52 protein-coding genes (1 of these 52 running past the window's edge) are annotated in these 56,585 nt (G+C 72.4%); 26 read left to right on the plus strand and 26 right to left on the minus strand.

What is annotated here, in order from left to right; translation table 11 throughout:
- Both DMB66_RS35365 and DMB66_RS35370 read right to left on the minus strand, forming a co-directional pair.
- Positions 1-1,071: DUF3866 family protein (locus tag DMB66_RS35365; protein WP_125808480.1), on the minus strand; the 1,071-nt coding region annotated here is incomplete at its 3' end.
- Positions 1,072-1,081: 10 nt separating this feature from the next.
- On the minus strand, positions 1,082-1,999 hold the full coding sequence (locus DMB66_RS35370) for a cation diffusion facilitator family transporter (RefSeq protein WP_233625078.1): 918 nt from the start codon (positions 1,997-1,999) through the stop codon (positions 1,082-1,084).
- Between the two features lie 205 nt (positions 2,000-2,204).
- Between DMB66_RS35370 and DMB66_RS35375 the strand changes: the two genes are divergently transcribed.
- The 8 genes from DMB66_RS35375 to DMB66_RS35410 all read left to right on the plus strand — a co-directional run bounded on the left by DMB66_RS35375 (position 2,205) and on the right by DMB66_RS35410 (position 7,781).
- Positions 2,205-3,200 (plus strand): YafY family protein, encoded by a 996-nt coding sequence (locus tag DMB66_RS35375; protein WP_125808482.1) that lies wholly within the window; start codon positions 2,205-2,207, stop codon positions 3,198-3,200.
- Positions 3,197-4,183 (plus strand): YafY family protein, encoded by a 987-nt coding sequence (locus DMB66_RS35380; protein ID WP_125808483.1) that lies wholly within the window; start codon positions 3,197-3,199, stop codon positions 4,181-4,183. The genes DMB66_RS35375 and DMB66_RS35380 overlap by 4 nt, the downstream gene beginning before the upstream one ends.
- Before the next feature lie 10 nt (positions 4,184-4,193).
- Positions 4,194-4,472 carry a hypothetical protein gene (locus tag DMB66_RS35385; protein ID WP_125808484.1) on the plus strand — a complete coding sequence of 93 codons (279 nt, stop codon included), beginning with the start codon at positions 4,194-4,196 and terminating at the stop codon, positions 4,470-4,472.
- A 157-nt stretch (positions 4,473-4,629) separates the two neighbouring features.
- Positions 4,630-4,968, plus strand: a complete 339-nt coding sequence (gene tatA / locus DMB66_RS35390; protein ID WP_125808485.1) for a Sec-independent protein translocase subunit TatA — start codon at positions 4,630-4,632, stop codon at positions 4,966-4,968.
- Positions 4,969-4,974: 6 nt separating this feature from the next.
- Complete coding sequence (gene tatC, locus DMB66_RS35395) at positions 4,975-5,937, plus strand: twin-arginine translocase subunit TatC (protein WP_125808486.1); 963 nt, start codon at positions 4,975-4,977, stop codon at positions 5,935-5,937.
- A gap of 24 nt (positions 5,938-5,961) precedes the next feature.
- Positions 5,962-6,861, plus strand: coding sequence for a diacylglycerol kinase family protein (locus DMB66_RS35400; protein WP_125808487.1), 900 nt, complete (start codon positions 5,962-5,964; stop codon positions 6,859-6,861).
- Between the two features lie 68 nt (positions 6,862-6,929).
- Complete coding sequence (locus DMB66_RS35405) at positions 6,930-7,127, plus strand: hypothetical protein (protein ID WP_125808488.1); 198 nt, start codon at positions 6,930-6,932, stop codon at positions 7,125-7,127.
- 270 nt (positions 7,128-7,397) lie between these two features.
- On the plus strand, positions 7,398-7,781 hold the full coding sequence (locus DMB66_RS35410) for a hypothetical protein (protein ID WP_125808489.1): 384 nt from the start codon (positions 7,398-7,400) through the stop codon (positions 7,779-7,781).
- A 238-nt stretch (positions 7,782-8,019) separates the two neighbouring features.
- On the opposite strand, the gene DMB66_RS35415 is transcribed toward DMB66_RS35410, so the two are convergent.
- On the minus strand, positions 8,020-8,766 hold the full coding sequence (locus DMB66_RS35415; RefSeq protein WP_125808587.1) for an HAD family hydrolase: 747 nt from the start codon (positions 8,764-8,766) through the stop codon (positions 8,020-8,022).
- Between the two features lie 86 nt (positions 8,767-8,852).
- On the opposite strand from DMB66_RS35415, the gene DMB66_RS35420 reads away from it, so the two are divergent.
- Entirely contained in the window at positions 8,853-11,651 is a 2,799-nt protein-coding gene (locus DMB66_RS35420; RefSeq protein WP_125808490.1) for an RNA helicase, read from the plus strand.
- 263 nt (positions 11,652-11,914) lie between these two features.
- Positions 11,915-13,861 carry an alpha amylase C-terminal domain-containing protein gene (locus DMB66_RS35425; protein WP_125808491.1) on the plus strand — a complete coding sequence of 649 codons (1,947 nt, stop codon included), beginning with the start codon at positions 11,915-11,917 and terminating at the stop codon, positions 13,859-13,861.
- Between the two features lie 87 nt (positions 13,862-13,948).
- Here DMB66_RS35425 and DMB66_RS35430 read toward each other — a convergent pair whose 3' ends face one another.
- Together DMB66_RS35430 and DMB66_RS35435 are read right to left on the minus strand one after the other, a co-directional pair.
- On the minus strand, positions 13,949-15,280 hold the full coding sequence (locus DMB66_RS35430) for a polysaccharide lyase family 1 protein (protein ID WP_125808492.1): 1,332 nt from the start codon (positions 15,278-15,280) through the stop codon (positions 13,949-13,951).
- A gap of 340 nt (positions 15,281-15,620) precedes the next feature.
- Entirely contained in the window at positions 15,621-16,001 is a 381-nt protein-coding gene (locus DMB66_RS35435) for a VOC family protein (RefSeq protein ID WP_125808493.1), read from the minus strand.
- 44 nt (positions 16,002-16,045) lie between these two features.
- Between DMB66_RS35435 and DMB66_RS35440 the strand changes: the two genes are divergently transcribed.
- Complete coding sequence (locus DMB66_RS35440) at positions 16,046-16,828, plus strand: inositol monophosphatase (protein ID WP_125808494.1); 783 nt, start codon at positions 16,046-16,048, stop codon at positions 16,826-16,828.
- 301 nt (positions 16,829-17,129) lie between these two features.
- On the opposite strand, the gene DMB66_RS61590 is transcribed toward DMB66_RS35440, so the two are convergent.
- From DMB66_RS61590 to DMB66_RS35485, 9 genes are all read right to left on the minus strand, one after another.
- Positions 17,130-17,582 carry a DUF1707 domain-containing protein gene (locus DMB66_RS61590; RefSeq protein WP_158647479.1) on the minus strand — a complete coding sequence of 151 codons (453 nt, stop codon included), beginning with the start codon at positions 17,580-17,582 and terminating at the stop codon, positions 17,130-17,132.
- Positions 17,583-17,952: 370 nt separating this feature from the next.
- Positions 17,953-18,612, minus strand: a complete 660-nt coding sequence (locus DMB66_RS35450; protein ID WP_125808496.1) for an FHA domain-containing protein — start codon at positions 18,610-18,612, stop codon at positions 17,953-17,955.
- Positions 18,609-19,874: a VWA domain-containing protein gene (locus DMB66_RS35455; RefSeq protein WP_125808497.1), complete on the minus strand. Its 1,266-nt coding sequence runs from the start codon at positions 19,872-19,874 to the stop codon at positions 18,609-18,611. The genes DMB66_RS35450 and DMB66_RS35455 overlap by 4 nt, the downstream gene beginning before the upstream one ends.
- Before the next feature lie 10 nt (positions 19,875-19,884).
- Complete coding sequence (locus tag DMB66_RS35460; protein ID WP_125808498.1) at positions 19,885-20,850, minus strand: PP2C family serine/threonine-protein phosphatase; 966 nt, start codon at positions 20,848-20,850, stop codon at positions 19,885-19,887.
- A 274-nt stretch (positions 20,851-21,124) separates the two neighbouring features.
- Positions 21,125-23,374 carry a serine/threonine-protein kinase gene (locus DMB66_RS35465; protein ID WP_233625064.1) on the minus strand — a complete coding sequence of 750 codons (2,250 nt, stop codon included), beginning with the start codon at positions 23,372-23,374 and terminating at the stop codon, positions 21,125-21,127.
- Positions 23,371-24,570 (minus strand): hypothetical protein, encoded by a 1,200-nt coding sequence (locus DMB66_RS35470; protein WP_125808499.1) that lies wholly within the window; start codon positions 24,568-24,570, stop codon positions 23,371-23,373. The genes DMB66_RS35465 and DMB66_RS35470 overlap by 4 nt, the downstream gene beginning before the upstream one ends.
- 4 nt (positions 24,571-24,574) lie before the next feature.
- Positions 24,575-25,525 (minus strand): glutamate ABC transporter substrate-binding protein, encoded by a 951-nt coding sequence (locus tag DMB66_RS35475; RefSeq protein ID WP_125808500.1) that lies wholly within the window; start codon positions 25,523-25,525, stop codon positions 24,575-24,577.
- Positions 25,525-26,847 (minus strand): hypothetical protein, encoded by a 1,323-nt coding sequence (locus tag DMB66_RS35480; RefSeq protein WP_233625065.1) that lies wholly within the window; start codon positions 26,845-26,847, stop codon positions 25,525-25,527. The genes DMB66_RS35475 and DMB66_RS35480 overlap by 1 nt, the downstream gene beginning before the upstream one ends.
- A 169-nt stretch (positions 26,848-27,016) precedes the next feature.
- Positions 27,017-28,564 (minus strand): long-chain fatty acid--CoA ligase, encoded by a 1,548-nt coding sequence (locus DMB66_RS35485; RefSeq protein WP_125808501.1) that lies wholly within the window; start codon positions 28,562-28,564, stop codon positions 27,017-27,019.
- Positions 28,565-28,759: 195 nt separating this feature from the next.
- Between DMB66_RS35485 and DMB66_RS35490 the strand changes: the two genes are divergently transcribed.
- Positions 28,760-29,455 carry a hypothetical protein gene (locus tag DMB66_RS35490; protein ID WP_125808502.1) on the plus strand — a complete coding sequence of 232 codons (696 nt, stop codon included), beginning with the start codon at positions 28,760-28,762 and terminating at the stop codon, positions 29,453-29,455.
- 170 nt (positions 29,456-29,625) lie between these two features.
- Here DMB66_RS35490 and DMB66_RS35495 read toward each other — a convergent pair whose 3' ends face one another.
- On the minus strand, positions 29,626-30,390 hold the full coding sequence (locus DMB66_RS35495; protein ID WP_199752812.1) for a methyltransferase domain-containing protein: 765 nt from the start codon (positions 30,388-30,390) through the stop codon (positions 29,626-29,628).
- A gap of 110 nt (positions 30,391-30,500) precedes the next feature.
- Between DMB66_RS35495 and DMB66_RS61595 the strand changes: the two genes are divergently transcribed.
- The 3 genes from DMB66_RS61595 to DMB66_RS35510 all read left to right on the plus strand — a co-directional run bounded on the left by DMB66_RS61595 (position 30,501) and on the right by DMB66_RS35510 (position 32,886).
- Entirely contained in the window at positions 30,501-30,863 is a 363-nt protein-coding gene (locus DMB66_RS61595) for a hypothetical protein (protein WP_158647480.1), read from the plus strand.
- A gap of 679 nt (positions 30,864-31,542) precedes the next feature.
- The gene (locus tag DMB66_RS35505; RefSeq protein ID WP_125808504.1) at positions 31,543-32,013 is read left to right on the plus strand and encodes a hypothetical protein; all 471 of its coding nucleotides are present in this window, start codon (positions 31,543-31,545) and stop codon (positions 32,011-32,013) included.
- Between the two features lie 366 nt (positions 32,014-32,379).
- Positions 32,380-32,886: an SRPBCC family protein gene (locus DMB66_RS35510; RefSeq protein ID WP_233625066.1), complete on the plus strand. Its 507-nt coding sequence runs from the start codon at positions 32,380-32,382 to the stop codon at positions 32,884-32,886.
- Positions 32,887-32,911: 25 nt separating this feature from the next.
- On the opposite strand, the gene DMB66_RS35515 is transcribed toward DMB66_RS35510, so the two are convergent.
- The 4 genes from DMB66_RS35515 to DMB66_RS35530 form a co-directional block, all read right to left on the minus strand.
- Positions 32,912-33,568, minus strand: coding sequence for a hypothetical protein (locus DMB66_RS35515; RefSeq protein ID WP_125808505.1), 657 nt, complete (start codon positions 33,566-33,568; stop codon positions 32,912-32,914).
- Between the two features lie 95 nt (positions 33,569-33,663).
- On the minus strand, positions 33,664-34,422 hold the full coding sequence (locus DMB66_RS35520; RefSeq protein ID WP_125808506.1) for an SDR family NAD(P)-dependent oxidoreductase: 759 nt from the start codon (positions 34,420-34,422) through the stop codon (positions 33,664-33,666).
- 2 nt (positions 34,423-34,424) lie between these two features.
- Entirely contained in the window at positions 34,425-35,387 is a 963-nt protein-coding gene (locus DMB66_RS35525) for an alpha/beta hydrolase (RefSeq protein WP_125808507.1), read from the minus strand.
- Positions 35,388-35,449: 62 nt separating this feature from the next.
- On the minus strand, positions 35,450-35,755 hold the full coding sequence (locus tag DMB66_RS35530; RefSeq protein ID WP_125808508.1) for a putative quinol monooxygenase: 306 nt from the start codon (positions 35,753-35,755) through the stop codon (positions 35,450-35,452).
- A 138-nt stretch (positions 35,756-35,893) separates the two neighbouring features.
- Between DMB66_RS35530 and DMB66_RS35535 the strand changes: the two genes are divergently transcribed.
- A complete protein-coding gene (locus tag DMB66_RS35535) occupies positions 35,894-36,844 on the plus strand; it encodes an AraC family transcriptional regulator (protein ID WP_125808509.1) in 951 nt (316 codons plus the stop codon).
- A gap of 423 nt (positions 36,845-37,267) precedes the next feature.
- On the opposite strand, the gene DMB66_RS35540 is transcribed toward DMB66_RS35535, so the two are convergent.
- Together DMB66_RS35540 and DMB66_RS35545 are read right to left on the minus strand one after the other, a co-directional pair.
- Positions 37,268-39,574 carry an ABC transporter permease gene (locus DMB66_RS35540; RefSeq protein WP_125808510.1) on the minus strand — a complete coding sequence of 769 codons (2,307 nt, stop codon included), beginning with the start codon at positions 39,572-39,574 and terminating at the stop codon, positions 37,268-37,270.
- A complete protein-coding gene (locus tag DMB66_RS35545) occupies positions 39,571-40,320 on the minus strand; it encodes an ABC transporter ATP-binding protein (protein WP_125808511.1) in 750 nt (249 codons plus the stop codon). Before DMB66_RS35545 ends, DMB66_RS35540 begins: the two co-directional genes overlap by 4 nt.
- Positions 40,321-40,431: 111 nt before the next feature.
- Between DMB66_RS35545 and DMB66_RS35550 the strand changes: the two genes are divergently transcribed.
- The 3 genes from DMB66_RS35550 to DMB66_RS35560 all read left to right on the plus strand — a co-directional run bounded on the left by DMB66_RS35550 (position 40,432) and on the right by DMB66_RS35560 (position 43,032).
- Complete coding sequence (locus DMB66_RS35550) at positions 40,432-41,673, plus strand: sensor histidine kinase (protein WP_125808512.1); 1,242 nt, start codon at positions 40,432-40,434, stop codon at positions 41,671-41,673.
- 41 nt (positions 41,674-41,714) lie between these two features.
- The gene (locus DMB66_RS35555; RefSeq protein WP_233625079.1) at positions 41,715-42,302 is read left to right on the plus strand and encodes a response regulator transcription factor; all 588 of its coding nucleotides are present in this window, start codon (positions 41,715-41,717) and stop codon (positions 42,300-42,302) included.
- A gap of 310 nt (positions 42,303-42,612) precedes the next feature.
- Positions 42,613-43,032 carry a hypothetical protein gene (locus DMB66_RS35560; RefSeq protein WP_125808514.1) on the plus strand — a complete coding sequence of 140 codons (420 nt, stop codon included), beginning with the start codon at positions 42,613-42,615 and terminating at the stop codon, positions 43,030-43,032.
- A 75-nt stretch (positions 43,033-43,107) separates the two neighbouring features.
- Here the strand turns inward: DMB66_RS35560 and DMB66_RS35565 are convergent, their stop codons facing one another.
- Both DMB66_RS35565 and DMB66_RS35570 read right to left on the minus strand, forming a co-directional pair.
- Positions 43,108-43,950 carry a DUF1028 domain-containing protein gene (locus tag DMB66_RS35565; protein WP_125808515.1) on the minus strand — a complete coding sequence of 281 codons (843 nt, stop codon included), beginning with the start codon at positions 43,948-43,950 and terminating at the stop codon, positions 43,108-43,110.
- Positions 43,947-44,738, minus strand: a complete 792-nt coding sequence (locus DMB66_RS35570; RefSeq protein ID WP_125808516.1) for a sugar phosphate isomerase/epimerase — start codon at positions 44,736-44,738, stop codon at positions 43,947-43,949. Before DMB66_RS35570 ends, DMB66_RS35565 begins: the two co-directional genes overlap by 4 nt.
- Positions 44,739-44,849: 111 nt before the next feature.
- Here DMB66_RS35570 and DMB66_RS35575 point away from each other — a divergent pair, with 111 nt between their 5' ends.
- Positions 44,850-45,584: an SDR family oxidoreductase gene (locus tag DMB66_RS35575; RefSeq protein WP_125808517.1), complete on the plus strand. Its 735-nt coding sequence runs from the start codon at positions 44,850-44,852 to the stop codon at positions 45,582-45,584.
- Positions 45,585-45,715: 131 nt separating this feature from the next.
- Positions 45,716-47,206, plus strand: a complete 1,491-nt coding sequence (locus DMB66_RS35580; RefSeq protein ID WP_125808518.1) for a M1 family metallopeptidase — start codon at positions 45,716-45,718, stop codon at positions 47,204-47,206.
- Positions 47,207-47,240: 34 nt separating this feature from the next.
- Here DMB66_RS35580 and DMB66_RS35585 read toward each other — a convergent pair whose 3' ends face one another.
- The gene (locus tag DMB66_RS35585) at positions 47,241-48,389 is read right to left on the minus strand and encodes a DUF2786 domain-containing protein (protein WP_233625067.1); all 1,149 of its coding nucleotides are present in this window, start codon (positions 48,387-48,389) and stop codon (positions 47,241-47,243) included.
- 89 nt (positions 48,390-48,478) lie between these two features.
- Between DMB66_RS35585 and DMB66_RS35590 the strand changes: the two genes are divergently transcribed.
- Entirely contained in the window at positions 48,479-49,099 is a 621-nt protein-coding gene (locus DMB66_RS35590) for a LysE family translocator (RefSeq protein WP_125808519.1), read from the plus strand.
- 13 nt (positions 49,100-49,112) lie between these two features.
- Here the strand turns inward: DMB66_RS35590 and DMB66_RS35595 are convergent, their stop codons facing one another.
- Together DMB66_RS35595 and DMB66_RS35600 are read right to left on the minus strand one after the other, a co-directional pair.
- Positions 49,113-49,880 (minus strand): phosphatase PAP2 family protein, encoded by a 768-nt coding sequence (locus tag DMB66_RS35595; protein ID WP_125808520.1) that lies wholly within the window; start codon positions 49,878-49,880, stop codon positions 49,113-49,115.
- A 60-nt stretch (positions 49,881-49,940) separates the two neighbouring features.
- Positions 49,941-52,154, minus strand: coding sequence for an MMPL family transporter (locus DMB66_RS35600; protein ID WP_125808521.1), 2,214 nt, complete (start codon positions 52,152-52,154; stop codon positions 49,941-49,943).
- 212 nt (positions 52,155-52,366) lie between these two features.
- Between DMB66_RS35600 and DMB66_RS35605 the strand changes: the two genes are divergently transcribed.
- The 4 genes from DMB66_RS35605 to DMB66_RS35620 all read left to right on the plus strand — a co-directional run.
- Positions 52,367-53,614, plus strand: a complete 1,248-nt coding sequence (locus DMB66_RS35605; protein ID WP_125808522.1) for a sensor histidine kinase — start codon at positions 52,367-52,369, stop codon at positions 53,612-53,614.
- The gene (locus DMB66_RS35610; protein ID WP_125808523.1) at positions 53,611-54,306 is read left to right on the plus strand and encodes a response regulator transcription factor; all 696 of its coding nucleotides are present in this window, start codon (positions 53,611-53,613) and stop codon (positions 54,304-54,306) included. Before DMB66_RS35605 ends, DMB66_RS35610 begins: the two co-directional genes overlap by 4 nt.
- A 120-nt stretch (positions 54,307-54,426) precedes the next feature.
- The gene (locus DMB66_RS35615) at positions 54,427-55,764 is read left to right on the plus strand and encodes a glycoside hydrolase family 6 protein (RefSeq protein ID WP_125808524.1); all 1,338 of its coding nucleotides are present in this window, start codon (positions 54,427-54,429) and stop codon (positions 55,762-55,764) included.
- Positions 55,765-55,801: 37 nt separating this feature from the next.
- Positions 55,802-56,585, plus strand: partial view of a cellulose-binding domain-containing protein gene (locus DMB66_RS35620; protein WP_125808525.1) — the 5' portion only. It continues 362 nt past the right edge of the window; the window shows 784 of its 1,146 coding nt (coding positions 1-784); its start codon is at positions 55,802-55,804; its stop codon lies off the right edge, out of view.

Consider the following 56,585-nt stretch of genomic DNA (forward strand, 5'->3'; position numbering starts at 1 on the left):
GGTGGCGGCGTGCCGCCCGGCGGCCGCCGCCGCCACGAAATAGGAGTGGTCCTCCGCCAGGCCCCGGCCCATCGTGGACAGCCGGACCGGGCTCGCCTGCAGGGCCGCGTCCAGCCCGTCGGTCGCGACGGTGACCAGGCGGTGCAGGGTCGTCAGCGGCGCCAGCGCCTCGTCCACCTCCCTGGCCAGGCCGGCCGGCAGATCGTCCGGGACCACCAGGTCCGCCGGCACCAGCGCCACCCTGCCGTACGCCGTGAGGCTGTGGTGGGAGACGCCGCGGTGCCGGGCGCGGCCGTCGCCGTCCGAGATGCGCAGGGAGGCCACCGGGGTGCCCCGCAGGGCCACGATCGCGTTGATCGTCTCGCCCAGCGCCACTCCCGAGAAGCCCCACGTCGTGCCCGTGCCCAGGTTGCCCGGGCCCTGCGACACGATCGCCACGTCCGCGCGCAGCACGTGCCGCGCCGCCAGCAGGCCGGTGTGGACCGTGCTCGCCTCCAGATCGCCGCCGAACGCCTGGCCCGTCGTCACCGTGCCGGCCAGGTGGTCCCGCAGGCCGTCCAGCGTGCGGGAGAACCAGGCCGGGAGGGCGCCGCCGTCGGTCATCACGTAGCCGACCCGGGCGTCCGGGCGGTCGGCGTGGATCCCGGCCAGCACCGCCGGCAGGGCCGAGTGCAGGTCCGCCGTCACGACCGGCATTCCTTCCAGGCTGTCCGCCGAAGCCATCACCTCGCGGTGCGGGGACGCCTCCTCGTCGACGCCCAGCAGGATCGCCTGCAGCGGCGTGTAGCGGGCCTTCACCAGGTGGCCGGCGTCGCGGTCGGTGCCGGCCGCCGGCGGGTCCTCCGGCAGCCGGTCGGGGATCGCCACCACCAGCGCGTAGCCGCCGGTGCCGAGGCCCATGACCAGGGCACCCACGTTCAGCAGGACCCGGTCGCCGACCTCGGGCGCGCCGGTCAGGGCCGGGTAGGCCAGGGCCCGCAGCGGGCCGTCGTCCGTCGTCACGTCGAGCTCGACGGCGCCGCGCCACTCGCGTCGTACCGCGGACACCGTTGCTGTTCGCCAGCGCACCATGGCGGCGACCCTATATGTCCACCCCGCCGTCGCGGTGGTCGCGCCCGGCCCGGCCGCGCGTCGGGTCCAGGAACACGTACCGGATGCCGGCGTAGCGGGCCCGCAGCCGGCGCTCGGCCTCGTCGGAGGCCTCCTCGATCTCGGCGCCGCTCACGTCGTCGTCGAAGTCGACCTTCGCCGCGACCAGGATGGCGCCGGGCCCGAGCTGCATGGTCAGCAGCGTCGGCACCGCCGTCACCACCGGGATGCCGGCCAGGTCGTCGGCGATCTGGTCGTGCATGCGGCGCGGCACCGCCCGGCCGACCAGCAGCGACACGTTGGTGCGGGCCAGCACGGTCGCGACCACCAGCAGCAGCAGGCCGATCGCGATCGAGGCCAGGCCGTCCCAGAGCTCGTCGCCGGTCAGCTGGGAGCCCGCGATCCCGGCCGCGGCCAGGATCAGGCCGATCAGCGCCGCCGAGTCCTCGAAGTAGACGGCCTTGACGGTGGTGTCCGAGGTGAGCCGCAGGAACCGCCGCCGCGAGATGTTCCAGCGCCGGGACTCGCCGGTGACCTGGCGCTGCGCCTTGAGCCACGAGATGCCCTCGGCCGCGAACGACACGGCCAGCACGACGTACGACACCAGGAACTGGCCGCTGTGCTCGCCGCTGATGATGGTCGTCACGCCGTGGTAGATCGAGAAGCAGGCGCCGCCCACGAAGGTGAACAGGGCCGCGATGAACGCCCAGACGAAGCTCTCCTTGCCGTACCCGAACGGGTGTTGTTCGTCGGGGTCCTTGCTGCCGCGGCGCAGCGCGACGAAGAGGAACACCTCGGTGACGGTGTCCGCGACCGAGTGCGCGGCCTCGGACAGCATCGCCGCGGAGCCCGACAGCAGGCCCGCGACCAGCTTGGCGGCGGCGATGGCCAGGTTCGCACACCCGGCCACGACGACGGTGCCGACGCTCTCGTTGCCCTCTTCCGGTGGGTCGCCGGCGCCGGCCGGGGGATCATCGTCGGATTCGGTACGGGGGTAGCCGGCAGCGGGCGTCGTCTCGGGCACGCGTGCTTGGTTCCCCTCGCCGGGTGCGAATAACCGCAGCCCGGCTTCCGGCTGCCGCTATCCGGCGTCGATGCTGCTAGCGTTTCCTCTCGTGTCGCGGACCCGCACCGAGCGCCTGGTGAACCTGGTGATCTGCCTGCTGTCCACGCGACGGTTCCTGACCGCCGCGCAGATCGCCGCGACCGTGCCCGGGTATGAGCACGATCCGGAGGACCCCCGCGACCACGAGGCGTTCCAGCGCAAGTTCGAGCGGGACAAGGCCGAGCTGCGTGAGCTGGGCGTCCCGCTGGAGACCGGCCTGGCCAGCGCGTTCGACACCGAGCACGGCTACCGGATCGCCCACCGCGAGTATGCCCTGCCGGACATTCCGCTCGAACCGGACGAGGCGGCCGCCGTCGGGATCGCCGCGCGCCTCTGGCAGCACGCCGGTCTCGCCGCCGCCGCGTCCTCCGGGCTGGCCAAGCTGCGCGCCGCCGGCGTCGAGGTCGACCCGCAGGCCACCCTCGGCATGGAGCCGGTGATGACGGTGGACCCGGCGTTCGGGCCGCTCACCGCCGCCGCCCGGGCCCGCCGGGCGGTCACCTTCTCCTACCGCGTGCCCGAGGTCGACGAGCCCTCCACCCGGCGCCTGCAGCCCTGGGGCGTCGTCTGCTGGCAGGGCCGCTGGTATGTCGTCGGCCACGACCGGGACCGCGGCGCCACCCGCTGCTTCCGGTTGTCGCGCATCGTCGGCGCCGTCCGCGCGGTCGGCTCGGCGGGCGCGTTCAGCCCGCCCGAGAACGTCGACCTGATCAGTCACGTCGCCCGCTGGTCCGGCCCGGTCGAGCGGAACGGGCGGGCCACGGTGTTCGTCCGCCCGGGCCGCGCCGCCGGGCTGCGCCGGCTGGCGGTGGAGACCGTGCCGGGCCCCGAGGGCGACCGCCTGACCATTCCGTATTCCGACGTCGAGTGGCTGGCCTCGCGGCTGGTCGGCTACGGCGCGGAGGTGCGCGCGGACGGGCCGCCGGAGCTGCGCGAGGTCGTCATCCAGCAGCTCAAGGAGGTCGTGGCCCGCCACGAGCGGGTGCTGCCCACGGTGCTGCGATGACGCCGCAGCCCCGTACCCGGGAGAACAAGGCCTCCGCCGACCGCCTGGGCCGGCTGCTCAACCTGGTGCCCTATCTGCTGGCCCGGCCCGGGGTCCTGGTCGCCGAGGCGGCCGCGGTCTTCGGGATCACCGAGCGGCAGCTGCGCGAGGACCTGGAGCTGCTCTGGGTCTGCGGCCTGCCGGGGTACGGCCCGGGCGATCTGATCGACATGGCGCTCGACGGCGACCGGGTGACGATCACCTACGACGCGGGCATCGACCGGCCGCTGCGGCTCAACCCCGACGAGGCCCTCGCCCTGGTCGTGGCGCTGCGGATGCTGGCCGAGACGCCGGGCACCGGGTCGCGGGACGCCGTCGAGCGGGCCCTGGCCAAGATCGAGAACGCGGCCGGCGACGTCGCCGACACCCCGGTCGCGGTGCGGCTGCCCGCGAACGCCGAGCGGGTGGACGCGATCCGCGGCGCCGTCGACCGGCGGCACGCGTTGCGCATCACCTACTACACGCCGGCCCGCGACGAGACCACCGAGCGCGTCGTCGACCCGATGCGGATGCTCATGGTCGGCCCCCGGGCCTACCTGGAGGCGTGGTGCCGCCGCGCCGAGGGCACCCGGTTGTTCCGGGTGGACCGCATCGACGCCTTCACCGAGCTGGACGAGCCCTCCGTGCCGCCCGCCCAGGCGGTGCCGCACGACGTCAGCGACGGGGTCTTCCATCCCTCGGCGAGCCTGCCGCTGGTCACGCTGCGGGTCGGCCGCGGCAGCCGGTGGATCACCGAGTACTACCCGTGCGAAGAGGTGCGGCGCGACGGCGGCGAGTGGATCGTGACCATGCGGGTCACCGATCTGGGCTGGGCGCAGCGGCTGCTGCTCGGTCTCGGCCCGGACGTGACCGTGGTCGGCCCGGTCGAGCTGGTGGACAGGATCCGCGAGCAGGCCGCCACCGCGCTGGACCAGTACGCGGCGTCGCCGCCGGTCACCGCCTAGGCTGTTCGCCATGGTGAAGTGGATCGCGATCGCCGTGGTGGTGCTCGCGCTGATTGTTCTGACGGCGTCCGTCTTCTCGGTGCTCAACCGGCTGAACGGGCTGGAGCGCGCCGCGCGCCGCCTGGAACGGCGCCAGGCCGAGGCGATGAAGCTCCAGCAGCACGCGGTCGTGCTCGAGAAGACCATGGCCGGCCTGCAGCGGCGGGCCGAGGTCATGCAGGGCCAGGTCGCGGTGATCAAGGCGGGACGCGGCGCGTCGGACGGAAAACATTCTTTACAGAAGTCCTGAACGGCGTGGTAGCGTGCGGCGTTCCCGGCTCGTTGTCCGAAAATTCCGCGGCCGGAACCCAATCAAACAGGTCCGGCATGGGCTACGCACAACAACCACACGTACGATGGACCCCGCATCACCCGTCAGGACCTGATCCAACCGACTGGAGTTACCCATGGGCGCCCTCAAGCCGTGGCACATCGCCATCTTCGTCGTCGTCCTCGTGCTGTTGTTCGGTGCGAAACGGCTGCCGGACGCCGCGCGGTCGCTTGGGCGTTCGCTGCGGATCATCAAGGCGGAGACCAAGGGCCTGGTCGACGACAACGACACCAACGTCGCCGAGAAGGCCGAGCCGCAGTATTCGCGCCAGCCGCTCGAGCCCAACGAGATCCACCAGCCGGGCCAGCCGGGCTACCAGCCGCCGAACGGCTACCAGCAGACCAACGGCCAGCAGCCGCAGCAGCCCCCGGCCCAGCCGTGGGTCGACCCGGTGCAGCGCACGAACGACCGCTGATCCGTCGTGGCCCTCTCCCTTCGCCGTCAGGGGCCGACCAAGTTCGAGCAGGCCTCCGACGGCTCAATGACGCTGATGGAGCACGTCCGGGAGTTGCGTAACCGCCTCTTCTGGGCGTCGCTCGGCATCCTGGCCGGCCTGATCGTCGGCTTCATCATCTCGGGATGGGTCTTCGACATCCTGAAGGCGCCGTACTGCTCGCTCGACAGCTCCTGGATCACCAACGCCGAGGGCGAGAAGGTCTGCAACTTCGTCGTCCTCGGCGTCGTCGACCCCCTCATCCTCAAGCTCAAGATCGCGCTCTGGGTCGGCCTGATCCTCGGCGCACCGGTGTGGATGTTCCAGCTCTGGGCGTTCATCGCTCCCGGCCTGCACCGTCACGAGCGCAAGTGGGCCTACGTCTTCGTGGCCATCGCGGCGCCGTTGTTCGTCGGCGGCGCGGTTCTCGCCTTCTTCGTCGTCAAGCACAGCCTGGCCTTCATCCAGGAGGCCGGCATTCTCGGCGTGACGACCCAGCTCGAGGTCGGGTCGTACGTCGGCTTCGTGACGAACATGATTCTGCTGTTCGGCGTGGCCTTCGAGTTCCCGCTGGTCCTGCTGATGCTGAACTTCACCGGTGTGGTCAGCGCGCGCAAGCTGATGGGCTGGTGGCGGATCGTCGTCTTCCTGTCGTTCGGCTTCGCCGCGATCGCGACGCCGGACCCGGGCCCGTTCGGCATGACGCTGTTGGCCCTCTGCATGGTGGTGCTCTATCTGATCGCCGTCGGCGTGGCCGCGATCAACGACAAGCGCAAGGGCCGCGGCAAGGAGATCTACGCCGGGCTCGACGACGACGAGCTCTCGCCGATCGAGGACGACCGGCAGCCGGTCACGGCGGGCAGCCGGACCGAGACGCTCGCCCCGGTCGAGGCCCCGGAGCCCGTGTCGAAACCGTTGCCGCTGGAGAGCCGCTTCGACGACATGACCTGACCGCACAGCCGGTAGCCTCCGGCTGTGACGAGCGACGACATCGCGGTGCTGGCCAACCCCCGGGCGGGGCGCGGCCGGCACCGCGGTCTGCTTCCCGGGGTGCTGGAGCGGCTGGGCGCCTCCGGCCGCACCGTGCGGTTGCTCAGCGCGGACAGCGCCGAGGCGGCCGAGAAGGCCTGCCTGCGCGCCGTCGCCGAGGGCATCGGCGCGCTGGTCGCCGTCGGCGGGGACGGCACCTTGCACCGGGCGGTGCAGGCCGTCGCCGGCACCCGGGTCGGTTTCGGCCTGGTGCCCGCCGGCACCGGCAACGACTTCGCCGCCGGCACCGGGGTGCCCGCCGATCCGCTGACCGCCGCGTCCGCCATCGCCGAGGCGGTCCGCACCGGGCGGTCCACGCCGGTCGACCTGGCCCGGGTCACCACCGCGCGGGGTGACGTGCGCTGGTTCGGCGCGGTGCTGGCCGCCGGCTTCGACGCGGTCGTCAACGAGCGGGCCAACCGGATGCGCTGGCCGCGCGGCCCGCGCCGCTACGACCTCGCCATCGTGCTGGAGATGGCCCGGCTGCGGTCGCGTCGCTACAGCCTCGTGCTGGACGGGGTGGACCACGGTTTCACCGGCGTGCTGGTCGCCGTCGGCAACTGCCGCAGCTACGGCGGCGGCATGCTGATCTGCCCGGACGCCGACCCCACCGACGGCCTGCTCGACGTGGTCGTCGCGGCGTCGCTCGGCCGCGGTGCCCTCGCGCGGCTCAAGCCGCGCCTGCGCCGCGGCACCCACGTGAGCGACCCCCGGGTCACCAGCTACCGCGCCCGCGAGGTGCGGATCGGGGCGCCGGAGATCGTCGCGTACGCCGACGGCGAACGGCTCGCCGCGCTGCCGCTCGTGGTGAGCTGCGAGCCGGGAGCGGTCCGGTTGCTGCGCTGAACTCGGCGTCAGCGCCAGCCCGGGCGGGCCGAACAGAGAGGCGAAGCCACAGATCATCGGGAGGCAGCATGTCGATCGGTTCGCTGAGCTCGAGCACCGTGTCCACCGCGACCCTGGCGTCGGCCGACACGGCGGCGCAGGCCGCGAAGGCGCGGGAGGCCGCCGAGGCCCCGACGATCGCCGACCACGTCGCGGCCGACGGCGACCGCGAGCCGGTCCGCAGCGCCTCGACGACGCTGGGCACGTTGGTCGACACCTACCTCTGAACGGCTGTCATCCGGCAGCGCGCGAGGCGTTCCGGGGGTCACTGGTCACCAACATCGTGCCCTCGGCCCTCCGCCGAGGCCGCACGTCACAATAGTCGAATCTTGAATGACAAGTTAAATCCTCGCGAATTCGCTGGACAAAGGCGGATCGCTGGTTAATGGAGAGGTCGGGGTGTCGGCGGCGCGAATGCGGATTCGGGCTGGCATCGACCGCCCCCATATCGTAGACTCATTGACATCGATGTAGTCTCGATAAACGGGGGAATAAGAATGGCAATCAAGCTTCGTCATCTCATCGCCGCGACCGGTGCGGCCACGTTGGTTTCCTTCGGCTTGGCGTCACCGGCTCTCGCCCACGACACCCGTTATGACGGCCCCTACACGTGTGGCGCGACGCAGCTGCAGAGTTGTGGCTACGGCCAGGTCCGCGACAGTCACCAGATCGTGGACGCGTGTGACACGAGGAACGACGGGCAGGGCTTCCTGGTCCGCTATGAGCTGAGGAACGGTGGATCCGGTTCGGTCAGCGACGGGAACGGCTCGGCAGCGGGTTGCGGCATCCAGCGAGTCGGCAGCGCGTCCAATCCCGTCACCCGCTACACGGTGTGCGAGAACCTGAGCACCGACTGGTGCTCGAGCTGGAAAGACGCCTAGTTTCGATTATCGGTCACGGAAAGGCCGGCAGCATCCTGCACTTTCCTTGACCGGCAGGTCATGCGCTTGCGTCCAGAGGGGCCTTCGGAGTAGCCAACTCAGGTGTCCGAAGGTCCCTTTGCCCTGCGTTCCACAAAACGCCGTTCTCAACGAAACGGCGGGCACAGACGCACTGCCGGTTTCCGCTGCCAATTGCGACGCGCCGCCGAGCTGTGCCGATGCGACGGGCGCGGCGAGCTCAGGCGGGGCAGCCGGCCAGGGCGAGCGACGCGCCGAGGCCGTTGGCGCGGCCCGGCTCCGCCGCCGGCAGCACCAGCGCCGCGCAGCCCGCCTTGACCGCTCCGGCGTCGGCCGCGCTGTCGCCGACCATCAGGGTGCGTTCCGGGTCGGCGCCGAGCATCCCGCAGGCGCGCAGGAAGATCGCCGGGTCCGGCTTGGTGCGGCCCACCTCGTACGACAGCGCGAACGCGTCCACCAGGGCGGTCAGGCCCCAGGCGGCGAAGTGCGGGCGGATGTCGAAGCCGATGTTGCTGACCACCGCGACCTTGATGCCGGCGTCGTGCAGGGTGCGCAGGGTCGCCTCGGTGTCCGCGTACGGCAGCCAGCCCTGGGGGCCCAGGAGCCGCTCGTAGAGGGCGTCGGCGAGGCCCTCCACGTCCGTGCTGACGGTGGCCGCCAGGCCCGTGTAGGCGGCGCGGTGGCTGTGTTCGTACAGGTCGCGGTCTGCCCAGTGCTCGGCCAGGTGCAGGGGCACCCGGTAGGGCAGCGGCCCGCCGGCGCGGCCGGCGGTGACCAGGCGGTCGGCCAGGATCGTGGCGCGGGCGCGCTCCAGCTCGCGCCCGCAGGCCGCGGCGGCGGCGAGCACCCAGGCCACCGGCTCCTCGACCTGGGCGAGGGTGCCGTGGAAGTCGAAGAGCACCGCGTCGACCTGGCGGCGAGACGGGTAGGTAGTCGAATCGGCGGCATCCGGCACGCCGTGCACCATACCCATGCGCTCCGACGCAACTGTCGGCAACCGCCCGGCGGGGCATGACCTTCGTTGTGTCACACCCAACCACTAGCCTTGTGTTCATGACGAGCCCCGCCGGTGATGTGAGCCCCGCCGAACGGTATGCGGCTTCGAAGCGCCGGGCGGCCCGCGCCGCCGAGTTTCCGGCCCTCGACGATTTCATGCTCGATGTGGGCTTCGACCTCGACGACTTCCAGCGCCAGGCCTGCGAGGCCCTGGAGCGGGGCAGCGGGGTGCTGGTCTGCGCGCCGACCGGCGCGGGCAAGACCGTGGTCGGCGAGTTCGCCGTGCACCTCGCGCTGCGGGCGGACGGCTCGGGCGTGCGCCGCAAGTGCTTCTACACGACGCCGATCAAGGCCCTTTCCAACCAGAAATACCACGACCTGGTGCAGCGCTACGGCGCCGCCCAGGTCGGCCTGCTGACCGGCGACAACGTCATCAACGGCGACGCGCCCGTGGTGGTCATGACCACCGAGGTGCTGCGCAACATGCTCTATTCCGGCTCGGCGAGCCTGCAGGGCCTGGCCTACGTGGTGATGGACGAGGTGCACTACCTCGCCGACCGGTTCCGCGGCGCGGTCTGGGAGGAGGTCATCATCCACCTCTCCGCGTCTGTGACCCTTGTCTCGCTGTCCGCCACGGTCAGTAACTACGAGGAGTTCGCCGACTGGCTCGTCACCGTGCGCGGGCAGACCGAGGTCGTCGTCAGCGAGCACCGGCCGGTCCCGCTCTGGCAGCACATGCTGGTCGGCAAGCGCATGTTCGACCTGTTCCACGACGCGGACGCGGCGCGCAAGCACGACGTGCACCCCGAGTTGCTGCGATACACCCGCGAGATGCTGCGCCGGCTGGAGCTCACCGACCGCACGGCCGGCCCGGGCTGGCATTCGCGCGGCGGCCGGCCCCGGCGCTGGCAGCCGCCGCCGCGCGCCGAGGTCGTCGACCGGCTCGACCGGGCCGACCTGCTGCCGGCGATCCTGTTCATCTTCAGCCGCGCCGGCTGTGACGCCGCCGTCCAGCAGTGCCTGGCCGGGGGCCTGCGGCTGACCGACGCCGACGAGCGGGCCGAGATCCGCCGGATCGCCCAGGCGAAGGTCGCGAGCATCCCCAGCGAGGACCTGTCCGTCCTCGGCTACTGGGAATGGCTCGACGGTCTCGAGCGCGGCGTCGCCGCCCACCACGCCGGCATGCTGCCCGCCTTCAAGGAGGCGGTCGAGGAGTGCTTCGTCCGTGGCCTGGTCAAGGCGGTCTTCGCCACCGAGACGCTGGCGCTGGGCATCAACATGCCGGCCCGGTGCGTGGTGCTGGAACGGCTGGTCAAGTTCAACGGCGAGGCGCACGTCGACCTGACCCCGGGCGAATACACCCAGCTCACCGGGCGCGCCGGGCGCCGCGGCATCGACATCGAGGGCCACGCCGTGGTGCTGTGGGGCCCCGAGGTCGACCCGCGGCACGTCGCCGGCCTCGCCTCGACCCGCACCTATCCGCTGCGCTCCAGCTTCCGCCCGTCCTACAACATGGCGGTCAACCTGGTCGGCTCCGTCGGCGCGGAGAAGTCCCGCGACCTGCTGGAGTCGTCGTTCGCCCAGTTCCAGGCGGACCGCTCGGTGGTCGGCCTGGCCCGGCAGGTGCAGCGCAACGTCGAGACCATGCAGACCTACGACGACGACGGCACCTGCCACCACGGCGACTTCGACGAATATTTCGCCCTGCGCGTCGCCATCGCCGACAGGGAGCGCGCCATCGCCCGCCAGGGCACCGCGCAGCGCCGCGCCGCCGCGGTGTCCTCGCTGGAGAAGCTGCGCGTCGGCGACGTCATCCGGGTGCCGCAGGGCCGCCGGGCCGGCCTCGCGGTGGTCCTGGAGCCGCCGGCCGGCGGCTTCGGCGAGCCGCGCCCGCTGGTGCTCACCCAGGACCGCTGGGCCGGCCGGGTCAGCCCGGCCGACTTCCCCGGCGAGGTCGACGTGCTGGAGCGCATCCGGGTGCCGAAGCACTTCAACCACCGTTCGCCCGGCGCCCGCCGCGACCTGGCCGCCTCGGTCAGCGCGACCGGCCTCGACCGGCACGGCGCGCCCGGCGGGCGGCGCGCCCGGGGCAAGACCGCCCCGGGCGAGGATGCCGAGATCGCGCTGCTCAAGGTGCAGATGCGCCAGCACCCCTGCCACGCCTGCTCGGACCGCGAGGAGCACGCCCGCTTCGCCGAGCGCCGGCACCGTCTCGCCCGCGACACCGATGCCCTGCGGGACAAGGTCGCCGGGCGCACCGGCTCGCTGGCCCGGACCTTCGACCAGGTCTGCGCGGTGCTCGCGGGCCGCGGCTATCTGTCGGGCGACGGTGAGGTGACCGAGCCGGGCAGGATGCTCGGCCGGATCTGGACGGAGGCCGACCTGCTGGTCGCGGAGTGCCTGCGGCACGGAGTCTGGGAGGGCCTCGACCCCGCGGAGTTGGCGGCGGCGGTGTCGATGGTGCTCTTCGAGTCGCGCCGCGAGGGCGACGAGCGGGCCTCGGTGCCCAAGGGCGCCACCACCGAGGCGGTCGACGCCTGCCACAAGCTGTGGGCCGAGATCGAGTCCGACGAGGCCGCGCACGGGCTGTCACTGACCCGGGAGCCCGACCCGGGCTTCGTCTGGCCGATGTACCGCTGGGCCCGCGGCGAGCCCCTGGCCCGGGTGCTGGCCAGCGGGCACAACTACGAGTCCGACATGCCCGCGGGCGACTTCGTCCGCTGGGCGCGCCAGGTGCTCGACCTGCTCGCCCAGCTCAAGGACGCGTCGGCGGCCACGCCCGGGGTGCGGGAGGCGGCCCGCAAGGCCATCACGGCGGTCAACCGGGGGGTCCTGGCCTACCAGACGTCCCTGTGACCGGACCTGTCGCTCACCCGCGTCCGTCGCCACCCTCGGGGCCTGGTCTGTCGCGGTCCGGTCTGGTCCGGTCTGGCTGGTCTGTCGCGGTCCGGTCCGGTCTGGTCTGGCTGGTCTGTCCCGGTCCGGTCCGGTCCGGCCGGCCTGTCGCGGGGGCGGTCCGGCCCGGCCTGTCGCGGGCGGGGAGATGCCGGCGGTGACCAGCGAGTGGTTCGTCCGAGATCTGATACCGCGGCCCGGCACATCGGCCTAGCGTCGCTGGCATGCCCGCGAGTCAGGACCACATCAATCCGGCCACCCCTCTCGGCGCCGACCTGATCGGCGGCGGGGTCACCATGCGCTTCTGGGCGCCCGCCGCGGAGCGGGTCCATGTCGCCTTCGGTGGCGTCGCCGGTTACCAGCCGCGCCCGGAGGACGAACTGGTCAGGGACCCGGCCACCGGGCACTGGACCGGGTTCTTCCCCGGCGTCGGCCCGGGCGCCAAATACCGGTTCCTGGTGCAGCGCGCCGGGAGAACCGGGTTCAAGCGGGACCCCCGGGCCTACGAGCTGGAGTTCTACGACTATCCCGAGTGTGACGCCATCGTCGTCGACCACGACGCCTACCCCTGGCACGACGAGCAGTTCCGCACCCCGGACTTCGCCGACCTGATCGTCTACCAGTTCCACATCGGCGTCTTCCACGCGGTCGACGACGAGGGCCAGGACCGGCGGCCGAAACGGGTGGCCAAGCTGCTCGACGCGGTGCAGCGGGTGCCGTACCTGGCCGAGCTCGGGGTCACCGCCGTGCAGCCGCTGCCCGTGGTGGAGTTTCAGGGCGAGTGGAGCCTCGGCTACAACGGCACCGATCTCTTCTCGCCCGAGATGGACTACTGCGTCACTCCCGACGATCTGCCGCCGTACCTGGAGAAGGTCAACGACCTGCTCGCCCGCCGCGGCGCCGCGGCGCTGAGCCTCGCGGACCTCGCCGGCCAGGTCAATCAGCTCAAGGCGTTCATCGACGTCTGTCACCTGTACGGCATCGCGGTCCTCATCGACGTGGTCTACAACCACGCCGGGGGCAACCTCGGCGAGCAGAGCCTCGACGACATCGACCTGTCCGCCGACCACGAGCACAACCCGTACTTCTCGCGGCACGGCTGGGCCGGCGGCAAGGTCTTCGCGTTCGACCGGCCGGACGTCCGGCGGTATCTGATCGACAACGCGCGGCTGTTCCTGGACCGCTACCACGCGGACGGGCTGCGCTTCGACGAGGTGTCGGTGATCGACCGCTTCGGCGGATGGTCCCTCTGCCAGGAGTTGACCGAGGAGCTCCGCCGGCAGAAGCCCGGCGCGGTGCAGATCGCGGAATACTGGGGCGAGCACCGGTGGCTGGCCGTGCAGCGCCCGCCGGCCGGGATGGGTTTCGACATCGGCTACAGCGATGGCCTGCGCGAGGCGGTGCGCCGCACTCTGGCCGCGGCGGCGGGTGGGGCGGGTGCGACCGTGCACATCGGCCGGATCGGGGACGGGCTGCGGCAGGCGTGGGGCACCGAGCACGGCTGGCAGTCGTACCAATGCCTGGAGAACCACGATCTCGTGCTGGACGCCGACGACCACCGCGAGCCGCGCATCGCGCGGCTCGCGGATGCCACCGATCCCCGATCCTGGTACGCCCGCAGCCGGGCCCGCGTGGCGACCGGGGTGCTGCTGACGGCTCCCGGGGTGCCGATGCTGTTCATGGGCCAGGAGTTCCTGGAGGACAAGCTGTGGTCCGACAGCCCCGACCGTGGCGACCGGCTGATCTGGTGGGACGGCGCGCTGGGCCAGGACCGGCACATGGCCGACTTCCTGCGCTGCACCCGCGACCTGATCCACCTGCGGCGGTGGCTTCCGGCGTTGCGCGCGGACCCGATCGTGGTGTGGCAGCCGACGGACCGGGTGCTGGCCTACCACCGGTGGGTGCCCGGCGCGGGGCGGGACGTCGTGGTGGTGGTGAGCCTGGCCGAGGCGACGTACCACGACGGCAGCTTCCGGCTCGGGATGCCGCAGCCGGGGCGCTGGCACGAGGTCTTCAACAGCGACGCCTACGACTCGTTCCCGAATCCGTGGGTCAGCGGCAACAACGGCGGGGTCGACGCGTCCGGGCCGGGGCTGCACGGCTTCGCCCAGTCGGCGGGCTTGACCATCCCGGCGAACGGCATCCTGGTCTTCGCCCGCGACCCGGCGTGACCGTCGCCGGCGCAGGAACGCGACTCGGCCGGGCCCACGAGGCCCGGCCGAGTTCCCCTGCTGCGTCAGCGTCGGTGCAGAGCGGTGTCAGACGCCGAGGCGGCGTGAGCCCGCGGCGGCCTTGACGATGACCGGCACCAGCACGGTCGGGTCGAGCCGGGGCCGCAGCGTGGGCGCCCAGCCCGCGTCCGGCGCGAAGTCCGGGTCGTACGCCGCGTTGTAGGCCGCGACCAGGTCCACCGGGCGCGGCAGCCGGCTGCCGACCTGGACCAGGGTGCCCTTGGCGGTGATCCGGGTGCCCTTCCAGTATTTGATCAGGTCACCGTCGCCGAGGTCCGCGCTGCGCAGGAAGTAGTTGTTCTCCGCGTAGATGCTCGACTCGAAGCCGACGCCGATCGAGTAGCCGTACGTCTCCTCGTCGGTGGCGATGTAGAGGTTGTCGTAGATGTCCACCTGGCCGAAGCGCACCCGCGGCGCCCGCTGGATCACGTTGCCGAAGCGGTTGTGGTGCACCGTGACGCGCAGCTTGCCGACGTCCACGCCGGGGGTGTCCGTCGAGCCGATCAGCATCGTCTTGTCGTGGTCGTAGTAGTTGTTGTAGGAGACGGTGACCAGGTCCGAGCCGCGGATGATGTCGCTGGCCCCGTCGTGCACCTGGTACGGCCGGTCGAAGTACACCGGCTGGTCGGCGTCGTGGTTGTTGCCGTCGCTGAAGGTGTTGTGGTCCAGCCAGACGTTTGTCGCGCCGGTCAGCGACACCAGGTCGTAGAGCGAGTTCCAGTTGCCGGTCGCGCCGTCGGTCGGGTCCCAGGCGGGGAAGCAGTCCGCGGCGTCGGTGAACTCGATGTTGCGCACGATCACGTTGTGCACGTTCCCGATGATCATCGAGCCGTGCTCGATGCGGGCGCCGTTGATGCCGATGACGGTGGTGTCGGAGGGAACGTTGATCTTGATCTGGTCGCCCTGCCGCTTGGCCGACCGGACCCGGGCCTCCTCCAGCGGACCGGACGGCTTGGCCGCCCGTCCCCAGACCGCCGGGTCGTACACCTGCAGGAAGGCGGCCAGGTCGTACGCCGGGTCCGCGTAGTCGGTGCAGCCCAGCGGCTGGTTGGCGGCGTCGACGCTCATGCTGAACCGGCCGTCGACCAGGACGATCCGGGGCGCGGCCTCCCCGCTCAGCGCCGCGACCAGCTCGGCCCGGTTGTGGACGACGAAGGTGTGAGCGGCGTCGGCAGCGGAGCCGCCGGTGGTGCCGGTGCCGGCGGCGGCCCAGCCGTCGTCGGCGGCGAGGGGTTGCCGGGCCAGCAGCAGCGCCGCCGCCGAGGCGCCCGGCGCCGGGCCGGCGGCCTGGGCGGGCAGGACCGGGCTGAAGCCGACGGCCGCGACGAGGGCGGCCGCGACAAGGGATCTTCCGCGCATCGTGCGCTCCAGGTATCCGAGGTGCCGAGGTGGGGGGAGGAAAGCGCTTACCCGGAGCAACGGTTACATGCGTGTTTCGGCGAGTCAATGACCTGGAACGTGCAGGAAGTTTGCAGTGGACCCACGGCCGGGCGGGTCGCCCGCGCGGCGACCGGTGACCTCATGGCCCGGGGCCGCTCGCGGCGTTCGGTGGCCGCTTTGGCCTGGCGGTCATTTGCGGCGATCGGTGGCCTTGTGGCTTGGTGGTTGCTTGCGGCGTTCGGTGGTCGCTTGGCCTGGTGGTTGCTTGCGGCGATCGGTGGCCTTGTGGCTTGGCGGTCGCTTGCGGCGATCGGTGGCCTCAGGGCCAGACGGTCGCCTGCGCCGCGAAAAGGTCGGCTTCGCTGTGCACCGGCACGACGCAGAGGAGATGGCCGCCCGGCGCGCGCATGATGTGGCAGTCCAGCCAGCGGTTGATCTCGACCGCCCCCAGCCCGGTGAGCCGGGTCGTCTCGGCCTCGTGGTCGTCGGTCTCGATGTCCACGTGGTATCGCGGCGCGTCCCCGACGGCCTGCACCCCGATGGCCAGGGCCGGGAAAGCCCCGCGCAACATCGTGAACTGCTCCTCGTGGCTCTCGGGCACGGCCGGAACGCCGAGGGCCGCCGACCAGAAAGCCGCGGCGGCCGGAGCGTCGGGAGCGGGCGTGTCGACGAACAGACCGTAGAGGCGGCTGCGATGCATCCGGCCACGCTATCCCGGTCGCGTCCCTGGAGCAGGATGGGTGCGTGCAGAGTGATCTTGATTTGGCCCGGACGGCCGCCCTCGCCGGCGCGACCGTCGCCCTGCGGTACTTCGCCGGCCTCGCCGACCTGCCCCGGGAACGCAAGGACGACGGCAGCGTCGTCACCGAGGCGGACCGCGCGACCGAAGCGGCGATCCGCGCCGTGCTCGCCGAGGCGCGCCCGGCGGACGCCATCCTGGGGGAGGAAGGCGGGGAGACCGGCGGCGGCGCGCGCCGCTGGATCATCGACCCGATCGACGGTACGGCCCAGTTCGTCTCGGGCGACGACCGGTGGCTGGTGCTGGTCGCTCTGGAGGAGGCCGGCGAGATCGTCGCCGGAGTGGCCGCGGTGCCCGCGCAGAACCGGGCCTGGTGGGCACGCCGCGGCGGCGGCGCCTACGAGGGAAACCTCGACGGTACGGCGGGCAGGCGCATCCACGTCACCGACCGGCCCTCGGCGCTGGCGGGCAGCAGGCTGGGCGTCATCCCGGTGGCCCCGAACGTCTACCCCAGCGACCTCGCCATCGCCGCGCCGCTGAGCGGGGTGGCTGCCCAGGTGGAGTGGGACGTGCACGCCGCCCTGCTGGTCGCCAACGGCTCGCTGGACGTGGCGCTGCAGACCAGGGGTGAGCTCTGGGACTTCGCCGCGACCGCGCTGATCGTCGCGGAGGCCGGCGGCTGCTACGGCGGGGCGGACGGGATCCGCGGACCCCGGCCAGGTGTCTCGCTCTTCGCCGCCGACCGCTCGCTGTGGACGGCCGCGCACGAGGTGCTCTGGCCGGCCTGAGCGGTCGCTGGCAGCCAGGTGGTGTTCGTCGCACAGTCGGGTGCCCGGATCGGTGGGCGGGGTAGGGCGCACATTCCCTCGAGCGACGCCGGTGCGCCGGGGCGGCGGCGAACAGTGGCGTTCCTGGTAGTGGTGTAACGCGGCCGGCGTGATCGTCGAGCGGGCTGCGGTCTCGAGCGGCCCAGCTCGCCGCACCAATCAGAAAAAATCCCCCACTATGGCGAAATTCGGGTCACCCCGAGCCGCACAAGGGCCGCGAGAGGGCCTTGGAAACCCCGGGCGCCGAAGGGAATCGCGGGTGTCAGGGGGACGTGCTGGAGTTCATGGCGAAGATCAGCGCCGCGACCGCGCCGATCGAGAGCACCACGCTGATGATGCCCAGGACCCGGCCGATCAGCGCCGGGCCCACGCCGTGCGCGCCGTGACCCCGGGTGCTGACCACGATGGCGGCGATGCCCAGGATCCAGCCCAGCAGGCAGAACGACAGCGGTACGCCCAGCATGCCCAGGATCAGCGCGTTGCGGCCGGCGTTGCGGTTCGGCGGGGTCGCCGGCGCCGCGTTGCGCGGGTCCCACTGCAGCCGCGGCGGCAGGTCCTGCACCTGGGCCAGCAGGTCCGAGGCGTACGTGGCCGTGCTGATCGAGACCACCCGGCCGTCGTACTGCTCGGTGGTCAGCAGCCCCTCGCCTAGGGCCTGACTCAGCTGGTCGATCACCTGGGTGCGGTGCACCGTACCGATGCGCTCGTCCTTCATCGGTGGCGAACGTATCGCGCGGCGGGCGGCCTTCGCGGTGAAACCGCCCAGAAGGCCGACCATCCTGGCGCCAGGCCACGGCTCCGGCCGCACCGGATCGCCCAGCCGGCTCAATCCGGCCGGTATCACGAGCCAGGTCGCCCGGCCCGGTCCGCATTGCGCCGCCCGGTCCCGGCCGCGGCGCGCTGTCCGAGGTCCTGGCCGCGGCGCGCCATCGGAGGTCCTGGCCGTGGCGGGCTTTCCGAGGTCCTGGCCGTGGCGGGCTGTCCGAGGTCCTGGTGGCATCGCGCCGACCCCCAGGTCCTGGTGGCATCGCGCTCGGGCCCTCGCCGGGCATGGTGTCAGCGAGGGCCGGGAGCAGGGAGACAGGTCAGGCCGGGGCGTGCAGGGCGATGGTGGTCCAGGCGCCGACGTGGACGCGGTCGCCGTCGCCGACGCTTCGGGTCTGGCCGGCTGTCAGTGGCTTCGGTTCGTCGTTGAGGTAGGTGCCGTTCGTCGAGCCCAGGTCCGAGACCAGCCAGACACCGTCGACGCTCAGGGTCAGCAGGGCGTGGCTGTGCGAGACGCCCGGGTCCTCCTCCGCCAGGTCGATCTCCGGGTCGGTGCCCTTCGACGTGCTCTTGCGGCCGATGCGGACCTGCGGGGCCGGCAGCGTCACCCGCCGCTCGGCGGGCTGCTCCGGGAAGTCGACGCCGTCGATCGCGTTGGCCGTGAAGTATTCGCGGTCCGCGAAGACCGTCGCCGTCCACTGCGCGGTCGACGGCGCCGCCACCGCCGGCTGGGCCAGGGTGGGCACCCGGCCCGTGCTGTGGTCGTAGCCGCAGTCCTCGCAGAAGCGGCCGGCGCCCGCCCGGGGGGTGCCGCAGTGCGGGCAGGGCTCACCTCCGGGCGTGGTCGACGCCGGCGCGGGCGAGGTGGCGGATGAGGTGGCGGGCGGCGTGAAGGCCGCCGTGCCACCGATCTTCGCGCCGCAGGTGTCGCAGAAGTCGTCCGTCGTGGACGCGTGGCCCTTGGGACAGGCGTAGGTCATGACGACCGTCCCACCCGCACGGTCTTGGTCGAGCGGGTGTCCAGGGCCATCTCGTCGGCCGCCTCGACCTTGCGGCGCAGCCGGACCGTGCCGGTCGCCGCGTCCTCGATGTCGACGACCGTCGCCAGCAGTTCCTCGGTGGCCTTGTTGCCGCTCTCGTGGGCGAGCTGCGCGGCCCGGCCGAACTTCAGCGTCGCCGTCCGGTCGTCGCCGGCCTTGCGCGCCTCGATGCCGGCCTGGATCGCGTCGGCCAGCTCGGCCTGCCCGGTGTAGTGCGCCACCTGCCGGTTGATCCGGGTCGACAGCGCCGAGTCCTCGGTCCAGACCGCCCGGACCAGGGTCTGGGCCAGCACGGTGTCGCCCTCCACCACGGACACCCGGCCCGCCAGCATCTCGTCGCCGGCCGCGCCCGCGGTCACGTCGACGCAGACGTGGTAGTCGCGGCTCTCCGAGCCCCACGCGCCCAGCGGGTAGCGGCCGGCCCGCGGACCGTCCTCGATCCGCTTGCCGGTCAGGTCCGCCACCTGCGGCTCGACCTGCTTGACGAAGCGGACCGTCGCGTTGACCGGCGTCCAGACCTTGAGCTGCACGTCGGCGCTGGTCTTGCCCATCGCCGCGGTCATCATCTGCTCGAACGCCGCGGCCAGGTCCTGCGGGCGGGCGACGATGTCGACCGTGCCCAGCATCGCCGTGGCGATCTTGCGCAGCTCGGAGACCGTCCAGTTGGTGCCGACACCGCGGCAGTCGCAGGTGAAGGTGCCGCCGATCTCCCGCAGCACGCCGTCCAGGTAGCCCTTGTATTCGCCGTTCTCGCCGTCGGTCAACAGGATGGCATGGGTGATGTCGCCCGGGCGCTGGGCGAACAGCTGGCCGGCCAGCTTGAGCCAGGCGCCCATGGCCGTACCGCCGTTGGCCTGCAGCTTGTCGATCGCGCCGACCGCCTGGGCGCGGGTCTCGGCGGTGGCGACCGCGAGCTGGCCGGGCGCCGGGAAGAGCTGCTGGGCCGTGCTCACGCCGGCGATGATGGCGAAGCGCACGCCGTCGTCGATGCAGTTGACGGCCGCCTTGGCGGCCTGGCGGGCGGCGACCATGCGGCCCTCGGCCTGCATCGAACCGGAACAGTCCACGATGATGATCTCGGTGGCGCCGGCGGTGCGCACGCCGCCCTCCGCGCCCGACGAGGAGACGGTGACGATCGCGTTGACTTCGGTCGCGCCCAGGGCGAGGAACTCGTTCTGAAACGCCTCGGCGGTGTACGGCACGGGCTCTCCTCTATGCGGTGAAGGGGACGAGGGCGACGGTGATGTTGTCCGAGCCGCCCGCGGCGTTGGCGAAGTCGACGAGCTTGCGCCCGGCCTCCACCAGACTCGCCGATTCGCGCAAGGCGGACCGGACGGTGTCGGCGAAGGTGCCCGGCTCGGTCAGGTAGTTCCACAGGCCGTCGCTGCAGAGCACGAGGTGGCCCGGGGTCTCGGCGAAGAAGGCGCCGGTGCGCGGGCGGACCGTGCCCGCGTCCGCGCCCAGCCAGGCGGTGATGGCGTGCGCCTTCGGGTCGTTCCACGCCGACTGCGGGTCGACGCCCAGCGAGATGGCGTGGGTGGCCCACGAGTCGTCCTCGGTGAGCTGCACGGCGTCGCCCTCGACCGGGACCCAGTAGCCGCGGCTGTCGCCGACCCAGCCGTACCCGATCTCGGTGCCGCGCACGCAGGCCACGACGATCGTGCAGGCCGGGTTGGACGCGGCCCGGCGCGGGTCGCCGGTCGTGGCCAGCGCGGCGACCGCGGCCCCGGCGGCGACGATCGCCGCGGCGATGCTCTCGGGGAGCTCGGCGGTGGCCGTGATCAGCGCCTTGCCCGTCACCTCCACGGCGGTCTCCGAGGCGACGTCCGGGTCGAACGACGCGGACACCCCGTCGCAGACCACCACGTCGACCTCGGCGCCGCGGGTGGCCAGCCACATCGCGTCCTCGTTGCGGTGGTGCCGCAGGCCCCGGTCGGTGACCGCGGCGGCCACGGTGCCCGCGTCGGTCTCGACGTGGTCGCGCGGCCGGGCCGCCAGCAGACCGCAGTTGCCGCAGTAGCCGTCGTCGCCGACCACCCCCGCGGCGCCGCACGACGGGCAGTCCTTGCCGATCGCCTTGCCGGCGCCGGTGGCAAGCGGCTTGCCGCAGCTCTCGCAGAAGGCCGCCCCGGCCGTGCGCTCGTCGGCGCAGACCGCGCAGTCGGGCTGAGAACTCATGCTGTGCTCACCTTCGGCATGGCCTTCTGGCCCTTGCCGTCGCGGCCGTGCGCGGCCGCCGGCGGGCGAGGCTCGGCGCAGTCGGTCATGCTGTGCTCACTTTCGGCATGGCCTTCTGGCCCTTGCCGTCGCGGCCGTGCTCGGCCGCCGGCGGGCGAGGCTCGGTGCAGTCGGTCATGCTGTGCTCACTTTCGGCATGGCCTTCTGGCCCTTGCCGTCGCGGCCGTGCGCGGCCGCCGGCGGGCGAGGCTCGGTGCAGTCGGTCATGCCCACCTCACGTGCGGGTCCTCGGCCGGGCCGCGTTGGCCAGGTCCACCAGACGGATCTTCTCCGGTCCGTGCACGGCCCGGGCCATTTCCCGGTACGCGCCCTCCAGCGCGAAGCGTACGTCCCGTTCCCCGGCGTGCCCCGTGCCGGGCGTTCCCAGGATCGCCGAGGGCACCGCCGTGCCGGCCGTGAGCGTGCTCAGGGCCCGTTCGAGCAGCTCGGCCCGGAGCGCGGCGAGCTGGGCCGCCTCCATCTCCAGCCGGTCGATCAGGGCGGCCGCCGCCGCCAGCGCGGCCACGTCGGCCATCGCCGCCGAGGGATGCGCGCGGACCAGCGCGCGCACCGCGCCGACCTGGGAGCTGCGGTACGCCGCCGAGGTGCCCGGCACCCGGTTGTACGCCTCCACGGCCCCGTCGCGGTCCCCGGTGGCGAGCCGGCACCGGGCCAGTCCCGCCGCCGCGGTCGTGTATGCCGGGTCGGTGCGGCTCACCACGTCGTAGCAGCCGGCCGCCTCCGCCTGGCGCCCGGCCAGCTCCAGGGTCAGTCCCAGCGCCAGCTTGGGCGCCAGCTCGCCGGGCAGCGCCGAGTAGACCGCGTCGAACTGCTCCTGAGCGCGGGCCAGGTCGCCGGAGGCGAGCGCGAGGACGCCGTCGTACCAGGCGACCCGCCAGTCCCCGCCGGCGTTGGCCGCGATGGCGTCGCGCATCCGGGCCGCGTCCGCGAAGGCCTCCCGGCCGCTGCCCGCCGCACCCAGGTCGATCATCGCCCGCAGCGCCCGCAGCTGCACCTCGAGGGTGTTCTCCGGGGCCTTGCCGAGCAGGGTGAGGACCTCCTGCGGCTCGGTCACGGTCACCGAGGCGAGGAAGGCCGCCGCCGGGTCGGTCAGGTCGATCATCGGCGCGGGCAGGAACCGCCACTGTGGCTCGTCGCTGCGCGGGTCGGTGCGCAGCTCGCCGGTGAACAGCCGGGAGGTGGCCGGGCGGGGGTCGCCGTCGGCGGCGAGCACCTCGCGCAGCACCCCGAGCATCTGCTCGGTCATCTCGCCGGCGTCGACGAACCGCTCGGCCGGATCGGTGCGGGTGGCCCGGTGCAACAGCCGGTAGTACGACTCGTGGCGCTGGTAGACCTCGAACTCGCCACGGTCGGGCAGGCTGGTCTTGAACGTGCTCTGGTAGCCGCGGAAGTCGGTGGTGAGCACCGCCAGGGTGCGCCCGATGGTGTAGAGGTCGGACTGGATCGACGGGCCCGCCGTCGCCATCTCCGGCGCCTGGTAGCCGACCGTGCCGTACAGCGCGGCGTCCAGGTCGTCGACGTGCACGACGCCGCCGAGGTCGATGAGCTTGACCTGGTCGCCGGTCTGGATGACGTTGTCCGGCTTGAAGTCGCAGAAGATCAGGCCGCGGTCGTGCAGGTAGCCGAAGGCCGGCATGATCTCCAGGACGTAGGCCAGCGCCTGGTCCAGCGGCAGCGGGTCCGGCTGGTTGCCGTTGGCGGACCGGCGGTCCTTGAGGATGCCCTTGAGCGACTCGCCGCCGACGTACTCCATGACGATGTAGCCGGCGCCCTCGTGCTCCACGAAGTTGTAGATCTTCACGATGTTGGGGTGCTCGACCTCGGCCAGGAAGCGCTGCTCGGCCACCGCGGCGGCCAGCGCGTCCTCGTCACCGGAGTTGAGCAGGCCCTTGAGCACCACCCAGCGGTCCGAGACCCGCTTGTCGTTGGCCAGGTAGATCCAGCCCAGGCCGCCGTGTGCCAGCGCGCCGATCACTTCATATTGCCCGCCGACCAGGTCGCCCTTGCCGAGCTTCGGGGTGAAGTTGAACGCCTCGCCGCAGGACGGGCAGAAGCCGGCGGTCCGTCCGGGCCGGTCGCCGCGGGACCGGCCGACCGGGCTGCCGCATTTCGCGCAGTACCGCTTGTCCTCGGGCACCTCGGCCACGGCCATGATCGCCGTGGCGGGATCGCGCTCGGGCAGCGGCGCCACGTCGACGAGCCCGCCGCCGAAGCGCCGGCGCCGGGATCCGGTCCGGGAGCTGCCGGTCCGCGCGGATCCACCGGTACGGGTGGAGAGCGCGGCCGTCCGCACCGAGGGCGCGGTGGCCGTGCGTGGCTTCGGCCCTGCCGCGCCGCCGCTCGGTGCCGGTGCCGCGCCGCCGGCAGCCGACGCGGCCGGCGCCCCGCTCTTGAGCGGCGCCATGCCGCAGGTGTCGCAGTAGCCGTCCTGGATGGTGCCGGGACAGTCGCGCTGGCATTTCACTGAAGGCCATCCCTCGCGGTCGTCGTGGCGGTGAGCCGGGCCACCGTGTCCTGGTAAGCGTTCACGGCCGCGCGCGCGGCGTCGAGATCGCACGGTGCGGTGTAGAGCGCGTCGCGGGCCCGCTCGGCCAGCGGCGCCAGCGCCGGATCCTCGGCCAGCCCGCGCCGGGCGGCCTTGGCCTGGTATGCGTCCAGCCGCCCGCGCAGCTCGTTGCGGGCGGCCAGCATGTCGGCGTTGCGGGCGGCGGCGGCGCGCAGGGCGGCGATCCGCTCCCGGGCCCGGCGGCTCCAGTCGGCCAGCCGCGGGCTGATCATCGCCCAGTGCCCGGCGGCGGCGAGCGCGTCCAGCGCGGCCAGGTCGGGTCGCAGGTCGGGCCCGGACACGCCGGCGATCGCGCTGTCGGCGAAGCGGCCGGCGACATCCCGTTCGGCCGCCGCGGCCGCCCGTTCGGCCTCGACGATCTGGCCGGCCAGGGTGTGCGCGTCGGTGAGACGCTGGGTGAGCGCCTCGCGCAGCTCGCCGGCCGAGGTGCGTTCCGCGTCGGCGCGGTCCAGCAGGACGCGGACGGCGGCCAGGGCCTGCGCGTCGCAGCCGAGCGGGTCGGAGGCGAGCGCGGAGGTGAAGTCACCGAGCAGCCGGTCGGCCTCGTCCAGGAGCGCCGAGCGGGTCAGGCCGCGCAGGTGGGCCAGCGACGAGGCGACCGTGGCGGCCTCGGGCATCAGCCGCTGCCAGACGTCGCCGGCGCGGACGGCCACGTCGACGGCGGTCTTGAAGGCGGCCTCCATCGCGGCGAGCAGCTCGGCGGGGGAGCAGGTGGTGGTGACCTGGCCGGCGCCGAGCAGGCCGCGTTGGGCCAGCGGCACGGTCGTGGTGGAGAGCGTGACCGAGCGGCCGAGGACCTGGTGCACGTACGCGGTCTTCTCGCCGTCGGTGAACCGCCGCTGGTTGCGCGCCGCCCGGGCGGAGGTGATCAGCGCGGTCAGCATGCCGTAGCCGTCCCAGAGCTGGGTCAGCGCGGCGGTCGCGTCGGCCCAGGCGGCGGCCGTCCGGCCGGTCAGCGGGCCCTTGTCGAGATCCTTGCGGGCGGTGTTGTCGTCGAGGTCCACCAGGTTGCGCGCCACGGCCGACGCGGCCGCCTCGAGGCGCAGCAGCTCGCTGTCGGCGCGGCCGAGCAGATCCTGGGTGGGTGCGGTCATGGGCTCAGTCCCGGTACTGGGCTACCGGCGGCTGCGGCGCGGCGCCGCCGAGCCACCGCTCGTAGGTGGACTTCCAGGTGCCGTTCGCCCGGTTCTTCGCCAGCACCGCGTTGACGAACCGGGTGAATTCCGGGTGAGCGTTGCTCATCGCCATGCCGTACGGCTCCTCGGTGTACCGCGGGCCGACCACCTTCGCGTACGGGTCCTGGGCCGCCAGTCCGATCAGGATGGTGTCGTCGGTGGAGATCGCGTCGACCTCGTTCTGCTGGAAGGCGACGAGGCAGTCGCCGAAACCGGGGCGGGCCACCGGGATCGGCTTGGCGGCCACCTTGCCGATGTTGTCGAACGAGGTCGAGCCCTTGGCCGCGCACACCTTCTTGCCGCCGAGGTCCTCGATGCTCCGGGCCGCCGAGGCCGACGAGACGAGCACCTTCTGCCCGGCTTCGTAGTAGATGCTGGAGAAGTTGACGTCCTTCCAGCGGGCGCAGTTGGCGGTCATGGTGTCGGCGACGAGGTCGACCGAGCCGTCCACCGCGGAACTGACCCGTTTGTCGTACGCGATGACCTTGATCTGGATCTTGTTCGGGTCGCCGAAGATGGCGGCGGCGATCTGCCGGCCCATGTCCACGTCGAAGCCCTCGACCTTGCCGCTGAACGGGTTGCGCGAGCTGAACAGCAGGGTGTCCTGGCTGGTGCCCAGGACCAGCCGGCCACGCTTCTGGATCACCGCCATGTAGCTGCCCGCCGGCATCCGGCCCGGGGCCGGCAGCGCGCCGGCCGGCCTCAGGCTGGCCCGCGGGTTGCAGGACGTGTCGACGGGCGCGGCCGGGTTGGCCGGTGCCGGCGCGGCGGACTCGCTCGGCTGCCCGGGCAGCGGCGACGAGTCACCGGAACAGCCGGCCGCCGCGAGCACGGCCAGCGCGGCGACGACGGCGAGGGTGACACGGGCTCGCATCAGCGGTACTCCTCGAGTCGGGCGCGGATGCCGGCGAAGACCAGGCCGCAGACCAGCAGGGCGAGCAGCGGGCCGAGCACGGTGAGCGGGCCCAGCCCGCGCCCCGCCGCCCCGATCTCGGCGCTGAACACGTCCTTGCGGTCCTCCAGGGCCCGGCCGATGTCGTCGGTGACGCCGGTGAAGGTCTTGCTGGTCCGCGCGCCGATGGCCAGCGCCACGGCGCCGTCGTAGTCGCCGCCGTTGTCGAGCTTGCGGACCTGGTCATGGGCGCGGACGTAGTTGAGGTGACCCTGGGTGGCGGACCGCACGCTGGAGCCGGCGGTGCCGTCGGGCATCACCTCGGCGGCGTCGGCGAGCAGCTCGTTGAGCCGGCCGGTGGTCTCGTCGAAGTCGGCCTCCAGGGCGCCCTCGCCGGAACGGGCGGCCAGCGTCAGGGCCTCGTCGCCGCGCTCGCGCAGGGCGGCGATCCGGGTCTCGGCGAGCAGCGCGACCGGCCAGGAGCCCTCGGTGTCGGCCTCGGACAGATGCGCACGCTGGGAGATCAGCACCCCGCCGACGCCTAGCGCCAGCACGAGGGTGACCGCCGTGGCGATGACCAGCGGCACGTTGAACGTGCGACGGGTCGTGCGGCTGAGGTGGCGCTGGGCCAGCACCAGCGCGGTGAGCAGCGCCAGCAGCAGCAGGACCAGCAGCGCCGTCCACCAGGAGCTGCGGGCGGCGCGGTAGCCGTCGCCGACCTCGCTCTGCGCGGCCTGGAACAGCACCTGCGCCTGCGGCTGCAGCGACTCGCGGCTCAGCGTGGACGCCGAGGACAGGTATGCCGCGCCGATCGGCAGACCCTGCCGGTTGTTGGCGCGGGCGCTGGCCACCAGGGCGGCATACCGGGAGACGTCGGCGGAGAGCTGCCGGATCGCGTCGGCGGAGCGGCCGGTCTCCGGGGTGCGGCGGGCCGCCGAGGTCAGGGCGGTGGTGGCCCGGTTGAGGTCGTCCTCGTAGCGGCGGGTGAGGTCGGCCGGCTCCAGGCCGCCGGCGAGGAACGCCTGGGCGGCGGTGGTGTCGGCGTCGGCGAGCGCGGAATAGATCGTCTCGGCCTCGACCAGCAGCGGCTGCGCGCGGTTGCCCAGGTCGGCGGTGCCGGTGCCGGCGGAGGCCGTGGTCAGGCCGGCGACGAGGCCGGTCAGCAGGCTCAGGGCGACCAGCCCGGCGAGGACGAGCTGTAGCCGGCCGGGGGACGTCCCCCGGAGCCGGGCGACGCGGTGCAGCACGCCACCGGAAGGCTTCGCCGCGGCCGGCCCCGGCCGGTCGAGCTGTGCTGTGCTCAAGCTTCCTCCGTCGGAGCCGTGCGTGGTCGGGCGCTCACCCGCTCACTGTGCCGCACGCGCGCAAATGATCTTTAGAAGCGCCCCGGCCGGCCGAGTCTACGCACGAAAGCGCACCCGGGCTGTCCCCCGCCGGGTGCGCGTTCGAGGTACGTCAGGCCAGGGCGGCAGCTCAGGTCAGGGCGCGCTTGAGGAGCTTGCCGGTCGCGGTCATCGGCAGCGTGTCGACGAAGGTGACCAGCCGCGGGTATTTGTAGCCGGCCATCTGCTCCTTGCCCCAGGCGATGAGCTCCTCCTCGGTGACGGTCGCACCCTCCTTGCGGATCACGTACGCCTTCACCTCCTCGCCGTGGGTGGGGTGCGCCACCCCGATGACCGCCGCGAGCGACACCGCCTCGTGGGTCATCAGCACCTCCTCGATCTCCCGCGGGTAGACGTTGAAGCCGCCCCGGATGATCATGTCCTTGGCCCGGTCGACGATGTAGTACCAGCCGTCCTTGTCCCGCTTGCCCAGGTCACCGGTGCGGAACCAGCCGTTGTCGATCACCTCGGCGGTCGCCTCGGGCCGGTTGTAGTAGCCGTTCATGATGTTGTGCCCGCGGATCGCGATCTCGCCGATCTCGTCGCTGCCCTCGATCGTGTTCCCGGACGCGTCGATCAGCTTGAGCTCGACGCCCCAGATCGGCACGCCGATGGAGCCGGGGCGCGGCTCGCTGTCCGGGTCGCTGAAGGTCGCCACCGGGGAGGTCTCGGACAGGCCGTAGCCCTCCAGGATGGTCCAGCCGAGGCGGCTCTTGACCTCCTTGATGATCTCCAGGGGCAGGCTGGAGCCGCCGCTGACCGTGCGCCGCATGGTGCGCGCGATCTTCGCCACGTCGACGTCGTCGGTCAGCGCGTTGAGCAGGCCCCAGTACATGGTCGGCACGCCGGCGAAGAAGGTGACGCTCTCCCGCTCCAGCAGCTTGACCGCCGCGGCCGGCTCGAAGCGGGGCAGCAGCACCAGAGTGGACGCGCTGGAGAAGCCCGCGTTCATGTTGACCGTGGAGCCGAACGAGTGGAACAGCGGCAGCACCAGCAGGTGGGTGTCGGTGCCGGGCTTGGACTGGAACAGCCGGTTGCAGGTGAGCGCGTTGAGGATCAGGTTGGCGTGGCTCAGCTCGGCGCCCTTGGCCTGCCCGGTCGTGCCGCTGGTGTAGAGGATGACGGCGGGATCGGTCTCGGCGGCGAGCACAGTCTCGAAGACCGGCGACTGCCCGGTCAGCGCCCGGCCCAGCGTCTCGGCCCCCTCGATCGGCGAGGCGGCGGCCGGGTCGGCGGTGACCAGGAAGAAGTGCTCGCAGCCGTCGACCTGGCCGAAACCGGTGTGGCCCTCGGCACCCATCGGCAGGTCGGGCGTGCCCTGGAAGCAGAAGTACGCCTTCGCCTCCGAGTCGGCCAGGTGGTAGGCGATCTCGCGCCCCTTGAGCAGCACGTTCAGGGGCACGACCACCGCGCCGGCCTTGAGGATTCCGTAGTAGAGCACCGGGAAGTAAGGCAGGTTCGGACAGGACAGAGCGACCTTGTCCCCGGGGCCGATGCCCCGCGAGCGCAGCAGGTTGGCGACCTGGTTGGCGCCCGCGTTCACCTGGGCGTACGTCAGGCGCTGGTCGCCGAGCACGACGGCCGCCCGCTCCGGGTAGTGACGGGCGCTGTCCTCCAGGAAAACGGAGAGGTTGAGCATGCGTGGGTCTCCTCGGCAGATACTGTGACGACGGTCTCAATCCCAACATGCCGGCGGGGCAGAAGCACCCTCCGTTTCGATTTAGTTTCGGCGGCGTCGCTGTTGCGGCGACACGGCATGATCAGGGTGCCGCTCCGCGCTGTGGATACGCGAGGCGGCAGGTGGGAGAGCTGCGCGGTGACAAGCGATGGTGCCGTGAACGTCCTTGTGCCCCTGGATGCCCTGCCGGGCCTGTCCGTCCCCCCGGCGGCGATCACCGATGGCTCCGCGGACCCGGTCTGGGTCGAGCTGCCCGTCCGGGGCGAATACCTGTACGGCCGCAAACGCATGCTCCCGTTGCCGTTCGACGCGGCCACGGCCGAGACCGCCCGCCGCTGGCTCCGGCTCGACCGCCGCCGCCGCGCCGTGCTGGCGCCGATCAGCATCTCGTTGCTGGTGGCGGCGGCCGCCACGGTGTTCATGGACGACTCCCGGTTCGACGCGGTCCGGCTCGGTCTGTTCGCGGCGGGCTTCCTCCTCCAGCTCTGGACCGCGCACGCCGTGGAGAAGGTGACCGTCGCGCAGCAGCCGGACCTGATCGGCCGGCTCGGCGTGTACCTGCCGGCGGTATCGGCTGCGGTCGCCCGGGAGTGGGTGCGGCGCAATCCCGTTGTGCGGGTGGTGCCCTGGCGCCCGCGCCCGCGGCGGTACTCGTCATCGGCCTACCGGCGGGCGGCCGGCCTGTTCGCGGTCGCGGCGGCCGCTGTGTGGTGGTTCTCCCTGAGCGACGGGGAGTTCGGCTGGATCACTCCGCTCGCCTTCGGGGTGCTCGTGGGCGCGGCAGTGGTGTCGGCGTTCAAGGCCCTGCCGGTCGGCTTCATCCGCTTCGACAACGCCCGCGACCCACGCTAGCGATCGACGAGGGGTCCATCCGCGACGCCACCAATTCTGTCGTACGTGTGTTCTAAGTTTGTCGAGTGCTGGAGCTGGTGTGCGAGACCCGCCGCGCGGTCGCCGCGTGCGCCGCAGCCCTCGCCTGGGCGGTTCCCGAATGGGGAGCCAGGCTGATCGAGGCGTGGCGCTCAGTCGCGGATCGCCCGGAAGACATACCGGTTGAGGCTGAAGAAGTAGCCGTCGCCGAGCGACCGCAGGTCGGCCTTCCACGCGTCGACCTCCGCGGCGGGCACGACGCCCCGCCCCGCGACGAAATCGCCGACGATGTCGATCAACGCGGCGCTGAACGAGTGCACCGGGTCGAAGCCCACGTTCAGCAGCGGCAACACGACCGGAGTGCCGGGTGTGAAGCCCGCCGACCGGAGCTCGCCGAGCAGCCGCCGCGGCAGCCGCGGGTCCGCGAGATGGCCCTCCCACGAGTCCAGGACCGCGGCCATGCGGGCGTCGTCGCCGGAGCGCCACACGATCGAGTCCCAGTCCGTGTCGAGGATCAGAATCCGACCACCCGGGCGTACGACCCGGCGCAGCTCGGCGAGGGCGGCTGGAACGTCGGCGACGTACTCCAGAACCTGCGTCGAGACCGCGACGTCGAAGCTGGCGCCCGGGTACGGAATCGAGCCGGCCGACCCCGCCCGCAGGTCGAGCGCGCCGTCCCGCCCTTTCGCGAGCGCCAACATGCTCTCGCTGACATCGATCCCCGCGACCAAGCCGTCGCCGCCGACCTCCCCGGCCATCTCGGCTGCCAGAAAGCCGGGACCGACGCCCACGTCGAGCACCCGCTCCGCTGGCCGCAGCTCCAGCAGGCTGCGGACACTACGCCGCTGCGCCACGACATCGGGCGTCAGATAGGCCGCCACGAGCCGCCGCGAACTCTCGTCGTCGAACTGAAGCATCGCCGTCACCTCCTTGCCCTCAGCATGGTCCCGGACGGGCCTTCGGGGAACCATTGCGTCAGGTACGGAGATGATCGCCCGGCGGTCTCCGCCCGTTCAAGGATCAGCGCTTGGTCGTCGTGGTCGCCGTGGTCGCCGTGGTCGCTGTGGTCGCTGTGGTGGCTGTGGGCGTCGTGGTGGCCGTGGTGGCTGTGGGCGTCGTGGTGGCCGTGGTCGCTGTGGGCGGCTGTGGTGGCTGCGGTCGCTGTGGCCGCTGTGGCCGCTGTGGCCGCCTGTGGTGGCTGTGGTCGTTCGCCCGGTTCTGGGCCGGCGCACTGAGCGCCAGGTCGCACGAGCCCGCCCCGGCGCTCGGCGCCCCGCCGGGGCGGACCTGTCCGTCGCTGAGCCGATTCGATCCCAGTAGCGGTTCCCCCTGGTTCGAGCCCCGACTGGCATCTTCGATGCCGCGTATCAATCGGATCCGCCGGATGTGACAAATGAACCGCTTGGCTGGAGTGGCGGGCACCATATGACCATCAGGCCGGCGGACGTGACCGCGGCTCTGCGGGACCGAGCTGGCTCTCCGCTGCGGTGAACGCGCGGAACAGGCGCAGGGTGACGTTCGTACCTGTTCGTGTTCGGCGAGGTTTCCTTCGAGCAGGGCCGCAGTCGCAGCCGGGCCGGCCCACGGGAAGCCGACACGAATACCTCAAGGCCGCCAGCCGGGAGTCGTCACCCGCCGTGGCCGGCCTCCTGTCCCGGTCGGCGCCCGGAACTGCCGACGATAATGCTCCGTACCCGAGGGGTCGGCGGCAGGGTTATGACGATTCAGGGTGGGATCTGCTGGCAATATCGTCGGGATTTAGGTGAGGATTTCAATACGTTGGTAGGAACTCCGGGATCGCCTTTCCGTGTGGTGTTCTGGTCGTGTGATGTTTGGTAGCAGGGCTTGCTGCGTATCGGGTCGTTGCCGGTCAGGCCGGGCCCGCTCTGGTGTTCGCCTGCCCGGTCCGGGCGGGGTGGCCTGGCGGGCGGGTGCGGGGTTGGTGACTCCGGCCCGCTCCGCGGTCGACGGGTAGGAGCTGCTGACACCTGCTCGCAGCAATGACGGGGCTGGGTGTCGGGTGGCAGCCGTGACTCGATCGTGGCGGGCACGGCTCGGATGATGGCGAGTTGTCCGATCCGCAGCGGGACTCCACGACCGGCCCGCTTGACCTCCTCGGCTTGCTCGACCGGCCCGGCTTGTTCGATCGGTCCGGGCTGGTTGACCTCCTCGGTTTGCTCGACTGGTCCGGGTGCTTGGCCGGTCCGGGCCTGCTTGGCTTGCTCGACTGGTTGGGGGTGCTCGACTGGCCCGGCTTGCTTGATCGGTCCGGGCTGGTTGACCTACTCGGCTTGCTCGACCGGTTCGGCTGCTCGATCGATCCAGGTTGCTCGGCCGGTCCATCCTGCGTTCCCTGGCTGCTCTGTGGGTCACGGCTGGGCGCCGGCTCGCGCACCGCACGACAAGGCGGCGTCGCCTGCACCGGCGAGGGATCTGGCGGGCCCGGCCGGCTGGCTTCGAAGCTGGTGGGCTTGATCTGGAGATCTTCCGGCCAGCAGCCGGCCTGCTGCTCGCGGACGTGTCGCAGCCGCTCGGCGTGACGACGTTGTAAACCCCACGCGCGGCGACGCTCATGATCGCGGCGAAACTCGTCACGAGTCGCCGAATAATTGCGGGCCTTCGTTCGGTCGCGCAGGCCCGCGAGCTCGGCCCGGGAAAACAATTGGAGTTGCCCCATGCCACCAATTATTCCGCACGCCACTCAAGATCACAGGCCCCTATCAATGGCCGACCACACCAATTCCATGACCAGCGTCACACCCACGAAACTGGCGGAAAAGGTGATCCAGAAAGGCGCGCCGGCATGCCGCGGGTCGTGCGCGGGAGTCTGGGCATCCGGAGCCACCCGTGAGTATTGCAGCGTTCTATCCGGCGGTGGATTCGTGTCGTTCCGCTAGGCTGCGGACGTGCCAACGGTGATTGAGGTTGTGTCTGACATCGACGCCGTTCCTGGCATGGTGTTCGGTCTGGTGGTCGACGTCGACGTGCACGCCGCTTCGCTGCACGGCAGTCAGGAGACCGCGACGACCAGCACCGGCCGGCGGCAGCTTGCCTTCGGCGATGAGGTGACCTTCCGCGCTCGTCACTTTGGTGTGCGCTGGTGCATGACCAGCCGAATCACCGGCTATGAGCCTCCATTCTGCTTCGTCGACGAGCAAGTCCGTGGCCCCTTCCGTGCGCTGCGCCACGAGCATTACTTCGAGAGCCTCGGTGGCTCAAGAACCCGGATGACCGACCGCATGACCATCAGTGCGCCGCTCGGGCCAGTCGGTGCATTCGTTGCCCAGGTCCTGCTCGCGCCGTACCTGCGCCGGTTGTTGAAGCGGCGTGCCGCCCACATCACGCGTCTGGCGGAATCTCATGAGGCAGTCCCTCGCGGTGAGGCCAAGCCTGACCAAGATCAGATGCACTGATCGGACGGCGAGGGCGCCGAACCGGCTATGTCGTGGTCGTGCGGGCGTCGGCTTTCGCGAGCCCGGCGCGCATCGCCTCCTGTGCCCCGGGTTCCCATGGCCCGGAGGCGGCCAGGGGGATCTCGGTCATGAATCGTCGCTCGGCTTCTGGGATCTTCGTGACGATGAGATCGGGGTCGGTGGCCGCGGTCGCGTACAGCTTCGGGCCGTTGGCGTAGAACAGGTCGGTGACGACGAGTCGTCCGTCCGTGGCGCGCATGACGTTGGCTGGGTTGTGGTCCAGCGGTCCGCACCAGGGTAGTTGCTGGGCCTGTTGGTGGATCCGGCGCACGATGTCGACGAGGTCGGCGACCTCTGGGGCTCGGGTGGCGATCGCCTGGTGGAACGCGGCGGCTTCATCCTGGGCGACGGGTTGTAGCCATTGCATCTTCTGCAGGTCGCCGCCGCCGGCCAGTCGGTGGTGTGTGAACAGTTCGGGAACCTGGCGGGTGTGCCGGGCCTGCCGGTACAGCGCCGCGGTGTATGGGCCGGTCGGGTCGAACGGGCTGATCCGGGCGACCACTCTGCCGTCCGGTGAGCGCAGTGCGATCGCCCAGTCGCCGGCGCCGCACGGCGTCCAGCCGGCAGCGAGGAGGGTGCGTTCGACGTCGCGGTGATCGGCCTGGGGGAGGGGAACGGACACGGTCCAGATCCTCACCCGACCGGCCGGCGCCGGGCCACCGAGATTCCACAGTGTGTAGGCGCCGCACAGGTCAGAAGTGCCCGGATGCGGCCTGGCTACAGGTTGTATCCGCCGGAGACCTCGATGTCCTGGGCGGTGATCCAGGCGTGGTCCGCACCGAGCAGGGCCGCGATGACCATGCCGATGTCGTCGGGCTCGCCGAGCCGGCCCAGGGCGGTTTTCGCGGCCAGGGTGGGAACGACGTCGGGGTAGCGGGCGAAGGCGTCGTCAGCGATGCGGGTGCGGGTGGAGCCGGGGGAGACCGAGTTGACCCTGATGCCGCGAGCACTGAGTTCCTTGGCCAGATATCGGGTCAGCACGATCAGGCCGCCCTTCATCGTGCCGTAGGCCGAGTATCCCGGCTCCAGTCCGGCGGACGAGGCCGCGTTGCTGGCGACGTTGACGATGGCGCCGCGGTCGGCCAGCAGCGGCAACAGCGTCTGGGTGAGGAAGTAGGGCCCCTTGAGCAGCACCCGCATGAGGGTGTCGAACATGTCTTCGTCGGTCTGTTCGAACGGGGCCGTCGCGCTGGATCCGGCGTTGTTGACCAAGTGGTCGAAGGAGTCGCGCTGCCAGGTGGCACGCAGTGCGGTCGCCACGGAGTCGCGGAAGGCTGGGAAGGTCTCGGATCGGCCGGTGTCCAGTGGCAACGCGACGGCGGTCCCGCCGTCCTTCTCGATCGTGGCGACAGTGTCCAGGGCACCCGACCGGTTGCCGTGGTAGGTGAGGATCACGCCTGTTCCGCGCCGGGCGATCTGGACGGCGGCGCTCTGCCCGATGCCGGAGCTGGCGCCGGTGACGATGGCGATCCGCATGCTCAGCGCACCTCGCTCAGCACTCGGGCGAGCCAGTCGTTGCGGGTCCGTCTGGCCGCCGCCGATATCGGCGCCTGCGGGTATAACGCGTCGAAGCCGTGGAAACCGCCGGCCCAGATGTGGAGTTCGGCCCGGCCGCCGGCTGCCCAGATCCGGGTGGCGTAGTCAACGTCTTCGTCGCGGAACACCTCGGCCGAGCCGGCGTCGATGTACGTGGTGGGCAGGCCGGAAAGGTCGGCGGCGAGCGCGGGCGACACGTACGGCGACACTTGATCGCCGGTGCGGGGGCCGAGCACCGATCGCCAGCCGAAGTCGTTCATCTCCCGGGTCCAGACCCCGGGGCCGCCGGAATACTGCCGGCTCGACGTGGTGCTGTTGCGGTGGTCCAGCATCGGCCCGATCAGCACCTGGGCGGCGATTGCCGGGGTGGCCCGGTCGCGGGCCATCAGGGTCACCCCGGCGGCGAGGCCACCGCCGGCGCTCGCCCCCGACACGACCACCCGATCGGGATCGATGCCCAGCTCAGCGCAGTGCTCGACGGCCCAGACAAGCCCGTGGTAGCAGTCTTCCACCAAGGTGGCGCCACCGGCCTCCGGAGCCAGCCGGTAGTCCACCGAGATCACCACGGCACCGAACAGGTCCAGCCAGGCGAGCGGGATGTCGATCTGCGAGTAGCGGTCTCCCATGACCATCCCGCCGCCGTGGATCCAGTAGACGCACGGCGCCGCGATCGCGGGATCCGCCGTGGCGGGCCGAAGGATCGACAGCGGGATCGGCGTGCCGTCCGGGGCCGGGACGGTGATCTCGCGCCGCTCGACCGCACGGCCGGCGAGCAGCGGTTCGAGGGGTGCCGAGGCGAACGGGCGGATCTGGGCGAGAGTATCGGAGTTGAGCGGGGGCATCTGCGGCATGGCGTCCAGAAGTATGGACAGTTCGGGGTCGTAGGCGGGTCGTGCTGACGTCATCGGAATTCCTTCCACGGTCTCAGAAAGTGGCTTTGCCGGCTTTGAAGGTGGCCTTGCCGGTCTTAGAAGGTGGCTTTGCCGCCGACCGGCACCTCGTCGGTGTAGCGGGACTCGCCGGCCAGCAGCGGCTGAAGCGCGGCAACGAGGGCCTGCGCCGGCCCGGTGGCGAAGAAGGCACGATGGGCCTGCTCGCTGGTCCAGCCCTCGGTGACGTGGACGGTGTCGGGGTCTGCTGTGGACCGGCCGACCAGGAAGACGACGCAGTCGTCGTGTGACAGCGAGGGCGCGTTGAGCAGAAGCTCGACCAACTCGTCGCCCTTTCCCGGTCGCGCGGTCATGGTGGCATGGAATCCGTGGTTGGCCGTCATGGTGCGTTCCTTCCGTTGCGTGGGACATCGACTTCTCCATAAAATCACTCTGACCAGCGGAAACGTTAGAACGATGCTCGCGGATACTTGCCCAATCCTCCATTTGAAGCGCGGATCGTATGGTGCTTCAATGGTCTGGTGAGCCTCACCGAGCTGCGTGGTCTGCTCGCCCGCCACGCGCGACCCGACCAGAGCACCGCCATCGACGATGTGCTGATCTCGAAGGTCACGCAGTCGGCGCCGCCGGCGGCGTCCATGACGGGGAGCGTGCTGGCGGTCGTCGCGCAGGGCGCGAAGCGGCTCGCCCTGGGCAACCGGGTGTACGAGTACGGCGCCGGCCAGTACGTCGTCGCGTCCGTGGACCTGCCGGTGACCGGGCACTTCATCGACGCCAGCCCGGAGCACCCGGCGCTCGGCCTGGGCCTGATGCTGCGCCCCGCCGCCGTCGCGGAGCTCCTGCTGCAGGCGGGCCCCGGCGTCCTCCCGCCGGACAAAGGCAGCACGCCGTCCGGCATGGCCATCAGCGACGCGCCCGCGGGGCTGCTGGACGCGGCGATCCGGCTGGTGCGGCTGCTCGACCAGCCCCGCGACGCGCCGGTGCTGGCGCCGCTGATCAAGAAGGAGATCCTGTGGCGGGTCATGACCGGCGATCAGGGTGCCGTCGTCCGCCAGCTCGGGCTCGCCGACAGCAACCTCACCCACATCGCGCGGGCGGTCCAGTGGATCCGCGACCATTACCCGACTTCGTTCCGGGTGGAGGAGCTGGCGCGGATGTCCGGCATGAGCGTGTCCGCCTTCTACCGCCACTTCCAGACGGTCACCGCGATGAGCCCGATCCAGTACCAGAAGCAGATCCGGCTCCAGCAGGCCCGGCTTCTGCTGGCCACCCGGCCCGACGATGTCACCGGCGTCGGCCGAAGCGTCGGTTACGAGAGCCCGTCACAGTTCAGCCGGGAATACCGCCGCCAGTTCGGCGCGCCACCCACCCAGGACGCCGCCGGCCTGGTGCCGGCGGCGTCCTCGGTGGTGAGTCAGCGGATGAAGGCGATATCGGGATGTCTCGGTGACGGTCCGTTGAGCACCGGCTGAGGCCGGTGGCGCAGGTGTTGGTCGAAAAGGCGGTGACATACACCCGCTGCGAGGCGATGATCCGGTTCGGGTCCACGGAGCCGATGGATGCGGCGACCAGACCTTCCGGCAAGGTGAACGCCGTGGCGAGCTGCGGAAGCAGCGTCTGGTGGTCGGTGAAGGTGAAGTGCTCGCCGTCGGGGATGTGGAGGTCGCGTTTCCAGCCGGTCGAGTGCTGCCAGAACGACCGCCAGTCCGCGGCCTTGCGCGCGAGTCCGCGCGGGGCCTCGGCCACCTCCCACATGCCGCGGCCTTGCGCGCGAGTCCGCGCGGGGCCTTGGCCACCTCCCACATGCCGCGGCCTTGCGCGCGAGTCCGCGCGGAGCCTCGGCCACCTCCCACCTGCCGCCCTCCGTTCGCAGCGGGGTCGGGCTCACTGTCCGATCAGGAGTTTCGGGCGCGTAGCGCCGGTCCGCCCGCTGCCAGCACGGCGACCACGGCGCAGACGAGAGCGACCACGGCGTTCTGGCCCCACGGAACGACCAGGTCGATCGCCTGCCCGATCTCCTCCTCGATGGAACGCCGGGCGGCGAGCAGGCAGACCAGCGCCACCGCGCCACCCAGCAGCGTGCCGGTCGCGACCGCCAGCAGCGCCTCGCCGGAGGTCACCCGCAGCACGTGCGACGTGCCGCCGCCGGCCAGCCGCAGCGAACGGAACTCGGTGCGGCGCGCGGCCGTCGCCATCAGCAGCGTGTTGGCCACCGCGAGGCCGGTGTAGCCGACGCCGAGCCCGAGCAGCACGACGAGGAAGATCTGGATGAGGCGGTCCTCGGAGTCGATGTCGATCCGCACGTAGTCGCGGGCGGTGAGCACCCGCAGGCCGGTGGCGGGCACGGCCGGGCCGTCCAGCAGGATCGTCCCGGTCAGCGCGCCGGGGTCGTGTCGCCGGATCAGCTCGCGGGGGAGCAGGATCGGCTCGGGCGTGTCGTCGCGGACGGCCGTGACCGGCAGCCTGGCGGTGCTGCCGTCGGCGAACCGGATGTCCAGCTCGCGCGGCAGGCCGGCGAGCTCGCGGGAGAGCACCACGCCGTCGATGCCGTCGGCCCCGGCCGCGTCGTGGCCCGTCGTCGTGCCGCCCGCGGTGACCAGCACGCGGCTGCTCAGGTAGGACTCGCCGGGCTGGCCGCGCACCGCCGCGTCGGACAGGCCCGGGGCCGCGTCGGGGGCGGCGACCAGCGCCGCGGGCACCTCGGCCGCCGCGTCGATCCCGGCGGCCTGGACCACCGTCGCGACGGTGCCGGTGAACAGCACCGCGAAGCCGACGGCCAGCAGCACCGGCGCCGCCGTCGAGGCGACCCGCCGGGCCCCGGTGAGCGTGCCCTCGCGGACCAGCATGCCGCCCGCGCGGTGCCGCCACGGCCAGGTGACCAGCCGGACCAGCGGCATGATCAGCACCGGGGCGAGCAGCGCGGCCGCGACCAGCAGCAGCATCGCGGCGCCCAGGACGGCCGACGACTGGGCGTCCGTGCTCAGCGAGGGCAGGGCGGCCAGCAGCGCCGCGCCCCCGGCCGCCCCGAGCAGCCCGGTGATCCAGCGCGGCAGGCTCATCGCGCGCTGCTCGACCGCCGCGTCCCGCAGGGCGTCCAGCGCCGGCACCCGGCTGGATCGCCGGGCCGCCGTCCAGACCCCGGCCAGGGCCACCACGATGCCCAGCAGGAAGGAGCCGGCGAGCGCCGCCGGCTGCCCCGTCACGGCGAAACCCGCCGGTTCGAGACCGGCGGCCACCAGCGGCGGCGCGAGCAGGGGAGCGGCCAGCGCACCCAGGGGTACGCCGACCGCGCCGCCGAGCACCGCGACCACCAGCGTCTCGGCGTACATCATCCGGATCACCTGGCCCGGGGTGGCACCGACCGCGCGCAGCAGGCCGATCTCTCGCCGGCGTTGCGCCGCGCTCAGCGCGCAGGTGGAGGCCACCACGAAGACCGCCACGAAGGCGCCGAGCGCGACCATGGCGATCAGCAGTTGCGCGCCCAGCCAGCGGATCCGGGTCACCGACTCCGGTTCCAGCGCGTCGCGGGCCGCTCCGGACAGCACGGTGCCGTCCGGGCCGACGGCCGAGCGCGCCGTCGTCGCGACGGTGCCGGGATCGCCGCTGACGGTCAGACCGATGATCCGGACCCCGGCGGACAGGGCGGTGGCGGTGGCCTCGGCGACGTAGAGGCCGGGGCCGTCGGTCGTGCCGGTCACCGTCCAGGTCTCCGGGCCGCGCGCGGTCAGCACGTCGATCCGGGCGCCGGGCGCGGCACCGGCCAGCGCGACCTCGCCAGGCCCGGCCGGCGCGGCGCCCGCGCTGAGCCGGTAGCCGCCGAGCACCGCCGACGACCAGGAGTGCCCGTCGGTGCGGGCCGCCTCGGGGTCGCCGCCCGGCCGCCCGGCGACGACCCGCTGCACGTAGAACGCCGGGTCGGCGACGGCCGCGGTGACCCCGGGCAGCGCCGAGAGCCGCCGGGTGAGCGCGGCCGCCTCCGCGACGGTCCACGAGCGGTATTCGGGGTAGCCGTCCTCGCCGGTGCCGACCGAGGGCGAGTGCACGAGCACCGGCGCGGCGGCCAGCCGCTGCGGCGTCTCCGGCCGCGACGACGCCCAGATGGTGGTCGCCCCCGCGACGACGGCCACGCCGAGTGCGATCGCCACGAAGGTGCCGGCGAACGCGGCGAACCGGTGCCGGACCATGTCCCACGCGAACCTCATGCCGTCTCCTCCAGCCGGGCCATCCGCACGGCGATCTCCGGCGCGCCCGACGGGTGGTCGAGGACGTCGGCCACCCGGCCGTCGGCGAGCAGCAGCACCCGGTCGGCGTGCGCGGCCGCGTACGGGTCGTGGGTCACCATCACCACGGTCTGCGCGTGCCGGTCCACCGCCGTCCGCAGCAGCCGCAGCACCTCCCGTGACGCCGTCGTGTCCAGGGCACCGGTCGGCTCGTCCGCGAACAGCACCGCCGGCCGGGTCACCAGCGCCCGGGCGATCGCGACCCGTTGCTGCTGGCCGCCGGAGAGCTCGCTCGGGCGGTGCCGGGCCCGGTCGGCCAGCCCGACCTCGGCCAGCATCGCCGCGACCTCGCCCGCCGCCGGCCGGCGTCCCGCCAGGCGCAGCGGCAACGCGACGTTCTGCTCCGCGCTCAGCGCCGGGATCAGGTTGAACGCCTGGAAGACGAAGCCGACCCGGGCGCGGCGCAGCTTGGTCAGCGCGCGCTCGGAGAGGCCGGTCAGGCTGACCCCGTCGATCATCACCTCGCCGGCGGTCGGCCGGTCGAGGCCCGCGGCGCAGTGCAGCAGGGTGGACTTGCCGGACCCGGACGGGCCCATCACCGCGGTGAACGTGGCCGGCGCGATGTCCACGTCGACCGCGTCGAGGGCGGTCACCGCGCTCTCGCCCGTACCGTAGATCCTGGAGACGGCCCGCAGCCGGACCGCCGTGCCGATGGTCGTGATGGTCATGGCCGAAAGCCTTCCGGCCGGCCGGGCCGGGCACACTCCCCCGTGGGGGAGGATCGAAGGTATACCCAGCACTACCGAGCCGGGACCGCCGCGCCGGTAGCGTGACTGCCCATGCCGGTCCGCAACGCCCTCGAGGCGCTCACCATGCGGCCGACCCGTTTCCTGCTGTCGTCCTGGCCCTGGCGCTCGCTGGCCTACCTCACCGGCGGCGCGCTGATCGGCATCACCACCATCTTCGCGGTGTTGTTCCTGCTCGCCGCGGGGGTGGTGCTGTCCGTCCTGGTCATCGGCGTCGCGGGATACCTGGCCACCGTCCTGTCCGGGGTCGCCGTGGGCCGCCTGGAGCGGTGGCGGATGCGGCTGGTCGACCGGGACGAGCTGCCGAATCCGCACCGCCACCCGGGCGCGCCCGGCCTGCGGGCCTGGCTGATGTGCCGGCTGCGCGAGCAGGCCACCTGGCGCGAGCTCGGCTACACGATGATCTCGGCGCTGATGCTGTGCTGGATGGACGCCGCCGTGGTCTACGCCGCCGCCGTGGTGCCCACGATGCTGCTGTTCGGCCCGGTCTACCTCTATGGCGAGACGTCGCTCTGGATCATGATTCCGGTGGCGGCGTGCACCCCGGTCGCCCTGGCCGTGGCCGCCTATCCGGTCACCGCGTGGGCCGGGGCCCGGGCGGCGATGGCCCGGGCGCTGCTCGCGCCGCGCAGCGACGACAGCGACGCCAAGCTGGTCGAGCTCAGCCGCTCCCGGGCCCGGCTGGTCGACGCCTTCGAGGTCGAGCGCCGGCGCATCGAGCGGGACCTGCACGACGGCGCCCAGCAGCGGCTGGTCGCGCTCAGCATGCAACTCGGCCTGGCCCGGCTGGAACTGGCCGACGGCTCCCCGGCGGCGACGCAGGTGACGGCCGCGCAGCAGCTCGCCAAGGAGACCCTCGCCGAGCTGCGCGAGCTGATCCGAGGCGTGCACCCGAAGGTGCTCACCGACCGCGGCCTCGCGGCGGCCGTCGGCGACGTGGCCGGGCACGCCCCGGTGCCGGTGGACCTGGACCTGCGGCTGACCGGGCGGCTGCCGGACGCGGTGGAGGTGACCGCCTACTTCGTGGTGGTGGAGGCGCTGGCGAACGTGGCCAAGCACAGCGAGGCGACCCGGGCCGCCGTGTCCGCCGGGGTGCGCGGCGGCCGGCTGCACCTGGACGTGCGCGACGACGGCCGCGGCGGCGCCGATCCCGAACGGGGCACCGGTCTGACCGGCCTGGCGGACCGGGTCGCCGCGGTCGACGGCACGGTGGCGCTCTCCAGCCCGCCCGGTGGCCCTACTCTGCTGCACGTGGAGATTCCTTGCGCATCGTGATCGCCGAGGACGGGCTCATCGTCCGCGAGGGCATCGCCGGGATGCTGCGGCACTTCGGCCACGAGGTGGTCGCGGCCGTTGCCGACGCGCCGGCCCTGCTGGCGGCCGTCGCCGAGCATCGGCCCGACGTGGTGGTCACCGACGTGCGGATGCCGCCGGGCTTCAGCGACGAGGGGCTGCAGGCGGCGATCGCGCTGCGGGCCGCCGACCCGGAGCTGCCGGTCCTGGTGCTGAGCCAGTACGTGGAGCAGACGTACGCCGCCGAGCTGCTCGACTCCGGCCCCTCGGCGGGCGTCGGCTATCTGCTGAAGGACCGGATCGGGGACGTGGCCGAGTTCGTCGACGCGGTGGACCGGGTGGCCGCCGGCCGCACGGTCGTGGACCCGGAGGTGGTGCGGCAGCTGCTCGGGCGGCGCCGCGACCCGCTGTCCCGGCTCACCCCGCGCGAGCGTGAGGTGCTGGCGCTGATGGCCGAGGGCCGCTCGAACACGGCCATCGCCCGCACGCTGGTGGTCAGCGAGGCGGCGGTGGCCAAGCACATCGGCAGCCTGCTGGCGAAGCTGGACCTGCCGCCCGACGGCGACGACCACCGGCGGGTCCGGGCGGTGCTGGCCTACCTGCGGGGCTGAGCGGCGTCACGTCAGCGGTCGGGCTCGCCATCGCCGACACGCGACGTTTGCCGACGAATGGGTTGCGCAGATGTGCAACGCCGGCACGCCACCGCCTTGCCGTGAGCGGCGGGGTGCGCAACTGTGCAACGAGCGCGCGACTCCGTCGCTGCCTCCCCTCCGCCACCGAAAGGGAATTGTGATGTCGTCGTCGAACAGCCGGAGGATTGCCGCAGTCGCATTGATCGCCGGTGTCCTGCTCACCGCGGCCGGGCCGGCTCAGGCGGATACCGTCACTTGGAAATTGGCGCCCTGTGTGACAGCCGCCCAAATGGAGCCCAGCCCCAGCGAGTACTCCGGATACGTCGTGCTGGAGGGGTCGGCTACGCAGTGCGGTCCGGTCATAGCCAGTGGCGGGTTCGCAATCGCCGACTACGCCGCGAACGCGACGACCGGCACCGTGCGAGGCCACAACGTCCGTTTCTTCCGCTCTACCGTGGTCGGCGAGGTCCTCCCCTTCAGGGTGGCCGCGCTCCCGCTGACCCCCGGCGAATACGGCGTCTGCGTGCTCGCCGGTCGAAATCAGCGCGTCCGTTGCTCCCACGTCGTGGTCACCACGGACAGCGGCGACGTAACCGCTGTCGTCCGGCCGCTGGCCACGGACGCACCACTGGTGAACAAGGAGGTGGTCAAGCCGCTGTACATCCCAGGCATAGAAGACCCGAATCCCGCTTGTGGAACCTGCTTCTGACGCCGCCCACCCGCATGATTCAGGGATGACATCGACCGGTGAAACCGGGGGAGGCCGCAGCCGGCCGAGCCCGACTCAGGCGTCGCGGAGCTGTTCCAGCACCAGGGGGTCGATCCGACCGGCGACGATGCGTTCCTCCAGGTTGGCGATGCCGGCCCAGGAGGCCAGGGCCTCGTCGAGCTCGGCCGGGTCGGGGCCCGCCGGGTGCCCCAGGGCGGCGAGCTGCTCGCGGACCTCGGCGCCGACCGTGCCGTCGAGATCCAGCAGGGTCGCCGGGTCCGGGCGCTCGAAATACAGCGAGTGCAGGCCGAGCAGCCTCGCCAACTCGGTGACCGGCTCTGGGTGGTCGTCCACCCGCAGGTCGACCAGGACGTCGCTGGTGCCGCCGTACCCCTGGCCCTTGGCCACCACCAGCAGCGCCGCGCTCTGCCGGCCGCGCCGGTCACCGCCGGCCTCGTCCCCGGCGCGCAGCGCGTCGAGCAGCCGGTACGCCAGCCGGGTCTGATCCTTTCCGGCCAGCCAGGCCGCGCGCATCCGCTCGACCACCTGCGGCCCGGCCAGCATGTTGCCCTGGATGGCGAAGCCGTCCCCGGCCGCGCCGCCGGCCCACTCGTGGCATGCCGGGCCGGTGAAGGTGGCGCCGGGGCCCTCGGCGCCGACCACGCCGACCTGCCGGTGGTCCACCGGGCCGGCGTCCGCGGCGATCAGGCCCGCGACCGTCTCGGTGGCCGGCACCCCGGTGCCCAGCAGCGCGAGCGCCTGCGGCCGGTACGCCAGGTTGGCGTACGACTGGGTGGCCACCGCGCCCACGTCCGCCAGAGCGGCGGGCACGGCGGCGCCGGCACCGAGGAACTTGCTGGCCACGGCCACACCGAGCGCGCCGCCGGCGTCCGCGCGCGCCACGATCGAGAAGGTCATGGGCGCACGGTAGCCGAGCCGGGGAGTGAGATCACTTCCCGGAGGTGGGTCAGGTCCCGGCCGACGTCGGCGACCGGGTCGGCCATCGGGTAGTGGGCGTGCAGGGAGAGCGGTCCGGCGTAGCCGCGGGCGCGCAGGCTGCGCAGCGTCGCGGGCCAGTCGACGACGCCGCCGTCGGCCAGCGGCTGCCACTGCGGGCCGGCGTCGCGCCAGGCGACGTTCTTCACGCCCACGCAGGCGACCCGGTCGCCGAGCAGGTCCAGGCTCATCGACAGCTGCTCGCTGCTCTCCATCGCCTGGTTGCCGGGGTCGAGGTAGACGTCCAGCTCCTCGGTGAGGCGCAGGGCGTGTGCCGCCGACGGATGGATCGTGCCGTGGTGCAGCTGCAGGGCCAGCCGTACGCCGTGCCGGCGGCCCAGCCCGGCGAGCGCGGCCAGGTCGCGCCGGGCCCGGTCCTGGATGCGGTGGTAGCCCTCGGTGGCGTCGTATCGCCACCAGCCGAGGCGGACCAGCGGCACGCCCAGCTCGGCGCACCCGCGCAGGATCTCCTCGGCGGTGCCGTCGGCCTCGACCAGGTCGGTGGTGACCACGCCGAGCCGCAGGCCGTGCCGGGTGAGCTCGGCGGCGACCTCGCGCAGGCGGGCCGGCTCGGCCGGTGTCGCGGTCTGCCCGTCGCGCACCACCAGCTCGGCACCGTCGGCCCCCAGCGTGGCGAGGGTCTCGGCGAGCCGCCCGGGGGAGAGCGCCCCGAACGGCTTGGTCATGACGAGCAGCGGAATCGCGTCCATAGACAAGGAAACGTATCGCGGCCTGTCACAAACCGGGAGGCCGTCCGGTCTGACTTGGGTGAGCGGGTCCACACCGCCCGTCGTTTCCGGAAATGTGAAAGGTCGAGAACCATGAAGATCGCTGTCATCGGCGGCACCGGGCTCATCGGCTCCCAGGTCGTCAAGATCCTCACCGCGCGCGGGCACGAGGCGGTGCCGCACTCGCAGTCGACCGGTCTGGACCTGCTCAGCGGGCAGGGCCTGGCCGAGGCGCTGGCGGGGGCCGATGTCGTCGTCAACCTGACGAACTCGCCGACCTTCGACGACGCCTCGCCCGCGTTCTTCCGGACCACCATGGACAACATGCTGGCGGCCGCCGGTACGGCCGGGGTCGGCCACGCGGTCATCCTGTCGATCGTGGGCGCCGAGCAGGTGCCGGATCTGGTCTACTACCGTGCCAAGGTGCTGCAGGAAGACATCCTGAAGGCCGGCCCGGTGCCGTACTCGATCGTCCGCGCCACGCAGTTCTTCGAGTTCATCGACGCGGTGCTGTCCTGGACCGCCAACGAGAACACCGTCCGGCTGCCCGCCACTCCCGTGCAGCCGCTGGCCGCCGCCGACGTCGCCCAGGCCGTGGCCGACGTCAGCGTGGGCGCCCCGCTGCGGGGCACCCGCGACGTGGCCGGGCCGGAGGTCTTCGCGCTCGACGAGCTGGGGAAGATCACCCTCGCCGCGCGCGGCGACCAGCGCACCGTCGTCACCGACAACAGCGCTGGCATGTTCGCCGCCGTCAAGGGCGACGCCATCATCGCCAAAGACGGCGCCGTGATCGCCAAGACCTCCTATCGGGAGTGGCTCGGCCGCTGACTCAACCGGGCCCGCCCCGCCCCGGCCCGCCGGGCCGGGGCGGGCGGCAGGCGTCGAAGGACTTCGATAGGTTCGAGCTGACCACTCCACGCCGGACCGTGACCCGGTCCGCGACGGAAGGAAGTTCGACCGTGCGACGACTGCTGGTGGCAACGCTCGCCACCGCACTGACCCTGGCCGGGACCGTGCTCCCCGCGCAGGCCGCACCCATCGGCGGCGGCCCCGGCCTCGGGGACGAGTACTTCCCGGACTACGGCAACGGCGGCTACGACGTCTCGCACTACGACGTTCGGCTGCGGTACTACCCGGCCGAGGACCGGCTCACCGGCACCACCACCATCCTCGCCGCGGCGACGGAGGACCTCAGCTCGTTCAACCTCGACTTCGTGCTCGACGTGGCCTCCGTGAAGGTCAACAACCGGGCCGCCGCCTTCGCCCGCCGGGGTGACCACGAGCTGGTCGTCACCCCGCCGCGGGTGGTGAACCGCGGCCAGGCGATGACCGTCGTGGTGCAGTATTCCGGCGTGCCCTCCAACAAGGTCGCGGCCGGCTTCACCGCGTGGACGCGGACGGCCGACGGCGCCCTCGCGGTCGGTCAGCCCGAGATCGCCTGGTGGTGGTTCCCGAGCAACGACCACCCGAGCGACAAGGCCACCTTCGACGTCTCCGTGGCCGTGCCCGACGGCGTCGAGGTGCTGAGCAACGGTGTCATGCCGCGCAACCCCACCCAGGACACCCTCGGCTGGAAGCGGTGGAGCTGGCGTTCGCTCCAGCCGCAGGCGACCTACCTGGCGTTCCTGGCCATCGGGCAGTACGAGATCACCCGGGACACCACGGTCGACGGCCAGCAGGTGATCAACGCGTACTCGGAGCTGCTCGCGCCGGACTTCGCCGACGCGGCCAAGGCCAGCGTCGAGCGGACGGCCGAGGTGGTCGACTGGGAGAGCGGCGTCTTCGGGCCGTATCCCTTCGAGGCGCGGGGCGGCGTGGTGGCGCCGCCGGGCGCGCTGGGCTTCGCCCTGGAGACGCAGACCCGGTCGGTGTACTCCACCGGCTTCTTCCGCAGCGGCGCCAACCTCTCGGTGGTCGTGCACGAGAACGCCCACCAGTGGTTCGGCGACTCCGTCTCCGTCGACCAGTGGAAGGAGATCTGGCTCAACGAGGGCTTCGCCACCTACGCCGAGTGGCTGTGGTCGCAGGAGCAGGGCGAGGGCACGGCCCAGGAGCTGTTCGACTACCTGTACGCCACCCGGTCCGACGACTTCTGGACCGTGGCGCCGGCCGATCCGGCCCCGACGCAGATCTTCGGCGACGCCGTCTACGACCGGGGTGCCATGACGCTGCACCAGCTGCGCCTGGCCATCGGTGACGACGACTTCTTCGAGCTGCTGCGCACCTGGGTGGCCGGGAAGCAGTACGGCAACGCCGACACCGCCGAGTTCATCGCGCTCGCCGAGAAGGTCTCCGGCCAGCAGCTCGACGAGCTGTTCCAGGCGTGGCTCTACACGCCGTCGAAGCCGGCGGTCGAGGGTGCTTCCGCGCTCGCCCGCAGGGCCGCGCCGCCGGCGCCGAAGTCGTGGGCGAAGATCCAGCAGACCCACGAGCTGCTGCGCTCGCACTGATCCACCCGCTGGGGCCCGGCCGGACGGCCGGGTCTCAGTGCAGCCTGGCCGCGTCGGCGGCCTCCCGGCCCGACTCCCAGCCCTCCAGGCTCGCGACCCGGAAGCCACGTCCGCGGGTCGTGCTCGGGAACGAGCGGTCCCGGGCCTGGCGGACCTGCACGTCCCGGGAGGCCAGCACGGGCAGCAGCGCGGCGGGATCGCCGGCCTGGTCCAGGGCGGCCCGGCTGGCCTCGGCGAGCCGTTCACCGATCCGGACCGCGTAGCCGACCAGGAACGACTGCCGGAAGCTCTTGAGCCGGGCCCGGCCCGCCTTGCCGCGCGGCTCGGTGCGGGCCATCGCCCGGTGCGCCTGCACCAGCAGCGAGGTGTGCAGCAGGTCCACCGCGTCGATGTCGGCGTCGAAGCCGAAGACGGTGGCGAAGCCGAACTCGGGGGACCAGACGACGTGGCAGCGGTTGGCCCGGGCCACGGAGGTCAGCAGCGAGGCCTTCTCGCTCTCGTACGGGTGGTCCACCCCGATCCGCCGGGCGTACGGCACGACGGCGCCGCCCTCGCTGGCCAGCATCGCCTCGTCGAGGCTGTGCCGCGAGATCAGCTCCTGCGCCTTGGCGGTGTACGCCTCCGCCTCCGCCGGGAAGGTCGTCGCCTCGGCCTTGGCCAGCAGGGCCCGGACCCGCTCCAGCTTGGCGTCGTTGCCGGGCGCCCGCCGGATCGGGGCCGCCTGCCCGGGCGGCGGCACGAGGATCTCGATGGGCGGCAGCTCGTTCAGCAGGGTGATCAGGGTGAGCACGGCGTCGATCAGGGTGACCCGGTCGACGCGGCGGTGGGTGGTGACCTGCCGCAGGTAGCCGGCGTCGTCGCCCCACCACGGCCGCGCGTCCAGCTCGCCGGCCTGCTCCCGCCAGCGTTCGTCGACCGTCTTGGGCCGGAAGTCCCGCAGGTAGGCGGCGACGGCGTCGGTGATCAGCAGCGGCTGGACCCCGCTGCCGCGCCGGGTGACCAGGCGGTGCAGCTCGGCCGGCTGCCAGCCGCCGCGCCAGAGCCGGGCGGTGGCGTCGAACAGGGCCGCGGCCAGCGCCGGATCCACCTCGGCGGCCGGTGCGACGGTGAGCGTGTCGAGGCCGTCCTCGTAGCCGATCCGCCCGCCGACGACCGCGCCGATCGTCTCCCGCACTGTTTCCACGCGGTCATGATGCCTGGTCGTGCCGGGCCGCCCCGCACAGCGTGGTCGCGGGGCGGCGCAGGTCACCCGGGTGGCCGTACCGTGAGCCCATGACGACGACCGCACAGCTGGTGGCGTTCTGCGGCGTGGTGGGCCTGGGCGCGATGTCCCCGGGCCCGGACTTCGCGGTGGTCGTGCGCCGCTCGGCGCTGCGCGGGCGGGCCGAGGGCATGGCCGCGGCCACGGGCGTGGCCACCGGCGTCTTCCTCTGGGCGGTGGCGGCGGCCGCGGGGGTGGCGGCGCTGGTCGCGACGGTCCCGGTGGTGCTCACGACCATCCGGTACGCGGGCGCGGCGTACCTCGCGTACCTGGGGATCAAGGCCCTGCGGGCGGCCATCCGGGCCCCGGCGGCCGGTCCCGCCGCCCGGCCGGGGTCGGCCGGCGGTGCGTTCCGCGACGGGCTGCTCTGTAATGCCCTCAACCCGAAGGCGGCGGTCTTCTTCCTCGCTCTGCTGCCGCAGTTCCTGCCCGCCCGGCCCGGCGCCGTCGACACGATGGCGCTGTCGCTGCTCGCCGTCGGGGTCACCCTGGTGTGGTTCTGCACGGTGGCGAATCTGGTCGCCGTGTTCCGGCGGGTGTTCGCCCGCTCCCGGGTGCGCCGCACCCTCGACGGGCTGAGCGGCGCGGCGCTGCTGGGCCTCGGTGCGCGGTTGGCCCTCGTCCGGCAGTGACCGCCGGCCCCGCTCAGCGTTCCGGCTGCCCCGCGCCGAGGAGTTCCCGGGAGCGGCGGCCGAGCCCGGTCACTCGCAGGGCACCGGCCAGCAGGGCGGCGGCGACCGCGGCGTCGAGCCAGTAGTGGTTCGCGGTGGCGATCACGACCAGCAGGGTGAGCAGCGGGTGGAGCAGCCAGAGCCGGCGCCACCGGCCGCGGGTCAGCGCGATCAGCGTCACCGCCACCAGCAGGGACCAGCCGACGTGCAGCGACGGCATCGCCGCGTACTGGTTGGTGACGCTGTCGGTGGTGGGGGAGCCGTAGACGCTCGGGCCGAAGAGGTGGCCGGTGTCGACCAGCCCCGTTTCGGCGAGCATCCGTGGCGGGGCCAGCGGGAAGATCAGGTGCACCACCAGCGCGGCCCCGGTGAGCAGGACGATCGTGTTGCGCACCGGCCGGTAGTGGGCGGGGCGGCGCAGGTAGACCCAGAGCAGGAAGCCGATCGTGGCGGGGAAGTGCACGTACGCGTAATAGCTGTTCGCCGCCTCGACCCAGTCGCCGCCCCGCAGCAGCAGGTGCTGCAGACCGTCCTCGCCGGGCAGGCGCAGCAGCCGTTCGAGGTCCCAGATCCGGTTCGCGTTCGCCATCGCGGTGCCGACGTGGCCGTCCGCGGCATACCGGCCGAGGCTGTAGGTGACCCACAGCACCGCGATCAGGGCCAGCTCGCGCAGCGGCGCCGGCCGGGTCCGGGTGCTGTCCACGGGCAGTTCGGCCGGGCGGTCCTCGAAGGCCAGCGTCATCGGGGGTCACCTTCGCTAACGGGCTGGGGGCCCGGACCGCCGTGGCGGTCCGGGCCACTCTCATCGGCCGGCGGTGACCAGATCCGAGCTTGTGTGCTCGGGCTCGCTCCGCTCGTCCGGCAGTTCGCGCAGCTTGTCGCCCTCGACGTCGATGTCCGGCAGCACCCGGTCCAGCCAGCGGGGCAGCCACCAGGCGCGGCGCCCGAGCAGCGTCATCACCGCGGGCACGATGGTCATCCGGACCACGAACGCGTCGAAGAGGATCGCCGCGGCCAGCGCGAAGCCGATCGACTTGACCAGCGACTCGGGCGACAGGATGAAGCCGGAGAAGACGCTGACCATGATGATCGCGGCGGCCGTGACCACCCGGGCACCGTGCGCGAAGCCGTTGACCACCGCCTGGGTCGGCTCGGCGCCGTGCACGTGCTCCTCGCGCATCCGGCTGACCAGGAAGACCTCGTAGTCCATGGCCAGGCCGAAGACGATGCCGATCAGGAAGACCGGCAGCATGCTCATCACCGGGCCGGCCTGGTCGATGCCGAACAGCCCGTTGAGCCAGCCCCACTGGAAGACCGCGACGACCGCGCCGAAGGTCGCCACCACGGAGAGCAGGAAGCCGGCGATCGCCTTCAGCGGCACCAGGACCGACCGGAACAGCAGCGTCAGCAGCAGGAACGCCAGCACCACGATCACCGTCAGGTACGGCAGCAGCGCGCTGCCCATCTTGTCGGACATGTCGATGTCGACCGCCGTCGTGCCGGTGATCGACAGATCCGCGCCGGTGCGCTCGCGCAGGGCGCTGTTCTGGTCCCGGATCGCGTGCACCAGCGCCTCGGTGTCCGCGCTGTCCGGCGCGCTGGCCGGGATGACCTGCAGGATCGCGGTGTCACCGGCCGGGTTGAGGACCGGCGGGCTGACCGTGACGACCCCGGGCAGGGCCTTGATCACCCCGGCCGCCGCGGCCGCGGCGTTCTTCGGGTCTGGACTCGACGCCGCGTCGACCACCACGGTGAGCGGGCCGTTGAAGCCCGGACCGAAGCCGTCGGTCAGCATGTCGTAGGCCTTGCGCTGGGTCGTCTCGGTGCCGGCCATGTTGTCGCCGGGCAGGCCCAGGCGCAGGTCCAGCCCCGGGATGGCGAGCACCAGCAGGCCGAGGACGGCGACGATCAGCACGGTCACCGGGCGCCCGGTGACGAACCGGGCCCAGCGCAGCCCGACCGTGGGCTTGGCCGCGGCGTGGGCGGAGGCGGCCTGCGGGTCGCGGCCACGGCGGCCCAGGACGCGCTTGCCGGCGAAGCCGAGCAGGGCGGGCAGCAGGGTCAGCGCGATGAGCACCGCGATGACGACGGCGAAGGCGGCCGCCAGCCCCATCTCGGTGAGCACCGGGATGTTCACCACGGCCAGCGCGGCGAGCGCGATGAACACGGTGAGCCCGGCGAAGGTGACCGCGGAACCGGCCGTGCCGACCGCGTGGGCGACCGCCTCCTCGTCGCGGCGCCCGGCGGAGATCTCGTGGCGGAAGCGGGAGACGATGAACAACGCGTAGTCGATGGCCACCGCGAGTCCGAGCATCAGCGCCAGCGTCGAGGTGCTGCTGCCCAGGTCGACGAAGCCGGAGGCGATCTGGATGCCCAGCACGGCCGCGCCGACGCCGAGGATCGCCGTCAGCAGCGGCAGCCCCGCGGCGACCAGCGAGCCGAAGGTGATCACCAGCACGACCGCGGCGACCAGGATGCCGAGCACCTCGGAGCTGCCGGCCGGGGCCTGCTCCTGCATGGCGTCGCCGCCGGCCTCCACGGCCAGGCCGGCGGCCCGGCTCGGCTCGGCGGCGCCGGTGATGGCCTCGCGGTCGGCGTCGGTCAGGGCGGTGGCGGCGACCTTGTACGTCACCTGCGCGTACGCGACCGTGCCGGCCTGGTTGATGGTGCCCTGCAGCGGGTCGGTGACGGTGGCGACCTGCGGACCGGTCTTGAGCCGGGCGACGGTCTGCGCGATGGCGGTCCGGTTCGCCTCGTCGGTGAGCTTCTCGCCGGCGGGCGCCGCGAACACGACCCGCGCCTGCGCGCCGCCGGCTCCCGCGCCCGGGAACCGCTGCCCGAGCAGGTCGATCGCCTCCTGGGCCTCGGTGCCCGGGATGGAGAACTCGTCGGAGGTGGGTCCCGACAGGGTGGCCGCGCCGACGCCGAGTATTGCCAGCGTGGCGAGCCAGAGCGCGAGGATCAGTCGGCGCCGGCGGAAGCTGAACCGGCCGAGCCGGTACAGGTAGGTGGCCATCGGTACTCCTGGGTCGCTACGGCAAGTGACCCTTGAAACGATCAACCAATCCGGCCTCGTCCGCGTCGTCCCACCGCAGGCACCGCATACCATCGTCGTGGTATCCGTGACCGGCGCCGGCTACCACGACGAGACGACGACCCGGCCCGACCGGCCCGCGTAGGTTCAGCGTGAGAGAGAAGCGTTCATTCCGGTCAAGGGTGGTGGGGCGGTTGGACGGGCAGACCGGCGTCATGCGGATCAGGTGGTGGCACGTCACACGGTGGCATCCGCTGCTGGTCGACGCGCTGCTCGCCCTCGTGCTGGCCGGCTTCGTGCTGAAGTCGACGATGCTGGCGCCGGACGCCGATCTCGCGGACACCGTGTCGCGCGGCGACGTGCTGGTCGCCGTCGTGGCCTTCCTCGCGGTCCTGCAGCGCCGGCGCCGGCCCCGGACCGCCCTGGTGATCGCCACCGCCGCCACCGTCGGCGCCGTCACGCAGGGCGTGCACAATCCCGGGCTGATCGGCGTGCTGGGCGTGATCACGTATTCCATCGCCGCGCACACCAACCGCCGCGACGGCTGGACGTGCGCGCTGGCCGCGGCCTCGGTGGTCTACGCGACCTCGGTCATCGTCTCCGCCGGGTGGCGCCTGGACGTGATCGGCGTCTTCGCCTGGATCTTCATGGCGGCGGCGGTCGGAGACGCGGCCCGCATGCACCGTGCCTACGTGGCCGAGGTCGAGGCCCGGGCGCACCGCGCCGAGCAGACCCGCGAGCAGGAGGCGCAGCGCCAGGTGATCAAGGAGCGGCTGCGCATCGCCCGCGAGCTGCACGACGTGGTCGCCCACCACATCGCGGTGATCAGCGTGCAGGCGGGCGCGGCGGCCCACGTGCTGCAGCACCGTCCCGACCAGGTCGGCCCGGCGCTGGAGCACATCCGGGACGCCTCCGACCTGGTGCTCAAGGAGATCGCGTCGGTGGTCGGCGTGCTGCGCAACTCCGACGACCAGACCAGCAACGAGCCGACGCCCGGGCTCTCCCGGCTGCCCGACCTGGTCGGCGGCCTGGAGGCCGCGGGTTTCACGGTACGGCGGCAGCAGCGCGGCGAGCCGCGGGAACTGCCGGCGATGGTCGACCTGGCGGCGTACCGGATCGTGCAGGAAGGGCTGACCAACGCCCACAAGTACGGCGCCGGCCGGGCCGCGCTGCTCGTCGAGTACGCCCCCAGCGGCGTCATCCTGGAGGTGACCAACGACGTCGGGTGCGACCGCGGCGCCGAAGGCACCGGGTACGGGCTGCTCGGCATGCGCGAGCGCGCCAGCGCGGCCGGCGGCACCGTGACCGCCGGACCGCTCGACGACGGCCGGTTCCGGGTGCACGCCGTGCTGCCCACCGGCGCGCCCGCCGCCGCATCGGTCGCGACGGCGACCACGGGCGGGGCCCCGGCCGGCGACCTGGCGAGGGGTTGCGACCGGTGACCATCAGGGTGCTGCTGGCCGACGATCAGACGCTGATCCGGGCCGGCTTCAAGATGATCATCGACTCGGAGCCGGAGTTCGAGGTGGTCGGCGAGGCCTCCGACGGCCGCGAGGCGGTGGACCTGGCGCGCACCGCGCGGGCCGACGTGGTGCTGATGGACATCCGGATGCCCCGGATGGACGGCCTGGAGGCCACCCGGCGGATCGGCGCCGACGACAACCTCGCCGGGGTGCGGATCCTGGTGCTGACCACGTTCGAGAACGACGACAACGTGGTGCTCGCCCTGCAGGCCGGCGCCAGCGGCTTCCTGGGCAAGAGCGTCGCGCCGGCCGATCTGCTGCACGCCATCCGGGTGGTGGCCGGCGGGGAGGCACTGCTGTCGCCGAAGGCCACCCGCGGGCTGGTCAGCCGGTTCCTCAGCCGGCCGGACGGCGCGCCGGGCGGCGCCGGGCCGACGCTGCCCGAGCTGACCGGGCTCACCGAACGCGAGCGCGAGATCCTGGTGCTGGTCGCGCACGGGCTGTCCAACGACGACATCGCCGAGCGGCTGTACGTGTCGCCGCTGACCGCCAAGACCCACGTCAACCGGGCGATGACCAAGCTGAACGTGCGGGACCGCGCGCAACTGGTGGTGCTCGCGTACCGCAGCGGCCTGGTCCGTCCGGGGGAGCGGCTGCCCGCCCAGCCCTGAGATGTCCCAGCCCTGAGATGTCCCAGCCCGGAAATTCCATGCCTTGAAGTTTCCACCGTGTTACAACTACCGTGGTCGATGCATGGGAGCGCTCCCATACTCATCCCCAGGAGTTGTCGAATGCGCTTGAGATCCCTCGCCACCACCACTGCCACCACGGCGGTCGCCGCTGTGGTCGCCGGCACCGTGGTGCTGTGGCCCGGTACCGCCTCCGCCGCCGAATCCCCCTTCTACGTCGACCCGCAGACCAGCGCCGCCCGCTGGGTCGCCGCCAACCCGGGCGACTCGCGAGCCGCGGTGATCCGCGACCGGATCGCCAACGTCCCGCAGGGCCGCTGGTTCACCCAGAACAACACCGCCACGGTCGCCGCCGAGGTGGACGCCCTGGTGGGCGCCGCCGCCGCGGCCGGCAAGACACCGATCATGGTCGTCTACAACATCCCCAACCGCGACTGCAGCGGCGCCAGCTCCGGGGGGATGGCCAACCACACCGCGTACCGGCAGTGGATCGACCAGGTGGCCGCCGGGCTCAAGGGCCGCGCGGCCGCGATCATCCTGGAGCCGGACGTCCTCCCGATCATGACGAACTGCCTCTCCGCGGCCCAGCAGCAGGAGGTCTATGCCTCGATGGCGTACGCGGGCAAGAAGTTCAAGGCGGCCTCGGCGAGCGCCAAGGTCTACTTCGACGCGGGGCACTCGGCCTGGCTGTCCCCGGCGGAGATGGCCGCCCGGCTGGTCCGCGCCGACATCGCCACCAGCGCGAACGGCATCTCGGTCAACGTCTCCAACTACCGCACCACCGCGGAGTCGACCACGTACGTCCGCAACGTCATCGCCGCGACCGGCGTCGCCGGCCTCAAGGGCGTGATCGACACCAGCCGCAACGGCAACGGCCCGGCGGGCAGCGAATGGTGCGACCCGGCCGGCCGGGCGATCGGCATCACCAGTACGAACGCGGTGTCCGATCCGATACTGGACGCGTACCTGTGGATCAAGCTGCCGGGCGAGGCCGACGGCTGCATCGCCGGCGCCGGGCAGTTCGTCCCGCAGCGCGCCTACGACCTGGCGATCGCGGCCGGCCCGGTGACCCCGCCGCCGGCGACAACCCCACCGACGACTCCGCCGACGACCACCCCACCGCCGCCGACCGGTACGTGCTCGGTGGCGTACACGGCGACCACCTGGTCGAACGGCTTCACCGCCGACGTGCGGATCACCAACGGCGGCCCCGCGCTGACCTCGTGGACGCTGACCTTCACCGTGCCGGCGAACGTCACCCTGGCCAGCGGCTGGAGCGGCACCTGGTCGCAGTCCGGCAGCACGGTCACGGTCCGCAACGCGGCCTGGAACGGCTCGCTCGGCACCGGCGCCACCACCAGCACGGGCTTCCAGGCGACCTTCACCGGATCGGCCCCGGCGAACCCGAGCGGCTACGCGCTGAACGGCACGCCGTGCTGATCGAACCGGCGGCCGGGGTCATCCCGATCGGCGCGCCATGCTGATCAAGCTGGCGGCCGCCGGAGCCGTCCTGATCGGCGGCGTCCTGGTCGCGGTGGCCCCCGCGGCGGCCGCGACCGCCTGCGACGTCACCTACGCGGCCAACCAGTGGAGCACCGGCTTCACCGCCGACGTGCGGGTCACCAACAACGGCGCGCCGGTCACCGGCTGGGCCGTGACCTGGGCGTTCCCCGGCAACCAGCAGGTCACGTCGGGCTGGAACGCGCAACTGACCCAGTCGGGCAGCGCGGTGACCGCGGCGGCGCCGCCGTACAACATGACGCTGGCCACCGGCGGGTCGGCGAGCTTCGGCTTCCAGGCGACGTACTCGGGCACCAACACCGCACCGACGGCCTTCGCCCTCAACGGCGTCGCCTGCAACGGCGACGCCCCGCCCACGCCGCCGCCCTCCACGCCGCCGCCTTCGACCCCGCCGCCTTCGACCCCGCCGCCCTCGACCCCGCCGCCGGCCGGGTGCGGGTCCGGGGCCCGCTGTGACGGCTTCGAGGGCACCCAGGCCGACTGGGCGGTGACCTATCCGGACTGCTCGGGCGCGGGCAAGACGGCCTACGACACCACGGTCGCGCACGGCGGCAGCACCTCGCTGCGCGTCGACGGGGCGGCGGGCTACTGCAACCACGTGTTCATGCGCAACACGAGCCTGCTCCCGGCGGCGGCCACCGCGCTGTTCGTCCGCTACTGGGTGCGGCACACCACCGCACTGCCGGCCGCGCACACCACGGCGGTGGCGCTGCGCGACGCCAACGACGGCAACCGGGACC

This window comes from Actinoplanes sp. ATCC 53533, assembly GCF_003947245.1.

Excerpts from the sequence above, each read along its gene's own strand:
- DMB66_RS35415 (WP_125808587.1), bottom strand. The coding sequence starts at position 8,766 with ATGGTGCACGGCGTGCCGGATGCCGCCGATTCGACTACCTACCCGTCT.
- DMB66_RS35545 (WP_125808511.1), bottom strand. The coding sequence starts at position 40,320 with ATGACCATCACGACCATCGGCACGGCGGTCCGGCTGCGGGCCGTCTCC.
- DMB66_RS35570 (WP_125808516.1), bottom strand. The coding sequence starts at position 44,738 with ATGGACGCGATTCCGCTGCTCGTCATGACCAAGCCGTTCGGGGCGCTC.
- DMB66_RS35530 (WP_125808508.1), bottom strand. The coding sequence starts at position 35,755 with ATGACGGCCAACCACGGATTCCATGCCACCATGACCGCGCGACCGGGA.
- DMB66_RS35615 (WP_125808524.1), top strand. The coding sequence starts at position 54,427 with ATGCGCTTGAGATCCCTCGCCACCACCACTGCCACCACGGCGGTCGCC.
- DMB66_RS35425 (WP_125808491.1), top strand. The coding sequence starts at position 11,915 with ATGCCCGCGAGTCAGGACCACATCAATCCGGCCACCCCTCTCGGCGCC.
- DMB66_RS35560 (WP_125808514.1), top strand. The coding sequence starts at position 42,613 with ATGGAGCCCAGCCCCAGCGAGTACTCCGGATACGTCGTGCTGGAGGGG.
- DMB66_RS35555 (WP_233625079.1), top strand. The coding sequence starts at position 41,715 with ATGCTGCGGCACTTCGGCCACGAGGTGGTCGCGGCCGTTGCCGACGCG.
- DMB66_RS35520 (WP_125808506.1), bottom strand. The coding sequence starts at position 34,422 with ATGCGGATCGCCATCGTCACCGGCGCCAGCTCCGGCATCGGGCAGAGC.
- DMB66_RS35485 (WP_125808501.1), bottom strand. The coding sequence starts at position 28,564 with ATGCTCAACCTCTCCGTTTTCCTGGAGGACAGCGCCCGTCACTACCCG.
- DMB66_RS35475 (WP_125808500.1), bottom strand. The coding sequence starts at position 25,525 with ATGCGAGCCCGTGTCACCCTCGCCGTCGTCGCCGCGCTGGCCGTGCTC.
- DMB66_RS35470 (WP_125808499.1), bottom strand. The coding sequence starts at position 24,570 with ATGACCGCACCCACCCAGGATCTGCTCGGCCGCGCCGACAGCGAGCTG.
- DMB66_RS35420 (WP_125808490.1), top strand. The coding sequence starts at position 8,853 with ATGACGAGCCCCGCCGGTGATGTGAGCCCCGCCGAACGGTATGCGGCT.
- DMB66_RS35575 (WP_125808517.1), top strand. The coding sequence starts at position 44,850 with ATGAAGATCGCTGTCATCGGCGGCACCGGGCTCATCGGCTCCCAGGTC.
- DMB66_RS35495 (WP_199752812.1), bottom strand. The coding sequence starts at position 30,390 with ATGCTTCAGTTCGACGACGAGAGTTCGCGGCGGCTCGTGGCGGCCTAT.
- DMB66_RS35450 (WP_125808496.1), bottom strand. The coding sequence starts at position 18,612 with ATGACCTACGCCTGTCCCAAGGGCCACGCGTCCACGACGGACGACTTC.
- DMB66_RS35435 (WP_125808493.1), bottom strand. The coding sequence starts at position 16,001 with ATGCATCGCAGCCGCCTCTACGGTCTGTTCGTCGACACGCCCGCTCCC.
- DMB66_RS35540 (WP_125808510.1), bottom strand. The coding sequence starts at position 39,574 with ATGAGGTTCGCGTGGGACATGGTCCGGCACCGGTTCGCCGCGTTCGCC.
- DMB66_RS35590 (WP_125808519.1), top strand. The coding sequence starts at position 48,479 with ATGACGACGACCGCACAGCTGGTGGCGTTCTGCGGCGTGGTGGGCCTG.
- DMB66_RS35550 (WP_125808512.1), top strand. The coding sequence starts at position 40,432 with ATGCCGGTCCGCAACGCCCTCGAGGCGCTCACCATGCGGCCGACCCGT.
- tatA (WP_125808485.1), top strand. The coding sequence starts at position 4,630 with ATGGGCGCCCTCAAGCCGTGGCACATCGCCATCTTCGTCGTCGTCCTC.
- DMB66_RS35430 (WP_125808492.1), bottom strand. The coding sequence starts at position 15,280 with ATGCGCGGAAGATCCCTTGTCGCGGCCGCCCTCGTCGCGGCCGTCGGC.
- DMB66_RS35460 (WP_125808498.1), bottom strand. The coding sequence starts at position 20,850 with ATGAGTTCTCAGCCCGACTGCGCGGTCTGCGCCGACGAGCGCACGGCC.
- DMB66_RS61590 (WP_158647479.1), bottom strand. The coding sequence starts at position 17,582 with ATGAAGGACGAGCGCATCGGTACGGTGCACCGCACCCAGGTGATCGAC.
- DMB66_RS35385 (WP_125808484.1), top strand. The coding sequence starts at position 4,194 with ATGGTGAAGTGGATCGCGATCGCCGTGGTGGTGCTCGCGCTGATTGTT.
- DMB66_RS35380 (WP_125808483.1), top strand. The coding sequence starts at position 3,197 with ATGACGCCGCAGCCCCGTACCCGGGAGAACAAGGCCTCCGCCGACCGC.
- DMB66_RS35600 (WP_125808521.1), bottom strand. The coding sequence starts at position 52,154 with ATGGCCACCTACCTGTACCGGCTCGGCCGGTTCAGCTTCCGCCGGCGC.
- DMB66_RS35410 (WP_125808489.1), top strand. The coding sequence starts at position 7,398 with ATGGCAATCAAGCTTCGTCATCTCATCGCCGCGACCGGTGCGGCCACG.
- DMB66_RS35565 (WP_125808515.1), bottom strand. The coding sequence starts at position 43,950 with ATGACCTTCTCGATCGTGGCGCGCGCGGACGCCGGCGGCGCGCTCGGT.
- DMB66_RS35405 (WP_125808488.1), top strand. The coding sequence starts at position 6,930 with ATGTCGATCGGTTCGCTGAGCTCGAGCACCGTGTCCACCGCGACCCTG.
- DMB66_RS35595 (WP_125808520.1), bottom strand. The coding sequence starts at position 49,880 with ATGACGCTGGCCTTCGAGGACCGCCCGGCCGAACTGCCCGTGGACAGC.
- DMB66_RS35525 (WP_125808507.1), bottom strand. The coding sequence starts at position 35,387 with ATGACGTCAGCACGACCCGCCTACGACCCCGAACTGTCCATACTTCTG.